Annotated in this window: 42 protein-coding genes (1 of these 42 only partly in view); 24 read left to right on the top strand and 18 right to left on the bottom strand. The window is 46.0% G+C overall.

Annotated elements, in window-relative coordinates:
• A protein-coding gene (locus ACYVGR_RS18420) for a DUF11 domain-containing protein (protein ID WP_460959301.1) crosses the window boundary here: on the bottom strand, nucleotides 1–2,332 show its 5' portion. The gene continues 62 nt to the left of window position 1, outside the view; the window shows 2,332 of its 2,394 coding nt (coding positions 1–2,332); the start codon lies at nucleotides 2,330–2,332; the stop codon falls past the left edge of the window.
• 115 nt (nucleotides 2,333–2,447) lie between these two features.
• A complete protein-coding gene (gene uvrA, locus ACYVGR_RS18425; protein ID WP_460959303.1) occupies nucleotides 2,448–5,435 on the bottom strand; it encodes an excinuclease ABC subunit UvrA in 2,988 nt (995 codons plus the stop codon).
• Nucleotides 5,436–5,571: 136 nt separating this feature from the next.
• Between uvrA and ACYVGR_RS18430 the strand changes: the two genes are divergently transcribed.
• From ACYVGR_RS18430 to ACYVGR_RS18445, 4 genes are all read left to right on the top strand, one after another.
• Nucleotides 5,572–6,201: an MgtC/SapB family protein gene (locus tag ACYVGR_RS18430; protein WP_460959305.1), complete on the top strand. Its 630-nt coding sequence runs from the start codon at nucleotides 5,572–5,574 to the stop codon at nucleotides 6,199–6,201.
• 42 nt (nucleotides 6,202–6,243) lie between these two features.
• Nucleotides 6,244–6,876 carry a hypothetical protein gene (locus tag ACYVGR_RS18435; RefSeq protein ID WP_460959307.1) on the top strand — a complete coding sequence of 211 codons (633 nt, stop codon included), beginning with the start codon at nucleotides 6,244–6,246 and terminating at the stop codon, nucleotides 6,874–6,876.
• A gap of 110 nt (nucleotides 6,877–6,986) precedes the next feature.
• Nucleotides 6,987–8,444 (top strand): MBOAT family O-acyltransferase, encoded by a 1,458-nt coding sequence (locus ACYVGR_RS18440; protein WP_460959309.1) that lies wholly within the window; start codon nucleotides 6,987–6,989, stop codon nucleotides 8,442–8,444.
• Nucleotides 8,445–8,464: 20 nt separating this feature from the next.
• Nucleotides 8,465–9,565: an alginate O-acetyltransferase AlgX-related protein gene (locus ACYVGR_RS18445; protein ID WP_460959311.1), complete on the top strand. Its 1,101-nt coding sequence runs from the start codon at nucleotides 8,465–8,467 to the stop codon at nucleotides 9,563–9,565.
• Between the two features lie 336 nt (nucleotides 9,566–9,901).
• On the opposite strand, the gene ACYVGR_RS18450 is transcribed toward ACYVGR_RS18445, so the two are convergent.
• Both ACYVGR_RS18450 and ACYVGR_RS18455 read right to left on the bottom strand, forming a co-directional pair.
• The gene (locus tag ACYVGR_RS18450) at nucleotides 9,902–10,831 is read right to left on the bottom strand and encodes an SGNH/GDSL hydrolase family protein (protein ID WP_460959313.1); all 930 of its coding nucleotides are present in this window, start codon (nucleotides 10,829–10,831) and stop codon (nucleotides 9,902–9,904) included.
• 243 nt (nucleotides 10,832–11,074) lie between these two features.
• Complete coding sequence (locus ACYVGR_RS18455; RefSeq protein WP_460959315.1) at nucleotides 11,075–11,938, bottom strand: SGNH/GDSL hydrolase family protein; 864 nt, start codon at nucleotides 11,936–11,938, stop codon at nucleotides 11,075–11,077.
• A gap of 392 nt (nucleotides 11,939–12,330) precedes the next feature.
• Here ACYVGR_RS18455 and ACYVGR_RS18460 point away from each other — a divergent pair, with 392 nt between their 5' ends.
• The 3 genes from ACYVGR_RS18460 (at nucleotide 12,331) to ACYVGR_RS18470 (ending at nucleotide 16,162) form a co-directional block, all read left to right on the top strand.
• Nucleotides 12,331–13,770: an MBOAT family O-acyltransferase gene (locus ACYVGR_RS18460; protein ID WP_460959317.1), complete on the top strand. Its 1,440-nt coding sequence runs from the start codon at nucleotides 12,331–12,333 to the stop codon at nucleotides 13,768–13,770.
• 53 nt (nucleotides 13,771–13,823) lie between these two features.
• The gene (locus ACYVGR_RS18465) at nucleotides 13,824–14,975 is read left to right on the top strand and encodes an alginate O-acetyltransferase AlgX-related protein (RefSeq protein WP_460959319.1); all 1,152 of its coding nucleotides are present in this window, start codon (nucleotides 13,824–13,826) and stop codon (nucleotides 14,973–14,975) included.
• A 383-nt stretch (nucleotides 14,976–15,358) separates the two neighbouring features.
• Nucleotides 15,359–16,162: an SMP-30/gluconolactonase/LRE family protein gene (locus tag ACYVGR_RS18470; RefSeq protein WP_460959321.1), complete on the top strand. Its 804-nt coding sequence runs from the start codon at nucleotides 15,359–15,361 to the stop codon at nucleotides 16,160–16,162.
• A gap of 82 nt (nucleotides 16,163–16,244) precedes the next feature.
• Here the strand turns inward: ACYVGR_RS18470 and ACYVGR_RS18475 are convergent, their stop codons facing one another.
• On the bottom strand, nucleotides 16,245–16,910 hold the full coding sequence (locus tag ACYVGR_RS18475; protein WP_460959323.1) for a phosphatidylserine decarboxylase family protein: 666 nt from the start codon (nucleotides 16,908–16,910) through the stop codon (nucleotides 16,245–16,247).
• A 99-nt stretch (nucleotides 16,911–17,009) separates the two neighbouring features.
• Nucleotides 17,010–18,284: a Glu/Leu/Phe/Val family dehydrogenase gene (locus tag ACYVGR_RS18480; RefSeq protein ID WP_460959325.1), complete on the bottom strand. Its 1,275-nt coding sequence runs from the start codon at nucleotides 18,282–18,284 to the stop codon at nucleotides 17,010–17,012.
• Between the two features lie 333 nt (nucleotides 18,285–18,617).
• On the opposite strand from ACYVGR_RS18480, the gene ACYVGR_RS18485 reads away from it, so the two are divergent.
• The 5 genes from ACYVGR_RS18485 to ACYVGR_RS18505 all read left to right on the top strand — a co-directional run bounded on the left by ACYVGR_RS18485 (nucleotide 18,618) and on the right by ACYVGR_RS18505 (nucleotide 21,407).
• Nucleotides 18,618–19,004 carry a TraR/DksA family transcriptional regulator gene (locus tag ACYVGR_RS18485; protein ID WP_182459643.1) on the top strand — a complete coding sequence of 129 codons (387 nt, stop codon included), beginning with the start codon at nucleotides 18,618–18,620 and terminating at the stop codon, nucleotides 19,002–19,004.
• A gap of 210 nt (nucleotides 19,005–19,214) precedes the next feature.
• Nucleotides 19,215–19,640, top strand: a complete 426-nt coding sequence (locus ACYVGR_RS18490) for a phage holin family protein (protein WP_460959327.1) — start codon at nucleotides 19,215–19,217, stop codon at nucleotides 19,638–19,640.
• 83 nt (nucleotides 19,641–19,723) lie between these two features.
• Nucleotides 19,724–20,242, top strand: coding sequence for a hypothetical protein (locus ACYVGR_RS18495; RefSeq protein ID WP_460959329.1), 519 nt, complete (start codon nucleotides 19,724–19,726; stop codon nucleotides 20,240–20,242).
• Complete coding sequence (locus ACYVGR_RS18500) at nucleotides 20,163–20,972, top strand: phosphoglycerol geranylgeranyltransferase (RefSeq protein ID WP_460959331.1); 810 nt, start codon at nucleotides 20,163–20,165, stop codon at nucleotides 20,970–20,972. Before ACYVGR_RS18495 ends, ACYVGR_RS18500 begins: the two co-directional genes overlap by 80 nt.
• A 3-nt stretch (nucleotides 20,973–20,975) precedes the next feature.
• On the top strand, nucleotides 20,976–21,407 hold the full coding sequence (locus tag ACYVGR_RS18505) for an energy transducer TonB (RefSeq protein ID WP_460959333.1): 432 nt from the start codon (nucleotides 20,976–20,978) through the stop codon (nucleotides 21,405–21,407).
• 74 nt (nucleotides 21,408–21,481) lie between these two features.
• Here ACYVGR_RS18505 and ACYVGR_RS18510 read toward each other — a convergent pair whose 3' ends face one another.
• The 3 genes from ACYVGR_RS18510 to ACYVGR_RS18520 form a co-directional block, all read right to left on the bottom strand.
• Nucleotides 21,482–22,408, bottom strand: coding sequence for an AraC family transcriptional regulator (locus tag ACYVGR_RS18510; protein ID WP_182459648.1), 927 nt, complete (start codon nucleotides 22,406–22,408; stop codon nucleotides 21,482–21,484).
• Between the two features lie 171 nt (nucleotides 22,409–22,579).
• Nucleotides 22,580–23,749 (bottom strand): acyl-CoA dehydrogenase, encoded by a 1,170-nt coding sequence (locus ACYVGR_RS18515; RefSeq protein WP_460959336.1) that lies wholly within the window; start codon nucleotides 23,747–23,749, stop codon nucleotides 22,580–22,582.
• 205 nt (nucleotides 23,750–23,954) lie between these two features.
• Nucleotides 23,955–24,410 (bottom strand): MaoC family dehydratase, encoded by a 456-nt coding sequence (locus tag ACYVGR_RS18520; protein WP_460959338.1) that lies wholly within the window; start codon nucleotides 24,408–24,410, stop codon nucleotides 23,955–23,957.
• A gap of 31 nt (nucleotides 24,411–24,441) precedes the next feature.
• Here ACYVGR_RS18520 and ACYVGR_RS18525 point away from each other — a divergent pair, with 31 nt between their 5' ends.
• A complete protein-coding gene (locus ACYVGR_RS18525; RefSeq protein ID WP_460959340.1) occupies nucleotides 24,442–25,260 on the top strand; it encodes an alpha/beta fold hydrolase in 819 nt (272 codons plus the stop codon).
• A gap of 109 nt (nucleotides 25,261–25,369) precedes the next feature.
• On the opposite strand, the gene ACYVGR_RS18530 is transcribed toward ACYVGR_RS18525, so the two are convergent.
• Nucleotides 25,370–26,041, bottom strand: coding sequence for a TVP38/TMEM64 family protein (locus tag ACYVGR_RS18530; RefSeq protein ID WP_460959342.1), 672 nt, complete (start codon nucleotides 26,039–26,041; stop codon nucleotides 25,370–25,372).
• Between the two features lie 86 nt (nucleotides 26,042–26,127).
• Between ACYVGR_RS18530 and ACYVGR_RS18535 the strand changes: the two genes are divergently transcribed.
• A complete protein-coding gene (locus tag ACYVGR_RS18535; RefSeq protein ID WP_460959345.1) occupies nucleotides 26,128–27,267 on the top strand; it encodes a cystathionine gamma-synthase in 1,140 nt (379 codons plus the stop codon).
• Between the two features lie 24 nt (nucleotides 27,268–27,291).
• Nucleotides 27,292–29,958, top strand: a complete 2,667-nt coding sequence (locus tag ACYVGR_RS18540; protein WP_460959347.1) for a PQQ-dependent sugar dehydrogenase — start codon at nucleotides 27,292–27,294, stop codon at nucleotides 29,956–29,958.
• Here the strand turns inward: ACYVGR_RS18540 and ACYVGR_RS18545 are convergent.
• Nucleotides 29,955–32,336 carry a TonB-dependent receptor gene (locus ACYVGR_RS18545; RefSeq protein WP_460959349.1) on the bottom strand — a complete coding sequence of 794 codons (2,382 nt, stop codon included), beginning with the start codon at nucleotides 32,334–32,336 and terminating at the stop codon, nucleotides 29,955–29,957. The two genes, ACYVGR_RS18540 and ACYVGR_RS18545, sit on opposite strands and share 4 nt — an antisense overlap.
• A gap of 266 nt (nucleotides 32,337–32,602) precedes the next feature.
• Between ACYVGR_RS18545 and ACYVGR_RS18550 the strand changes: the two genes are divergently transcribed.
• The 5 genes from ACYVGR_RS18550 (at nucleotide 32,603) to serS (ending at nucleotide 37,037) form a co-directional block, all read left to right on the top strand.
• Entirely contained in the window at nucleotides 32,603–32,827 is a 225-nt protein-coding gene (locus ACYVGR_RS18550; protein ID WP_182459657.1) for a DUF4926 domain-containing protein, read from the top strand.
• 85 nt (nucleotides 32,828–32,912) lie between these two features.
• Nucleotides 32,913–33,608 (top strand): tetratricopeptide repeat protein, encoded by a 696-nt coding sequence (locus ACYVGR_RS18555; protein ID WP_460959351.1) that lies wholly within the window; start codon nucleotides 32,913–32,915, stop codon nucleotides 33,606–33,608.
• Between the two features lie 171 nt (nucleotides 33,609–33,779).
• Nucleotides 33,780–34,280, top strand: a complete 501-nt coding sequence (ribH, locus tag ACYVGR_RS18560; RefSeq protein ID WP_460959353.1) for a 6,7-dimethyl-8-ribityllumazine synthase — start codon at nucleotides 33,780–33,782, stop codon at nucleotides 34,278–34,280.
• An 89-nt stretch (nucleotides 34,281–34,369) separates the two neighbouring features.
• Entirely contained in the window at nucleotides 34,370–35,698 is a 1,329-nt protein-coding gene (locus ACYVGR_RS18565; protein WP_460959355.1) for an aspartate kinase, read from the top strand.
• Nucleotides 35,699–35,765: 67 nt separating this feature from the next.
• A complete protein-coding gene (gene serS / locus ACYVGR_RS18570; protein WP_460959356.1) occupies nucleotides 35,766–37,037 on the top strand; it encodes a serine--tRNA ligase in 1,272 nt (423 codons plus the stop codon).
• 187 nt (nucleotides 37,038–37,224) lie between these two features.
• On the opposite strand, the gene ACYVGR_RS18575 is transcribed toward serS, so the two are convergent.
• A complete protein-coding gene (locus tag ACYVGR_RS18575; protein ID WP_460959358.1) occupies nucleotides 37,225–37,500 on the bottom strand; it encodes a hypothetical protein in 276 nt (91 codons plus the stop codon).
• An 81-nt stretch (nucleotides 37,501–37,581) separates the two neighbouring features.
• Nucleotides 37,582–38,859: a DUF349 domain-containing protein gene (locus ACYVGR_RS18580; RefSeq protein ID WP_460959360.1), complete on the bottom strand. Its 1,278-nt coding sequence runs from the start codon at nucleotides 38,857–38,859 to the stop codon at nucleotides 37,582–37,584.
• Between the two features lie 73 nt (nucleotides 38,860–38,932).
• Between ACYVGR_RS18580 and ettA the strand changes: the two genes are divergently transcribed.
• Together ettA and ACYVGR_RS18590 are read left to right on the top strand one after the other, a co-directional pair.
• Nucleotides 38,933–40,600 carry an energy-dependent translational throttle protein EttA gene (gene ettA / locus ACYVGR_RS18585; RefSeq protein WP_460959362.1) on the top strand — a complete coding sequence of 556 codons (1,668 nt, stop codon included), beginning with the start codon at nucleotides 38,933–38,935 and terminating at the stop codon, nucleotides 40,598–40,600.
• Nucleotides 40,601–40,824: 224 nt separating this feature from the next.
• Complete coding sequence (locus ACYVGR_RS18590; protein WP_460959364.1) at nucleotides 40,825–42,477, top strand: carboxylesterase/lipase family protein; 1,653 nt, start codon at nucleotides 40,825–40,827, stop codon at nucleotides 42,475–42,477.
• 105 nt (nucleotides 42,478–42,582) lie between these two features.
• Here the strand turns inward: ACYVGR_RS18590 and ACYVGR_RS18595 are convergent, their stop codons facing one another.
• On the bottom strand, nucleotides 42,583–43,437 hold the full coding sequence (locus tag ACYVGR_RS18595) for a phosphotransferase family protein (RefSeq protein WP_460959366.1): 855 nt from the start codon (nucleotides 43,435–43,437) through the stop codon (nucleotides 42,583–42,585).
• A gap of 365 nt (nucleotides 43,438–43,802) precedes the next feature.
• Complete coding sequence (locus ACYVGR_RS18600; protein WP_460959368.1) at nucleotides 43,803–44,012, bottom strand: Kazal-type serine protease inhibitor family protein; 210 nt, start codon at nucleotides 44,010–44,012, stop codon at nucleotides 43,803–43,805.
• Between the two features lie 156 nt (nucleotides 44,013–44,168).
• Between ACYVGR_RS18600 and ACYVGR_RS18605 the strand changes: the two genes are divergently transcribed.
• Together ACYVGR_RS18605 and ACYVGR_RS18610 are read left to right on the top strand one after the other, a co-directional pair.
• Nucleotides 44,169–44,657: a hypothetical protein gene (locus ACYVGR_RS18605; RefSeq protein WP_460959370.1), complete on the top strand. Its 489-nt coding sequence runs from the start codon at nucleotides 44,169–44,171 to the stop codon at nucleotides 44,655–44,657.
• A 2-nt stretch (nucleotides 44,658–44,659) separates the two neighbouring features.
• Nucleotides 44,660–44,905: a helix-turn-helix domain-containing protein gene (locus tag ACYVGR_RS18610; RefSeq protein ID WP_460959372.1), complete on the top strand. Its 246-nt coding sequence runs from the start codon at nucleotides 44,660–44,662 to the stop codon at nucleotides 44,903–44,905.
• 354 nt (nucleotides 44,906–45,259) lie between these two features.
• Here the strand turns inward: ACYVGR_RS18610 and ACYVGR_RS18615 are convergent, their stop codons facing one another.
• Genes ACYVGR_RS18615 through ACYVGR_RS18625 form a run of 3 tightly spaced genes read right to left on the bottom strand, consistent with a single transcriptional unit; the run spans nucleotide 45,260 to nucleotide 46,312 of the window.
• Nucleotides 45,260–45,535: a hypothetical protein gene (locus ACYVGR_RS18615; protein ID WP_460959374.1), complete on the bottom strand. Its 276-nt coding sequence runs from the start codon at nucleotides 45,533–45,535 to the stop codon at nucleotides 45,260–45,262.
• Nucleotides 45,536–45,540: 5 nt separating this feature from the next.
• Nucleotides 45,541–45,855 carry a hypothetical protein gene (locus ACYVGR_RS18620; protein ID WP_460959376.1) on the bottom strand — a complete coding sequence of 105 codons (315 nt, stop codon included), beginning with the start codon at nucleotides 45,853–45,855 and terminating at the stop codon, nucleotides 45,541–45,543.
• Nucleotides 45,856–45,874: 19 nt separating this feature from the next.
• Nucleotides 45,875–46,312, bottom strand: a complete 438-nt coding sequence (locus ACYVGR_RS18625) for a hypothetical protein (RefSeq protein ID WP_460959378.1) — start codon at nucleotides 46,310–46,312, stop codon at nucleotides 45,875–45,877.
• Nucleotides 46,313–46,574 lie beyond the last annotated feature (262 nt).

A 46,574-nucleotide genomic window follows, 5' to 3' on the forward strand; every position in this document is an offset into this window, starting at 1 on the left:
GCGTGGAGTCTGGATCTGAAACACTCGCGGCTGTTAGCTGGGCGCTGCATATGCCATACCCTACAGCCGTTGCTTTTGCTCGAAATACGAGTGTAAAACTATTGCCAGCTGCCAGACTACTAATGCCACCAACAGGATTGCCGCCTGATAGCCCAAAATCATCACCCGAAACGAAGGTTTGACCAGCGGGTAAATAAGCCGTTACGCTCAACCCTGTTGCGGTTAAACCACCCTGATTACTGATTGTCAACGAATAACTAATTACGTCATTCATTTGAGGGGTGCGGTTGTTAACGGTTAGACTAATGCTCACGTCGGCTTTGGCGGGGTCGGGAGTAGGCTGGTTTCCAATGACGCTGGGCAACGGAACCTGATTTGGATTGGGGGAGGTGAACACGCTACCTCCATCCTGACGAGTTCGGAAGTCTAGCTGAGCCATATCATCCTGGCCATCGCCTGTGCCCGAGTTCGGTTGGCTATCTGGGTCGACCGACGTCGCCTGGGCAATTTCGGCCGCGTTTTGGTACGTCCCAAGGGCCGTTGGTTGGGCAATAAAACTGAGCGACTGAGTCGTGCCTGCAGAAAGATTTATGGGCGAACTAGTCAATACGGCATTGCTCGAAGAAAAATCAGTAGACGATATAAAGGCCAGATTCGCTGGTAGTCGATTTCGTACAACGATACCTGTTGCCTGATCGGGACCATCGTTACGAACGAACAGGCTAATCGTAACAGGGCTATTCAGATCGGGGACTCGATTCGTAACCGCCATAGCTAAACTTACATCTGCCTGGGGTTGTGGCGGTGTGGTTGTAATCTGAAATAAATTGGAGGGTACAGCAGGCATGGCTGGTGATGTGGAGACTACCCGAATCTGGAAATGACCACTTTGCAAATCACTCGGCAAGGTTACTTGAATCGGACTTGTGGCGCCACTACCCAGTACGCTTTTATATTGTCCTAGTGAATCAAGTAGCTGCACCTGCCACTGATTTCCCGAATCGAATGTGCCCAGCGTTGTGAAGGTGACGGTTAGCGAAGCCCCAGGCGTTACATAACTTGCCAGATTTCCCGTAACGGCAAATTGAGTGGGAGTGATCGGTTGTGCATTCTGGAAAAAGGCATTGTCGAGGCTGTTGTTCCAGTTGCGGGCAAACCGCGAGAGCCCCATGTCTTGCGGAATTGTGTTCGGATTTAAATAGTATTGCGGATGCGGAGATGGGCGACTAATGTTACGAAAGTGTACATCAGTAGTTCCCGCATTTCGCAACTGAATGGTGTCGTTGTAAGGTCCCTGGAACACGTTTAACCCTGCCGTATTAATAACTTCCTGCTGCTTTGCAATTACATCGGGTCGTGTTGTACTGCCATCGAACGAAACGCGTGCCACTACCCAGGAGAGATTTTTACCGCCGAAATCTTGTCGTGATTTCTGGATAACGGTCTTTAAGTTAGTGACATAATTTGGGATACTACCCGTTGTGTTATCGCCATATTCAGCCTCTCCCTGATGCCAGAGCACAGTTCGAGCACCCGAGATCGACAGATAATACTGCATCACGTTCTTAAGATTGGTGTACGGCTGTAGATTTGGCCAATTTCCTGCACTACAATTGTAACGGTTACAAGTTGGGATACCGTTGGCCGTACTAGCCCAGTTATCGACTGTTGAGCCATCCCAGCCCGTTACGTAGAAGGTTACAGGTACATTATATCGATTGACAATGTAATCACCTAACTCGCCCCAGCCCCACGAGCTTTCGGCCATCGGAAAGACGCGCTTTGTAGCTGTTAATGCTTTGTAAACAGGTACGGGCGAAGGATCACCAGAAGAGACAAGGGCTTGCCCATTAGGCGGGTAGTAATGATTAATGGAATCAATTGCATTGACACGATCGGTATTGGTGCCCAGGTCATTGTCGCCGATGCCCAGGCCACGTGCATTTGATTGACCCGCTGTAACAAAAACTTCACCAATGCCAACGGGTTGAACTGTCGCTTGCGCGGTTACTAGGTTGTTTACAATCGTACGAACAGTCAGTACATACCAACCGCCAGTCCCCGTTATATACCCCAGAAAAATGTTGTTGGTTGGATTGGTTTGTACGGTTTGCCAGGCGGTAGCGGTTCCCTGTCCGGCTGCTACAGGCGTTAGTTGAGCTTCTACCCGATCAACAGCTGCCGTAAGTCGTCCAGATAGATACATTCGTCCAGTGCCGTCTGTTCCCCGTTGTACAACAAGACGTGCCATTGGGTGTGAAATCTGGAGTTGCGCTGCCGCAACGAAGGGCCAGATGACGAACAGAAAAACCCATTTTGAAAATGTGGACATGAAGCAGCAGGTACGTTTACTGCTGCGAAATTACGCGAAAGTTAGCTTGTAGCCTAAACGTACTTTTTTGTCCGTTAGCCCTTTATAGTTAAGGGCTAACGGACGCTTGAATCGCTTACACTTTGCCTTTCAAATAGTCAGCGGTATAATTCCCGTTGGCGAGCTTTACCATTTCTTCGGGTGTGCCCGTGAAGGTTACGTAACCACCCGTTTCACCACCTTCGGGGCCAAGGTCAATAATATGGTCGGCATTTTTGATGATTTCCATATTGTGCTCGATAATGATCACCGAATCGCCCTGATCGACGAGCGCGTTGATGGCCGCCAGCAGTTTCCGAATGTCGTGGAAATGCAGACCGGTCGTTGGCTCATCAAAGATGAACAATGTACCGCCTTTGTTTGGATTGCCTTTACCCAGGAAGGACGCCAGCTTCACTCGCTGAGCCTCACCACCCGAGAGCGTGTTGGCCGATTGACCAAGCCCAATATAGCCAAGCCCGACATCCTGTAATGGTTTGAGTTTGTCGGCCATCTTGGGCTCGAACTCCCGGAAGAAATCAATGGCTTCGTCGACCGTCATGTCCAGAATATCGGAGACATTCTTGTCGTGTAGCATCACTTCCAGTACTTCCTGTTTGAAGCGTTTCCCTCCACAACCTTCACATTTAAGGTAAATATCGGCCATAAACTGCATCTCGATCTTCACCTCGCCTTCGCCCTGGCAAACCTCGCACCGACCTCCGTCTACGTTGAACGAGAAGTGGCTGGGTTTATAAGCCCGAGATTTCGATAAGGGTTGATCGGCCATGACCTGACGCAGATAGTCATAGGCTTTGATGTAAGTAACCGGATTGGAGCGACTCGATTTGCCAATCGGATTCTGGTCGATCATTTCAATGGCTGAAATACGGTCGAGCGAACCCGTTAGCGAATCGTACTTACCGGCTTCTTCGGCCGCATCCCCTTTTTGACGCATTAACGCTGGGTACAACACTTTCCGAATCAGGGTACTCTTTCCCGAACCCGACACACCTGTTACAACAGTCAGCGTATTCAACGGGAAGCGTACGTCGACATCTTTAAGGTTGTTTTCCCGTGCGCCCTTCAATTCAATAAAATTCGCCGATTTGCGACGGAAAGACGGCACTGGCACCGTTTCACGCCCTGTCAGGAAGTCAAGCGTGTGGGATGGCAAGGTGCTCGGTGCGAGGAGCGCGGAGGTAGCGTCAGAGCCTGTGCTTTGTGCTCCGTGCTCCGCGCTCCCTGCAATTTCTTCCCACGTTCCCTGAAAGACCAGATGGCCACCCAGCGAACCCGCATCGGGGCCAATGTCGATGAGCTGATCGGCGGCTCGCATGACTTCTTCTTCGTGTTCGACTACGATCACCGTATTGCCCATGTCGCGAAGGGATTCCAGAACACTGACAAGGCGTTTGGTATCGCGCGGGTGCAGACCTATGCTTGGTTCATCCAAAATATACATGGAGCCAACCAAGGCAGAGCCTAATGAGGTAGCCAGCTTAATGCGCTGATATTCACCGCCCGATAAAGTATTTGTCAAACGGTTAAGCGTCAAATAGCCTAACCCAACCCGCTCCATATAGTCTAAGCGATTCCGAATCTCAATCAATATCCGATTGGCAACCTGTTGTTGCATCTGCGGTAACTCAAGATCACGGAAAAAAGCGGTTGCCTGGGTAAGTGGCATCAACACCAGATCGGTAATGGATTTGCCGCCTATTTTTACATAGCTGGCATCCTTACGTAAACGCGATCCCCGGCATTCCGGACAGGTCGTTTTTCCCCGATAGCGGGATAGCATCACCCGATACTGGACTTTGAATGTCTGGCTTTCAACATAGTCGAAAAACGAGTTCAGGCCCTCGAAATAGGTATTACCCGTCCAGAGTAACTCCTGTTCAGCAGACGTTAAGTCTTTATAAGGACGGTGGATCGGGAAGTCGAAACGGATGCCATTTTTGAGAAGCGGCTTCAAAAACTCCTCGCTCATTTTCTCACTACGCCAGGGCGCAATGGCTCCTTCGAAAACGGACAGATTCTTGTCTGGAATAACTAAATCGGGATCAATGCCCAGCACTTTGCCAAACCCATCGCAGCGTCGGCAGGCACCGTAAGGATTGTTGAACGTAAACAGATTGACACTAGGTTCTTCAAAGACAATGCCATCCAGTTCAAACTTATCGGAAAAAATTCGCGACTCCTCCGTAGCGCCGGACCGTCCAACAATAGCGACCCGACAACTGCCCTCGCCTTCATTAAAGGCCGTCTGTACAGAATCTGAGAATCGGTATTGATTATCTTCATCAGGCTGCCCATTCTCATCGTAAAGCACGGTACCCCGGTCGACAAGAATTTCTAGTGAAGAGTTAGGAGTGAAGAGTGGAGAATAAGGATTAGAGGGATATTCTTCACTCTTCACTCCTAACTCTTCATTACTTAAAACGTCTTCAATCTGAAGGACGCTTCCGTCGGCTACAATTCGGGTGTAGCCTTTTTGAAGCAATATATTTAGCTCGTAGGCTAACGTCCGTCCTTCACGAACCCGCAAGGGCGCCATGATCATGACCCGCTGTCCGGCTTCGTAACCATACATATAATTAACGACATCCGTAACGGTATCTTTACGAACTTCGTGGCCTGAAATAGGCGAATAGGTAATGCCCGCTCTCCCAAAAAGTAATTTCAGGTAATCGTAGATTTCGGTAGATGTGCCTACAGTAGAGCGCGGATTACGGGTCGAAACTTTTTGCTCAATGGCAATGGCCGGAGAAACCCCTTTAATGTATTCAACTTCAGGCTTTTCCATCCGGCCTAAAAACTGCCGGGCATAACTGCTCAAACTTTCGACATACATCCGTTGTCCTTCGGCAAACAGCGTATCGAATGCCAAAGAAGACTTTCCCGAACCCGATAGACCGGTCAGAACAACTAATTTGTTACGGGGTATGGCTACATCAATTCCTTTTAGATTATGTACTTTCGCCCCTTTAATGATGATAAACTGCTTGGGATCAAGATTGTCTACAGAACGTATGGGCTCTCCGGTATGATTCCGAAATTCGGTTTCCGTGGTCTGGGTCATTCGGTGTTAATGAGGATAAACTCTATCTAGATTTTAACGGATTATTTCGAAATATGGTTTCTCCTGATTGCTTTTCTTACCCGACAAATGCAACGTTATTAGGTTCTTGTGGGTCCTCTACTAGCTAACGAAACAAATGATTTTTGCAGAAGAAGACATGATTCGGTTGAGCGTCGCGCTGGTCATTGGTGGACTGATTGGCATTGAACGCGAATATCATGGCAAAGCCGCTGGGTTTCGCACCATGATTATGATCTGCGTTGGCTCGGCCTTGTTCACGATGGTTTCGGGACGGATTGGCGGCTCTGGCGATCGGATTGCTGCTAATATTGTGAATGGGATTGGCTTCCTGGGGGCTGGCATCATCTTTCGGGAAGACAGTCGCGTAAAAGGGCTGACAACGGCTGCAACGGTTTGGGCCGTATCTGCGTTAGGTATGTGCGTAGGCGCAGGACACTACGATATTGCCATTGTGGGGTTCGTGTTTATTTTGGGTTCGTTGCTGCTGTTGGTTGGTTTTGCCAACCGGATACAGAAGTTGAACCAAACGCGGGATTATAAAATTGTAACGGCATTCCACAACAAGACGTTGAACCAATACGAAGCGTTCTTTGAGGAGTGTGGGCTCCATCCAATACGAAATCAACAGCAGCGTATTGGAACCGAAATAATTGGACACTGGCGTGTTGATGGTTCCGAAAAAAATCATGAAAAATGCATTAATCGTTTGCTGAATGACCCTGAAGTAAAAGAATTTACGTTCTAATTTCGTTACTTAGTATAAGTTTTTATTTTGTACAAAACCAACATGAATCATATTCAAAAGTTACTGTTTATTGCGGCTTTGTTGAGTAGCAGTCTGGCGTTCGGGCAACTTACCGAAGACCCCGATGATCGTCGGGACCAGGGCCGTGACCCACTAAAAACACAAACACCCGAAGGGCGCCCATTGCCATTTGGTCAACGACTCCGGTTTGGGGGCGGGATTAATGGATTTCAATTCGGTAATCCATTTAGCATAGGCGTTGCGCCTGTTGTGGCCTATCAGGCTACCGAGCATTTAATTGTTGGCGTTAGTGCTACGTATACATATACACGCTATAAGCCAGGTTACATATATGCCAATCAGGGAGTTACCATCAATCAGTATGGCGGAAGAGGGTTCCTGATGTATGAGTTTATTCCAAGCATACTACCCAACCTGTACCTGCATGGTGAGTTACAAAGTACCACGTATCAGAGCAAAACAGATCAGGTGGCGGGTGCTTATACCGGTACCGTTACAGCTCCACTCGTAGGGGTTACCTATATGCAGCCTATCTCCCGACGATTTGGGGTTAACCTGACGGCTTTATATAATTTAAACTATAAGCCAAGCGATCCGATCTCCTATCAGGTGTATGGAGGTACGCCATTTGTGCTCCGGCTATCGTTCTTTTAGTCATTCGCGAAGGAAGTACAGAAAGGGGACAGAGAGACATAGCCGCTCTCTGTCCCCTTTTCGCATTCTGGTCCTTTTCGCTAACTTTGGCCTGACTTATTGTATGCGATATGCTCTTCAGTTCGGCAATTTTTTTGTTTTTATTTCTCCCTTCCTTCCTGATTATCTATTACTTACTGCCCCGCTACTGGTTAGGTATACGCTGGACGAATGCTTTTTTATTCGGCGCTAGTTTACTGTTTTATGCATGGGGCGAAGGGCAGGTTGTGCTGGTATTGTTGTTGTCGGTGTGCATTAATTTTCTGGCTGGATGGCTTGTTGAAAAAGGACAACGACGGACGGGTGTTCTGCTATCGTTAATTGGTAGTTTATCGTTACTGTTTTATTATAAATACGCCAATTTCCTGGTTAATTTACTACATGGGTTGGCCGAAAATTTGGCCCTTCCCGTTGCCGATAAACTGACTTTGGCACCTATTGCGCTCCCAATCGGGATTAGTTTTTACACGTTTCAGGGTATTTCCTATACACTCGATATTTACTGGGGACGTATCCGGGCCAATCGGAGCTTTCTGGACTATGGCACCTACGTGGCTATGTTTCCGCACCAGATTGCGGGACCTATTGTTCGGTATGCCGACATTGCTCCTGAACTGACCGATCGGTCGGTTAACCTCGAAAAATTTGGTATCGGTGCGGAACGATTTATCATTGGTATGGCTAAAAAAGTATTGTTAGCCAATACGTTTGCCAGCGTGGCTGATACAATTTTCAACGCCCCTGCTGATAGTTATCCAACCGAAACGGCCTGGTTGGGCATTATCGCTTACTCGCTTCAGATTTACTTCGACTTCTCAGGCTATTCGGATATGGCCATTGGGCTGGGAAAAATGGTTGGCTTTGATTTCAAAGAGAATTTCAACTATCCGTATATCGCCCGCTCTATTCAGGATTTCTGGCGACGCTGGCACATCTCTCTGTCGAGCTGGTTCCGCGATTACCTCTATATTCCACTAGGCGGGAATAGAGGGAGTAAAATGCGAACCTATCGCAACTTGCTGATTGTATTTGCCGTAACAGGGCTCTGGCATGGTGCTAGCTGGAATTTTATAGTCTGGGGCCTCTATCATGGTCTCTGGCTATTGGTCGAACGGGCAGGCTTGAGTAAACGACTGGAACGGGTATGGCCACCCATTGCGCATGTTTACTCGTTGTTGATCGTGCTGATCGGTTGGGTATTCTTCCGGGCCGAAGACCTGACATCGGCACTGGTTTATTTACAGAAAATGGCAGGCTTGGGCTCCGTGAGTCGGGTAGCTTTCCCGCTAGACTATTTTCTCAATACCGAGGTTTGTGTGTCACTATTACTTGGGGTCATACTAGCCACACCTGTTTATCACCGTTTTCAGGTGATTTGGAATCGGTTATTGTTACGCGCGGTTGTACTACCCGCTCAGATTACGCTCAATATGATTTATGTGCTAGTAGGGCTCGTTGGGCTATTTGTCTTATCGGTAGCGTATCTGGCCGCTGATAGTTACAATCCATTTATTTATTTTCGGTTTTGACAGGATAGCGCTTCTCACTAATGATACAAATACGATCACGTATAGTCGCTGTTAGTTTTGCTATACTCTTGTTATTGCCAACAATCGATAAACTAGTTGGCCTATCTGCCTGGATTCAGAGCACCGAAAACCGGCAAGCGGCACCACTGCCATCATTCCATTTTCCGCATGTACGGCAGTTTGTCGTGTGGTTTGATCAATACTATAAAGAGAATTTCGGTGGCCGGAATGCCTTGTTTTATATGTATAGCCGTCTGAAATACAAGGTACTAGGCCAATCTCCGTTGCCCGAAAAAGTTGTTGTTGGCAAGGAGGGTTGGTTTTATCTGGGCAATAGCTATAACAAAGTTGTTGATCAGCACCGGGGATTAGTGCCTCTTTCCGACAAAGAGGCTTCTCAGATTGCGGAGCATCTGACCAAACGCCAGCAAGAGTTAGCCAAACAGGGGATTAAATTGTATGTCATGATTGCCCCCGATTCGCATACGATCTACCCCGAATATCTGCCCGATCATTTACCGCAAAGCAACGAGTCGTCGCGGCTTGATGTATTGAAGCGAGCCATGGTGAAGACAACGGTTCCCTTTATTGATATTCGGGATACGCTACAAGCGGCCAAACGTACGCATCGAGTGTACTATCAGACGGATACGCACTGGAATGATTATGGCACGCTGGTCGGTTGTGCTGCGCTTCTGAATCGTATCCGACAGGATAAACCAGCCATGCCAGCTATACAGGCATCGGATTACCAGGTAAAGCAGTGGGCAGGTATAAACGGCGATTTGACCCGTATGCTAATGTTACAGGATAACGTGGATGAAAAAATTGCCTATGAAATTCGCCCGATGCACAAGCTGACTAGTCGGGAAACGGCCGTTGTACCCCGCGAAAATAACCCCCTTCCCTCTCATCGTTTCGCTGGATCGGGAACCGACCGACTACTCTTCATTGGCGATTCGTTTAGCATTGGTATGATGCAGTTTTTGCCTGCTTATTTTCGAGAGTCTTATTTCGTACGAGATGGTAAACTGGACGATGCTGCAATTCGTACTGAGCGCCCTACTGTTCTTGTTCTGGAGATTGTTGAGCGAAATATTAACCAACTAGCCTCATTTTGATTAACTGAAATCAGGCTTTTTGATCGTAAAAAGTTCTCTGTTAAGTTCGGGATTAGACTATGTTTGTTTTGGCCCATAACCTAAATTCCTAATTAACGTGAATAATGGGTTGATATAATATATAAGTTACTGATAATCAGTGAATTAGAAGATAATTTTGTCGTCCCGACGCAGGAGGGATCTTCGCTAACAGCAGCACATTCTAGCTACCGAACCGGGCCGCCGGAGCGGATCCCTCCTGCGTCGGGATGACAAAAAACGTTGATAATCAGTCAATAATTTCAGATTTTAACCATTATTCACGTTAATTAGAAGGACTGAACTTAATAGTCACGTCTACTGAAATTTAACCCAGATTAAGTCAGAAATCTGTTGCATACCGGCATCATTTGGGTGGGCGGCTACCCCAGGGTTTGCATATTGGCTGGCAAAATATTGACCCTTTCCGACCATGCTGCTTAAATCAACCAGGGGATACGCTTTTTCGGCGGTTACTTTTCGAATGGCAGCGTCTGCTAAAGGGCGATCCCAAACGCTGGTCGTTATAACTATCTGAACGGGTTGTCCGTTTGTTGTACTAACCTGCTTTAGTCGATCCAGTAGCTGACGGAATTGCCCCTCAAAATTACGGGTCTGGACATCTCCATCGACTACATTCTCTCCAAGGCGAATAAGGATTAGATCAGGTTTAAAGCTTTGCAGCGGCTGATCGAACTCATCCATAGCATACGTTGGTTTGCCAAAATCAAGCTCAATACCAACACCAGACTGAAGCTGCACGGTCATGGTTGGATTCAAGGTTTGTAGTCGAGCAGTAAGCAAATGGACGAAATCTTTTTCGGGGGCAGAGGCCGCCATGCCGTTAAAGTTGTACCAGCCTAAATCGGGAGCTGGTCCATGACTCATAATGCTATTTCCAATAACAAGCATTCGCTTATAAGAAGGGGTAAAGCTTCCCTGCAGCAAAGGTGATAGTTGTTGATTCAAACGCACGCGAGCAACAATGTTTACTTTATTGTCGATCACTACCTGGTCGCCAGTTGTCCAAGTGCTTCCATTGTCTTTGGAATATTCTATAACAGCCCCTGCAGGAAGGCTAGGAGATGTAATTTTTAGCGTGTCTCCAAAAGGAATTACGTTAGATGATTGCTTGAATGAAGGAGCGGCCAGAGCAGCCCCTCCGCCTGATCCTGGTAGTAGGCGTCGAACTGTAATTAGTACGCAATGAGGATCGCAGGGCTGTGCTAAAGCGTTTGTTGTACACAAACAACCTAACAAGCCTAAGATCGTACACTGTATAAAGAATTGAATTTTGAAAAAAGGGAATAATTTATTCACTATCATGAGCTGTATAGTCACTAATAGATTCCTGCTAAAACTGTGCCATCTTTATAGAAGTGTCTGTGCGTGAACAGTTCGTATTATTCTCCTCGAAATCACTATTTCCGGCTAATGAAGGTTGTTTAAGCCTATTAGTAGCGTTGTTTAATATTTGGTAACAAATAGTCTTTATTGAATTTTAACCCAGATTAAATCTGAGATTTTTTGCATACCCGTGTCATTTGGGTGGGCAGCAACGCCAGGATTTGCATATTGACTGGCGAAATATTGTGGCTGCCCGATTATACAACTCAAATCAACGAGTGGATAGCCATTTTCGGCAGCCACCTTTTTGAGTATAGCATCGGTGGCTGGATGCTCCCATACGCACGTCGATATAACTATCTGAACTGGCTGATTATAGCCTCTGCTAAGTTGTTTCAGACGTTCCAGGAATTGGCGGAACTGCCCTTCAAAATTGCGGGTCTGGACATCTCCATCAACTACATTCTCCCCAAGTCGAACGACAATCAAATCGGGCTTAAATGTCTGAAGGGGTTCTGTGAACTCATCCATCGTATAGGTCGATTTACCAAAATCAAGTTCAATACCCGCGCCACTCTGGAGTCGAACGGTCATATCTGGATTCAAGGTTTGCAACCGGGCTGTGAGCAAATGGACGAAATCTTTTTCGGGGGCCGAAGCCGCCATGCCATTAAAATTAGTCCAGCCTATCTCAGGCGCAGGTGCGTGGCTCATAATACTATTACCAACGACCAGCATTCGCTGATAATAAAGCGTAAAAGAGGCCGCCCTGCTCCGTGAGGGCTTGTTTCCGACTCGGAAACGTGTTAAAACCTTTCCACCAGTTGTTAAGGTAAATTGCTGCCCAATTTGCCAGGTAGTTCCATTATCAAGCGAAAACTCATATACAGCCTGGGGAGGGAGCGTATCAGAAGCCAGTTTCACTGTTGTGCTGAAATAAAAATTACCACCATTGGGAGAAAAGTGGGGAGGAGATGCATCTAACGTATCAACAGTAACTGTTGTCAACGAGGCAGGTGTAGTGGTACCACTAGTAGGCGTTGTAGATGATACCCCCCCTGTACAAGAACAGCTAGTTGTCGATGTTGGCGTGGTTGTATTTGTAGGTGGAATAATATTTCCGACCTGTGCAGGATAGTCTTTAACACAGCTACTTATAGCCACTACTATTATTAGAAGGCAGGCTGCTGCTATAATTTTTCCTGCTGGCAACCAGAACATAAACTTTCGTTGAGTAAACATCAATCATCTATTGGTTATATAGTACTAACGCAAATTACACACGCAAAGAAGACCGATTATGTCAGGTTATGCCAACTCGTTAGGACAGTGTCAGGAAATGTAGCTACCTGATTTACTAATGAGTCTCCTATATTTGTGGAAATCCACCGTCCATTAGAATGTTATTTAGTTCTGCTATTTTTCTATTTCTCTATTTTCCAGTCTTTATTCTGGTTTACTATTTGTTACCTACTCAATGGCGTAATACGTTTTTATTTTTTGCCAGTTTACTGTTTTACGCATGGGGTGAGAATATCGTTGTCATTGTCTTACTACTATCCATATGTATTAATTTTTCGGCAGGGCGTCTTATTGAAAATGGTTACCGCCGTGTTGGTTTGTGGGTGTCGTTAGTGGGGAGCTTATCCCTGCTGTTTTATTACAAATATGCTAATTTTCTGGTCGATTCAGTACGTGGGTTGGCTGAGATGCTTGACCTACCTATTGCTGATAGTCTGACTATTCCCTCCGTTGCGCTTCCCATTGGTATTAGCTTCTATACGTTTCAGGGAATCTCTTATACACTCGATGTGTACTGGGGGCGTATTCGGGCTAATCGAAGTTTCCTGGATTATGGAACTTATGTAGCTATGTTTCCGCATCAGATTGCGGGACCTATTGTTCGATATGCCGACATAGCGCCTGAGCTAGCCCAACGAACCACTTCCTTAGAGAAGTTTGGTGTAGGAGCTGAACGGTTCATTATTGGCATTAGTAAGAAATTGTTGCTGGCGAACACATTTGCCAGCGTTGCCGATACAATTTTCAATGCTCCTGCCGATAGTTATCCAACCGAAACGGCCTGGCTGGGTATTATCGCTTACTCGCTTCAAATCTATTTTGACTTTTCGGGCTATTCGGATATGGCCATTGGGCTGGGTAAGATGCTCGGCTTTGATTTCAAAGAAAACTTTAATTATCCCTACATCGCTCGATCTATCCAGGACTTCTGGCGACGCTGGCATATTTCGTTATCGAGTTGGTTTCGGGACTACCTCTATATTCCACTGGGAGGTAATCGAGGGAGCAAAGTACGGACCTATCGTAATTTGCTGATTGTGTTTTTCATAACGGGTCTTTGGCATGGTGCCAGTTGGAATTTCATTATTTGGGGACTCTATCATGGCCTGTTTTTGCTCATCGAACGAGCTGGTTGGGGAAAGCTCCTAGAAAAAATTTGGCCGCCTTTAGCTCATGTGTACACAATTCTGGTGCTGTTAGTAGGCTGGGTCTTTTTTAGAGCCAACACTATGCCAGAAGCGATAAGATATTTACAGGGAATGATCGGAGTGGGTAATATTGGTCGAATAGCCTTGCCAATAAGTTATTTCCTGAACACCGAAGTTATTGTTACGCTGCTAGTAGGCTTCATATTGGCAACGCCAGTCTATCTCCGTTTTCAGCGTTGGTGGTCTCGTATACAGGCACGGTTAGTATATACACCTGCGTTATACCTAATGAATACGGTGTATGTTCTGGGTCTGTATGGTTTATTTATTATGGCTGTTATGTACTTAGCTGCGGATACGTATAATCCATTTATTTATTTCCGCTTTTGACAATGATCTCCACCGAAACTAGTAAAACGACTCTTAATGTCCACCCAAATTCTATGGAAAATGATCCCTATTATACGCCTAAACCAAGAAATCTAACCAGGTATCGTTTTTTTCTTACAGGGTTCGGATTTGCTATCCTATTGATTTTGCCCGGTCTTGACCAATGGTTTGGCTTTTCATCCAATTTTCAGAGCACAGAAAAACATATACTAGCGCCTTTCCCAACCTTCAAATTTCCCCACGTCAACACGTACATCAATCAGTTTAATCAATACTATAAAGAAAATTTTGGCTGGCGCAATGTGCTCTTTTATCAGTACAGCCACCTTAAATATGATGTGTTGGGCGTTTCCCCATTACCTTACAAAGTCATTCTCGGTAAGAACAACTGGTTTTATCCTGGCAATGATTTAAATAATGTAGCCGATCAGCATCAGGGATTACAACCAATAGAGTTGCAGACTTTACAGACAATTGTACAAAAATTGACGGCCAAACAACGGAAACTGGCTGCTCAGGGCATAAAGTTTTATCTGTTTATACCGCCTGATTCGTACACGATTTACCCCGAAAATTTGCCTAACTACCTACAAAATAATCGGGTAATATCTAATTATGATCGTTTAAAACAGTATTTGCTAAAAAATACGACCATTCCGTTTATTGACGTTCGTCCGGCTTTACTAGCTGCTAAATCCAGGCACCAAACCTATATGCAAACGGATACGCACTGGAATGATTATGGGGCTTTTATTGCTACGTTATCTGTAGCTAATCGTATTCGGCAGGATTTTCCTGATATGCCCTTGCCTAAAGAAAATGACTACTCTATTTGTGCTAAAAAGGGCTATTCTGGCGATTTAGTAACCATGATGGCACTTAATCGGGATATTTCGGATACGGTTAATTATCAGATAGATGCGCCCCCTTATTTGCAAGTTAAGGAAGCAGGCCGTATTCATAATACAGAATTAGGCGGGTGGCCCTCTCAGCGATTCGTAAGTATGAATAAAAAATCGCCGAGCCTATTGTTCATAGGCGATTCATTTACGATCTCACTGGCGCAATTTGTCCCCAATTATTTTTTTAAATCTTACCTCGTGCGGAGTAATTTGATCTCAGATGAATTAGTTTTTTCTGAAAAGCCAGATGTAGTAATTTTTGAGATTGTTGAGCGAAACTTAGCTTATTTAGCGCTTCTTTAGCGAGAAGAAGTCTGTCTAGCAATTGCATTATTGAGCTGAATTAATTTATCGACGACATATCTCCTTCCCTTTTTATACTCACTGGGTTAAAACCCGGTGAGTATAAAAAAACTGATAAACTCGTTTTTAGTAGCGACTCCAGATTGCCAAATCTTCTAGACGAAACGTATCCCTAACAGCCGCCCAATCATCGTAGGGGTTGTTGTCTGTCTCTGCTAAATGCTTGCCTACCGGTCGTTGATTATGTGTTCGTATGATAAAATTTATGAACAAAAAGCCTACGCGGCTCTTTAATCTGAATGATCGCGCTTGACTAAAGCCTGATTTTGAGATAGGTAGTAGGGCTATTTGGGTAAAGTAAAAGGACTCAACGACACTTTGTTATGGATGATATACGTGTACTGGCAGAAGGCTTACGTTTCCCTGAAGGTCCTGCATTTGATGCTCATGGAAACCTCTGGTGTGTAGAACAGGAAGGCGAAGGGCTATTCTGCCGATATAAGGATGGAAAAACAAACCGAATTCAGACGGGTGGGCGGCCAAATGCATTAGTTTTCAATAGGGGCGACTTATGGTTCTGTGACTCAGGCCAGAACTGTATCCGGCGTTTGCATACAGATGATGATACCATCGAAACGGTGATTAGTCATATCAGTGGCCAACCCCTGAATATGCCTAACGACTTACTGTTCGATGAGCAAAACAATTTAATCGTTACTTGTCCGGGACCGCCCGACGTTGGGCAGCAAGGCTATGTGGTGGTTTATTCGGCCGATGGGCTGGTTGAAATTATTGCCGATGGTTTACTTTACCCCAATGGACTTGCCTTCCATCCAGATAATCAAACGTTACTTATCGCTGAAACGCACCAGCAACGCATCTGGAGTGGTTATTGGGATACGGAGTCATTAAGCTGGGAAACAATTCGGGTTTGGGCCGACGTGATCGATACACCTATAGGTGCATCGATTCCCGGTCCCGATGGCATGACACCCGGCCCCGACGGGAATCTTTATGTTGCTGTGTTTGGAGCGGGTATTATTCGGGTATTCTCGGCGGATGGGAGCTTTGTGCGCGATATTTCATTACCCGGCCAAAATCCCTCGAATTGTGTGTATGATCCGTCGGGAGAGTTGGGATTAGTCGTAACAGAAACTGAAAAAGGGCAACTGTTAAGTATTATATAAGTTCGTATAAGTTCAAGGTTTCATGTTCCATGTTTATCGTAGTCAACTTTAAACATGGAACATGAAACCTTGAACAGCAAACTTAACTTTTCAACTCGGCGATAACCGTGACGCCCCCTTTGGTAACGTCGCCGATTTTAGCCTTAATTTCAGCATCTAAAGGCAGGAATACATCCACCCGCGAACCGAATTTTATAAAGCCAAACTCATCGCCCTGTTTTACGGGTTGTCCCTCTTTCACGTACCAGATAATTCGACGGGCAACCGCACCCGCAATCTGACGAAAAAGTACTTGTACACCGCTTGCGGTTTCAATGACGATCGTCGTGCGCTCGTTTTCTGTGCTTGATTTTGGATGCCAGGCCACCAGATATTTGCCCGGAAAGTACTTGAAATAGCGTACAATGCCTGATACCGGATTACGGTTAACGTGCACGTTGAGGGGAGACATGAAGATGGATACCTGCCGCCGACGATCTTTAAAGTACTCGCCTTCGGTGGTTTCTTCAATAACCACAACTTTGCCATCGGCAGGAGCAATCACCTGCGTGTCGCCCAGCGTGAGTTGCCGGTTTGGAATCCGGAAAAACTGCACAACCAGTATAAACAGAACCAGACTTACTACGGCCAATAAGGTCGTTGCTGTTGGGCTGTCAGAAAACAGGTAGAAATAGGCGAGCAAATTCAGGGCTAGTAAAACCAGACCTGTAGTAAGCATTATTGTATTGCCTTCACGATGTAAGCGCATAGAAAGATGTGTGATATATAATGTATGATGTATTCTTAATGTATCAAGTTCGGGCAAAATTATACATCATACCGTATACATCATACATTTTAAACTAAATCAATAGCCGCCACGGTATTTATAGGTGCTTGCTACTTTATCGATCGCAACAATGTAAGCCGCCAGACGGAGCGGCACCTGATATCGTTGCGAGGTTTCAAATACACGATCAAAAGCATCCTTCATAACACGGTCTGCCCGGCGATTGATCCGGTCTAGTGTCCATTTGTAACCGATCCGGTTTTGTACCCATTCAAAATAGGAGACTGTAACCCCACCGGCATTGGCAAGAATATCAGGTACAACTAATATGCCTTTGCTGTTGATAATCTCGTCGGCACTGGCCGATGTGGGTCCATTGGCGCCTTCTACAATCATTTTAGCCTGAATAGAAGCTGCATTGTCTTCCGTAATGACATCTTCCTTCGCAGCAGGGACTAATACATCGACCGCCAGCGAAAGTAGTTCTTCATTCGAGATGGGTTCCGCTCCGCCAAAACCTTCTAAGGTTCCTTTATTCGAGTTACGATAATTAACCGCTGCCGTGATGTCGATACCACCTTTGTTGTAATACCCTCCTGAGATATCACTTACGGCCACTACTGTTACCCCACGTTCATGGAGTAATTCGGCGGCAAATGAACCAACATTACCAAAGCCTTGAACAGCCGCAGTGGCTCGATATGGGTTCATGCGTAGTTTATCCATCGCCGATAAAGCTGCTACCGTAACTCCACGACCAGTTGCCTCAGTACGGCCCAATGAACCACCCAGTACAAGCGGCTTGCCCGTTACCACATTATTAACGGTCATTCCTTTCGCTTTTGAATATTCATCCACGATCCAGGCCATTTCACGAGGGCCAGTCCCCATATCGGGCGCTGGAATATCACGATCTGGTCCAATAACATCGAGCATAGCGACCGTATATTGTCGAATGAGTCGTTCAATTTCGCCCGCCGACATTTCGCGCGGGTTGCAGGCAATACCACCTTTGGCACCTCCATACGGAATGTCGACAACGGCGCATTTCCAGGTCATCCAGGCTGCCAGCGCACGTACCTCATCGAGGTTTACAGCTGGATCGAGACGGATGCCCCCTTTGGCAGGTCCAAGAATGTTGGAATGAATAACCCGGTAGCCTTCAAACACTTTTATTGTGCCATTATCCATTGTAACCGGTAAGCCTACAATGACCTGCCGGGCTGGCACTTTTAAGATATCGTACATTTCATCTGAAATGCCCACTAATTTGGCCGCAGCATCGAAGCGCGACATCATTGATTCGAGTGGATTCTCTTTATCTTTTATTGGGGCTGGTTCAATATATCCCATGACGTAAGATTAACTTCAGTTTTAAAACAAATTTGATGATGAAGTGTCCCACAAACTTAATAAATCATAGCCTATGTTGTGAAAGGTATATTTTTTCTAAGATTAATATAATGTTAATAAACCAAATGATTCATCACAAATTCTTTTTTTGACCAAAGGGTTCTGTATCAACAGAAAGACAGGACCAAAGATTAGTTTGAGAAACGTTCTAATATCAATTTGATAAAATTTCAGAAAAAAACGATCAATATTAGACGAATCATTGAAATACCGGATACAAAACATTAATTTTGTGGCTGAAACAGAGCACACCATCTAACGTAGGATTTAGCTATGGTTATGGACGAGAAAAAACGGTATTCTGAGGAAGAGCTGAAAGAGTTTGAAGTACTGATTAGTCAGAAGCTCGACGCAACCCGGAGTGAGTTAAATTATATTAAAGAAACGCTTAGCAAACGGAACGACAGTGGTACCGATAACACATCAGGTAACTCTAAACTGCTCGAAGATGGTGCCGATACCAGCGAACGTGAAAATTTGAGCCAGTTAGCTGCTCGGTTGCAGAAGTTTATTCAGCAATTAGACGCTGCTATGGTCCGAATTAAAAACGGAACCTATGGTATTTGTAAGGATACGGGCAAATTGATTCCAAAAGAGCGCTTACGGGCGGTTCCACACACCCAACAAACGATTGAGGCCAAATTGCGTCAGTCACGATAATTGGCTGTTTATGAGACAATTAAGTAAATGATAGAGAACATTGATCTTTAGCATTATCAGATCTTGGTAAGGTCTGATTCATGATTAATAGCAGTATCGAAACAGCTTCGGCACCTAGTGTGCCGAAGCTGTTTTTATTTTTATCGGTTTTTTGAACAAATTGAGCGGTTATTTGTAAATACCGGAGAGCATAATTAATTATTAACGACCATGTTGGAACATCTGGAAGAAATTCGGGAGAATATATTCCGTTATCTGGAAGCCCGTATCGAGCTGTTTACATTAGAAAGTCGGGGTAAACTAGAAGAAGGAGTTGTTGTTGGAATACATGGTATCGTACTGGCGCTGCTCAGTACAATGACGCTTATATTCCTGTTTATTTTACTCGCGGCTTACATAAATCAGCTAACAGACAGTAAGTATCTGGGCTTTTTGATTGTGGCTGGTTTTTTCCTGGTAATGACTATTTTCTGGCTAGCTGCTAAAGATTTCTTTAAAGCAAAAATTCGTGTGGCGGCTTATAGCGCTATTAAAAAGAGCCAGGAGAAGAAAAAAGAGGAAAAAACAGAAGCAGTTGAGGAGTTGATGGCGCAAACTCGTTCGTCGTTAAATGACTCAAATCGTTTTCCCAATTAAACTGGGAAATCTCGTCAAGCTTCTGATAAACAAACAATTAATTCGATAAAGTGTAGCTCCTGTACACATTTACTATAACTAAAATGGAAGATCCTAAAGTGTTATTTGCTGACACAACTGCCCGTCGGGCGCAATTGATGGCTGCTACTGAGCGATTTAAATCATCAATCAACGATGGGGTTGAGTCGATAAAAGAAGATGCAACCGAGGTTGGGAAATCAGCTGTATTTGTCGCGGGTGCCGCTTTAGCCGTATATTTGGTGGTTAATGCTATTCTGCCGAAGTCTGATGAGTACCGGTACGCTGAGAAATATGGCGAACCAGACGAATTTGATGATGAGGATTATGACGATGATGAGGAGCATGGGCAACCGTCGACTCATAAAGTTATCCGGCAGCAAGCAAATAAAGTAAGTAAGTCGGCAGCTGCGAGCGGATTAATTGGAGGGATTATCACCTCTGTATTAACAAATATCGCTCGCGAGCAGCTAACTGGATTTTTAGCCCGCATCCGTACAAATAATGCCATCAATCCAACTGCCGAACCAACACAATATCACGAACGGGCTCCGACCGAGCCTGTTGACTACACTGCGCAATAATAGGCTGTCTGGCCAAAAGGCGATTGGCGTTCTGCTCGACCCCGATAAAATCGAGCAGAACGCTTTAGTTACCTTACTTTCCCGAACAGCTGAGTACCCCATCGACTTTTTTCTGGTTGGTGGAAGTTTAGTGACCGATTATCTGCACAAAGAATTGGTTTCGGTCATTCGTGAGTATACCAACATACCTGTTATCCTGTTTCCAGGAAATCCGCTTCACATTGAACCGTCGGCCGATGCTATCCTATTCCTGTCGTTGATTTCAGGCCGAAATCCGGAGTTTTTAATTGGGCAACATGTTATTGCGGCCCCTTTGCTTAAAAAAAGTGGCCTTGAAATTCTCCCCACAGGCTATATGGTGGTCGATAGTGGTACGCAAACAACCGTATCATATATAAGCGGAACAATGCCATTACCTCACGATAAACCGGGCGTGGCAGCTTGTACAGCGATGGCTGGCGAAATGCTGGGTTTACAACTTATGTATCTGGATGCGGGTAGTGGAGCACGTCGGCCTGTGTCGCCTGAAATGATTGCTGCCGTTCGAGCGGTGGTTGATTTGCCAGTTATCGTTGGCGGAGGTATTAATTCAGGAGAAAAGGCTTATCAGGCTTTAAAAGCTGGCGCCGATATGATTGTTGTTGGAAATGGTATCGAGCAAGACCCCGATCTGTTGCCGCAATTATCAACTGTAGTGCGAGAGTTTAATCAATTAGATGTACGCGCTTAATTCATGAAACGTTTTATTCTTGCAGCACTGTGTTTGACTGGCACGGTTTATATAGCACCATCAGTTTGGTCAACGGCACAGGCTCAAAACCAAAAGGTTTATACCGTACCTGAGCAGCAGCCTGAGTTTCCGGGTGGGAAACCTGCTTTGAGCCTCTATCTGGCCGAAAATATAAAGGTACCGGGGGTATTGGTGCGCAAAAATTACAATACGGGACAGGTAGCTGCCAAATTTATTGTCGATGAGTTAGGCTATGTACACGATGTGCGCGTAGTGACAAAAGCTCTCGACAAAAAAACACAAAAGGGGATGGAAGATTTTATGGCGAGTATTATTACTGCGGTCGAGAAAATGCCCCGTTGGGAGCCCGGTCAAGTGGCTGGTAAGCGTGTCCCCGTGTTTTACACGTTACCAATTGAGGTAAACGTACATTAAAGGGAGAAAGGAGGAGAGGGTAGAAAGGAAAATAATTACAGTCCTTTCCACCCTCTTCTCCTTTCTCCCTCTTTTTATACATTCATCAGCGATTCCCGACGGCGCATTTTGCCAGCTGGAATGCCAAACATCATCTTAAAGCGTCGGCAGAAGTAAGCAGTATCTTTATAGCCAACTTCGGCACCAATAGCCCGAATGCTCTTCTTACTTGTTCGTAGAAGACCAACAGCCGCTTCCATTCGCTGATATTCGATATAATCCTGTGGATTAATACCGGTCAGCATTTTGAAATACTGCCCCACATAATCTTCCGAAACGTTAGCTACGTTAGCCAATACTTTGTTCGAAAGATCACCACCCAGATTTTCTTTGATATAAGCAAAGATGTCGATCAGGCGAGGGTCTTTAAAGTACGTGCTGTTCGTTACCAATTGCTCAACAAACAGGTGGTTCTTCAGAATGTACCGAACAACCTCGATAACGATTTCTTCAGTTTTAATCTTGATGATCCGGCCTTTACCGGCCAGATCGGTCATTTCCTCGGCCAGAATCTGGTCGATGGTAATGGCTAAATGTTCTTCCCGCTTAATAATGAAAGGCGGGACATCAAGTGAGTTGAAGAAGTTAACCGAATCGAATACCTTTGCCTCGAACGATACATAGCCGAATGAGTTCGGTAAATGCCCAATCAATTTTGGGTCATGGTTACCTTCCCAGTACGATTCGCGATGCGTCATGAACTCTTCGTTCGAGACGGTTTTCGGATTTGTTGGATCGCCATAGGTAACGGTAACATGTTTACCGCCCGGAATGAAGAGCATATCACCAACTTCCACCTTTATTTTTTCATCGCCGATCGATACTTCACCACTATATAAAATCAACAATGTATTTTCAACATCGTAGAAGTTTTTAATGGTGATCGGTTGCAAAATCCGAATGTTGCGGGCCTTAATAAACTTTACGCCCAGCGATTCGATAATTTTATTATAGTCTTCCATAGCTGAATGGAGTGTTCCGTAAACATAGGTTTGCACAAAGTTGCACAAAACTAATAATTTGTACAAAACTAATACAACTATAAAAGTTTCCAAAAAATAAAAAAAATAATGCGTATTCGCTTTGAACACGCATTATAGAGTAAGAAAAATTCTATTTTAAGGAGAAATACCCTATCGAATAAGCTCCCGGGCTATCACTAGTTTTTGGATTTCAGATGTACCCTCGTAAATCTGCGTGATTTTGGCATCGCGCATTAATCGCTCCACATGAAATTCTTTTACGTAGCCATAACCGCCGTGAATTTGTACGGCTTCGGTAGTGGCCCACATAGCTATTTCTGAGGCAAATAACTTGGCCATTGCTGCGGCCTGTATGTAGTCTTTATGCTCATCTTTAAGCCGGGCGGCCTTATAAACCAGTAAGCGAGCGGCCTCAATTTTAGTCGCCATCTCCGCTAATTTGAATTGAATAGCCTGATGTTCAAAGATTTGCTTACCAAACGATTTTCGTTCCTGACTATATTTCAGAGCCAACTCATAGGCGCCAGCAGCAATACCCAGGGCTTGGGCGGCAATACCTATCCGGCCTCCGTTCAGGGTGGACATAGCAAACTTGAAACCGAAACCGTCTTCTCCGATACGATTTTCTTTAGGTATTTTTACATCCGTAAACAACAAGGAATGCGTATCTGAGGCTCGAATTCCCATTTTATCTTCTTTTTTGCCGACGACAAAGCCGGTAGTACCTTTCTCGACAATCAGGCAATTGATGCCCCGATGTTTTTTCTCCCGATCCGTTTGGGCGATGACTAAGCAAATACCGGATGAGTTACCATTCGTAATCCAGTTTTTAGTCCCGTTTACCAAATAATAATCCCCTTTATCTTCGGCGGTGGTGGCTTGTGAAGTAGCATCAGAGCCAGCTTCGGGTTCTGACAGGCAAAACGCGCCTAAGGTTTCGCCTGTGGCTAATCGGGTTAAATATTTTTGCTTTTGCTCCTCGGTTCCATAGGCTTCGAGCCCATAACAGACCAGCGAGTTATTGACCGACATAACTACCGAAGCCGAGGCATCGACTTTGGAGATTTCTTCCATGGCCAGCACGTACGAAACCGTATCCATACCGCCACCTCCGTACTCGGGCGAAACCATCATGCCCAGAAAACCCAGTTCGCCCATTTTTTTGACCTGTTCGGCTGGGAAGCGGGCTTCATTGTCACGCTCGACAATACCAGGTAATAACTCATTCTGGGCGAAATCGCGGGCGGCCTCTTTTACCGCCAGGTGCTCTTCCGATAAATTAAAATTCAATCCCTGTAACTCCAGCGATGCCGTTGCCATCTGAATTGTGTTGTTTAAAAGGTTTGTTGTGATTGGCAATAGAACACTGATTTTTATGATGGTGATGATTTTTATAGATGAAAACTTAATTAAATATCACCTCTATAAATCTTGGCTAAATCATATTGATCATTAAAATCTGCGTTCTACCAGTGAGTATTGTAAAGGTAATAAATTGTTGGACAATGGTATGCGTGCATACTATTTATTCGAACAAGAGTGTAATTAGCTCCGCTATACAAGCCGGTTTTTGCTCTCCTTCTATAGTAAAAAAACATTCGGTAATAACCCGGAAGCCTTTGCTTTGGGCCTCTACGCTCTGTAATTGGGCGGTCATTCGCAATTGGCTCCCAACGGGAACGGCGTTTGTAAAACGAACTTTATTGGACCCGTAGTTGATGCCCATCTTCACCGAGTCAATTCGGTAGAGTTCTGTCATTAGCTTGGGCGCCAGTGATAACGTTAAGAAACCGTGCGCAATAGGCGTTTTATAGGGCGATAGTTTGGCCGCTCGTTCGGGATCGGTATGAATCCACTGATGATCGCCGGTGGCTTCTGCAAAGAGATTGACCATTTCCTGTGTGATGGTCATGTATTCGGTTGTGCCGAGGGATTGCCCGGTGTGCGCTGAAAAGTCGGTCAGATTTGCGAAGGTTAGCATGGGTGTTCGGGTTTTTGCAACTTTGCTGGCTATGAGTGAGGCTACTGTTCAAACGTTTGAGCGCGAAGGCAAGGTGATGGCTTACCAAAAATTTGGGACAGGTCCGGCTGTTTTGCTGGCCTTTCATGGTTTTGGGCAGAGCAGCCTAGCTTTTACACCGTTAGAAGCATCGCTGGGTAATCAATTTACCATTTTTGCGATTGATTTATTTTTTCATGGCAAGAGTCAATACACGAGCGACCAGTTACTGACCAAAGCGGACTGGCAAGGGTTTATCGGTGCCTTTCTGGAGGAGCAGCACATCGACCGATTTTCGTTAATGGGCTTTAGTCTGGGTGGTCGTTTTGTTTTAGCGACTGTTGAGGGGTTTTCCGATCGGCTTGATCAACTGTTCTTGCTGGCGCCTGATGGTATTACGCGAAGTCCGTGGTATCAGGTGGCTACAGGATCAAGTGTAGGAAGAAGGCTGTTTCGTTATGTACTCCGGCATTTGTCGATGCTAACGGCCTTTGGCCATACGCTCACCCGACTTGGCTTGCTGAATCGAACGGTTATGCGCTTCGCCGAAATTTCATTGGGTACTCCTGAGCAACGAGCATTAGTGTATAAAAGCTGGACTCAGTTTCGCCTGATTCAGCCAAACCTGACCGTTATCGGTCAGGTATTGAATGAACATAAAGTCCACGTACATTTTTTTACGGGTGCTTTCGATCGAATTGTTCCGGGTACCTACATTCTACCTTTAACAAAACGCCTTCTGCACTACGAACTCACCGTTTTAAAAACAGGCCACAATCATTTAATTGAGTTGGCCGGAGAAGGGCTAAAAGTAAAGGGGGCAATACCTTGACCTAGCGCGAGTATTTACTCGTGCTTTTTAATATGGCGAGCATATGCTCGCATTTATGTGTAGGCACGGGTGAATACCCGCGCCAGACGCCAAGCAGTACCCAACACACTTACTTTAATGACCGCTGAATAACTTGCCACAACCCCGCAATAGAGACGACTATTAAGCCAATAACCACAATTTGGGTCCAGGCACTTTGGTTGGGGTTTTCCAACAGCGTTTTGATCTCATGAGCTTCATGACCAGACCAGATCGCCAGTATTGTTCGGGGAGTCATTCCCAGAAAGCCGCCTAGTAAAATATTTTTGAGCTTTGCTCCCGATAGCGCAAATAACAGGTTCGTCAGACCAAAAGGTAAAATAGGGGAGAGTTTCGCGAAAAAGATAACTTCTAACTCGTTGTTCAAAATTCGGTCGAGCACCGATTGAGCTTTTGGGTTTCGCCGAATAAAGGCTAGAAAACGCTCGTGATCGAGCCAGCGGACGAGCAGGTTGATAAACAGAATTCCGCCGAAATTGATAACGAACAGGGGCAAAACGGCCTGCCATCCCAGAAAATAGCCGAAAATCAGCGCCAGCATGGTTGGGGGTGTTAAGCCTGCTGATGTAATGGCGCAGGCAATTGTAATACCCGCCCATTGCCAGGCTGTAAAACCGGCAATAGCAGCCTCATGAACTACGGAATAGTAGGTCAGTATAGAGGTAAATACAATTGGGGTTACCGATAAGGCGAGACCAGCAAGGGCCGGGCCGGTAAACGATTTAGAAATAGTTAACTTCACACTATATCAAACGGGGAAATGGGGATTGTGGTTTAAACCCTATCCATAGGCTCGGCTCTACATTGTATTCTTCGCTACCTTTGACCATGAAATTCGGAACCAAAGCCATCCATGCCGGTATTGAGCCGGACCCTACTACGGGTGCCATTATGACGCCCATTTATCAAACGTCGACTTATGTTCAGGAGTCGCCGGGTAAGCATAAAGGCTACGAATATGCCCGCACCCAAAATCCAACGCGTACGGTGCTGCAAAATAACCTCGCAGCGCTTGAAAATGGCAAACACGGTATTTGTTATTCGTCGGGACTTGGTGCGACGGATGCCATTTTGAAACTATTTAAGCCTGGTGATGAAATCATTACCAGCAATGATTTATACGGCGGCACCTATCGAATTATGGTTCGGGTGTTTCAGGAATTTGGTCTGAAATTTAAATTCGTCGATCTCTCGAATCCGGCTAATCTGGATGGACTGATTACGCCAGCAACCAAAATGGTCTGGATTGAAACCCCAACCAATCCGTTGCTTCGGCTAGTGGACATTGCGGCTGTTGCGGCCATTACAAAACCACACAACATTAAGCTGGTAGTTGATAATACGTTTGCGTCGCCCTATCTGCAAAACCCGCTTGATCTGGGTGCCGATATTGTGATGCACTCCGTTACGAAATACCTGGGTGGCCATTCCGACACCGTTATGGGCGCTATTGTCCTGAACGATGACGAAACCGCCCAGAAGCTGGCCTTCATTCAAAATGCCTGCGGGGCTGTACCTGGGCCGCAAGACTGCTTTCTGGTATTACGGGGCATCAAAACGCTACATATTCGGATGCAGCGGCATTGCGAGAACGCAATGAAAGTGGCAACGTATTTACAGCAGCATCCTAAAGTAAGCCAGGTTTATTATCCGGGTCTGGAGTCGCACATTGGCCATGAACTGGCGAAAAAACAAATGCGGGGTTTCGGAGGTATGCTGTCGTTTGAGCTTAAGGGCGATTCGATGCCCGAAGCCGTGCGCGTCATGGAAAGCTTCGAGGTATTTTCCCTTGGCGAATCGCTGGGTGGTGTGGAGTCGCTTTGTACGCATCCGGCCAGCATGACCCACGCCAGTATTCCTAAAGAGGAACGGATTAAAAATGGCCTGAAAGACACGCTCATTCGACTCAGCGTTGGTATTGAAGACGTTGAGGATTTGATTCAGGATCTGGAACAGGCCATTGGCTGAGAATAGATTTTAACCACAGAGGGAATGCGCTTCATCTTTACGTTAGTTCTAATTACGCTTCTGAACCCGGCGCTGGCTCAACTGCCAGATGGGTTTGTGCAGCGGCAGGTAGCCCGAAACCTGAATCCTACCACGATCACCTTTTCGCCAGATGGGCGGTTGTTTGTGGTTGATAAAGACGGGAGCATCCGCGAAATTATCAACGATGTATTAGCCTCTGACCCATTCCTGACGCTGACCAATGTTGATACCTACAATGAGCGCGGTTTATCGGGCCTATGCTTCCATCCCGATTTCCCGCGAACGCCTTATCTCTACGTCTACTACACCGTAAAAGGGGCCGAACACAACCGATTGAGCCGGTTTACGGTAGTTAGTGGTGTTCCCGACCCGAAAAGTGAGAAAACTCTACTTGACTTCGATCCACTACTTGGGACAATTCATAATGCGGGTGTATTACGGTTTGGGCCAGATCGGAAATTATACGTGGCCGTAGGGGATGGCTCTAATGCCACTGCTGCCCAAAGTTTAAATAGCCTGTTAGGGAAAGTACTTCGCTTGAATGATGATGGTAGCTTCCCCGCCGATAATCCGTTCGCGAATCAACTGGCGGCCCCGTACAAGGCTATTTATGCACTGGGTTTTCGGAACCCATTTTCGATGGATATTAACCCTGTTTCCGGACAAATACTGGTTGGCGACGTCGGAGGAGATTTGTTCGAAGAAATCGACGTGGTTCAAGCCGGAGGTAATTATGGCTGGCCGTTGATCGAAGGGCGTCGAACCAGTCAGGATGCGCCCAGCAATTACGTAGACCCAATTTATGCCTATAATCACGATTCCGACTGTGCGGTAGCGGGTCTGGCGATTTATAACCCACCCACTGTTCGTTTTCCTGCTGAATACAAAGGACGAGCGTTTTTCGCTGATTACTGCGGAGGAACCATCAAGACATTGGACGTGGCCACTGGCCAGGTAATCAACACGTTCGTATCGGGTATTGATCGGCCTGTTGCACTGGCTACTAGTCCCGACGGGTATCTTTATTACGTGGCTCGAGCTGGGCAAGGTGGAGGTGCTTTGGAAGATAACACCTCAAGCACGAACGGTTCGGTGTATAAAGTCTCATTTTTCGATTCGGGTTTGCCCTATATCAGCCGCCAGTCATCAAGCGCCTTTGTTCCAGTGGGCGAAGCTGTCACGTTTGAAGTAGAAGCCGTTGGTCAGAAACCATTGATTTATACCTGGTACCGAGATGGGAAAGTAATTTCGGGAGCCAATCAGAGTCAATATACCCTAACTAGCCCGACAGTTGCCGATAATGGAGCTACGTTTAGCTGTATCGTCTCGAATGCACTGGGGGCCGATAGCTCGGCGGCTATGTCGCTGCGGGTAGTGCAGGCACAGCGGCCGATTGCCTCTATCAGCCAGCCCGTAAGCAACACGACGTATAGAGCTGGTGATCTGATTACCTTCGCGGGCAGCGCATTGAATGCCAGCCAACAGCCATTAGCCAATGCCAAGTTGACCTGGTGGATTAACTTTCATCACGAAGATCACACACATCCCGCTCTTGATCCTGTTAGCGGTATCTCGACCGGCACATACAGAGTGCCTCGTGTGGGCGAAACCTCTACTGAAGTCTGGTACCGGATACACTTGCTGGTTACCGATGTTTCAGGGCTTACCAATGAGACTTATGTAGATGTGAAACCCGAAATCGCTACGGTTACGATTGGGAGTAGTCTGACAGGTGTTCGAATCTACCTGGAAGGGCAACCCCATCTGGCTGATCTTACGTTTCAGTCTGTAGTTGGAATGCTGCGTAGTCTTGAAACCAAGCCCTATCTGGCTACCTCCGACGGTTTCTTTAAATTTCTGGGCTGGGGAAATAACCAAAATGCACCGCTTATAACCTACGAGGTGCCATCAGGAAGCCCTAACCTGGCGATGAATTATGAGACAATCGCACCACCCAAAGGAAACGGCCTATTAGGTGAGTATTATACCAACAGCAGCGAAATTACCGGAACGCCCACAGTGTCCCGCGTTGATAATACCGTTGATTTTAACTGGGGCCAGGGATCACCTTCTACCTTAATCGGTAACGATAACTTTGTGGTTCGATGGACAGGCAAAGTTCAGGCTCCACTTACCGATACCTATACGTTTTACACGGAAACCGACGATGGGGTTCGCCTTTGGGTGAACAAAAAACTTTTGATTGACCAGTGGGGGTATCAACCCTCCAGCCAATGGTCGGGGCAGGCGAGTTTAGTGGCGGGGCAGCTATACGATATTCAGATGGATTATATCGAAAATGGGGGCTATGCTACGGCGCGGCTCTTTTGGGGTTCCGATCAGTTCGAGAAAGCGATTGTCAGTAAGCCGTACTTATTTAGCCCTCAAGTCATTACTGCTACGACCCCTGAAGCCGAAGGAAGCTTTATCGTATTTCCATCACCCGCTCAGGATCAGGCAACCGTTCGTTATACCGCGCTCATACCTGGGAGTGCCCAGCTGGAAGTGACTGACCTGCTGGGCCGTAGTATCTACGAACGCCCTATTCGATTCGTAACCGGAATAAATGAGTACGCTATTTCGGTAGCTGACTGGCCAGCAGGCTTGTACCAGATTGTTGTACGCCCTGCTAACCAGCCAGCCTTGCACCGTCGATTAGTAGTACACTAAAACCGCATCCGTACGCCAGCCAGGAAATTACGCCCAGCTTGTGGATAGTAGGCGTTGTCGGCTAAGACTTTGCCTTCTGAAATGTACGCGTAGGTGTAGCCGTTCGACTCATAGAGTTCGTTCAGAACGTTGTTGAACAGCAGCGTAAACGCAATTTCCTTCGCGAATTTCGGCTTGATTGTATAAATCAATCGGATATCGTTCGTGAAATAGGAATTTAATTTCCGGCTTTCATTGGATGTATTATCCAGATACTGCTTGCCTACATATTTCGAGAGTAAGCCCAATTCCAGCCCTTTGGCAGGCGTGAACAATAGCTGCGATCCGGCAATAACATTGGGAGAAAACGAAATATCGGTCTGGCTATACTGGCGGCTATCCTGATTGCCGGTGTCGTAGTTATCCAGGTACTCCGTGAAATTCTTAACCTTATTTCGGCTAAACGTAGCGTTCACATTCCAGCGAAGCTGTCTCGCCAAGCGCGCGCCCACTTCAAACTCCAAACCAGCACGATAACTTACTGGGATATTCACCCGATTATAAGCGCCAACATCATTTAACTGCCCAGATAGTACTAACTGGTTCTTGTAGCTCATATAATAGCCATTGACCGAAAAGGCCAATCCCTCTGACTGAACTTTATAACCCGCTTCATAATCGATCAATTGTTCGGCTTTCGGGCGGCTTTCGGGCGTCGATTGGGTGTAATCGTCGCGGTTGGGTTCTCGATGACCGACGCCTACTGAAGCATAAACTGTACTATGATCGCTAATGGTGTATGTCAGTCCCGCTTTCGGATTGAAGAACGTTAAGTTGGCATTCTGCTGGACGTTCTGAAGTTGGCTATTAAAGCCCAGGAATGAGTACCCAACCGTTCGAACCTGTAGATCCAGAAAACCGCTCAATGGGTTGCTGAATTGGTAAAATGCCTTTGCATAAAAGTTGAAATCGGTTTTAATGGCATTGTCGTCGTAGTAATGGTCCCGGATATTGGTATTCCCGGCTACGCGCGCCCAAATGATTTCCCCAAAGTGGGCGCCCTGATACTGGTTCCAGCCTCCACCGAAATTGGCGGTCAGTTTGCCGAAACTGTTGTAATCGAGGGAGAAAACGGTGCCGTAGAAATCATTATCCAACCATTTCCGCCGAATAATATCCGTACTCTTTATCACCGAATCCCCGATGACTACATTGGGCAGATTATACTTGCTGAATGCATCATTCGGCTTTAGTTCTTCATAATAACCTTTGCCTTTGGTATAAAACAAAGACGCATTCAACCGCCAGCTTTTACTTAACCCGAACGAGCTAATTAACTGGTAGTTGTCCTGTTGATAATTGTCCGTCTGATTATCGTAGGTAAACGAGTTATACCGTCGGTTCGTCTTCAGAATATCTTCCGGCACGCCATTCCAGGCCTGATAAGTTTGCTCCGTGCCCGAAAAGATATTTAAACGCACAAAGCTTCTATCCGAGTAGTAGCCGCCTGACAGATAAAACGATTTCAGATTCGAAAAAGCGCGATCAATAAAACCATCGGAGTGAATGCCTGACAAGCGGGCGTCTACAGTAAAATGGTTATTTAATAAACCCGTACCAGCCAATACATTCGCTTTCCGCGTCCCGAACGATCCACCTGACAAATTCACTTCGGCATAGGGCTTCGTTTCGAGTTTATTCGTCTGAATGTTAACCGAGGCTCCAAACGCTCCGGCTCCATTGGTTGAGGTACCAACCCCACGTTGAATCTGAATACTGCTTACCGACGAAGCAAAGTCAGGCATATCCACAAAATAGGTCCCCTGCGATTCGGCGTCGTTATAGGGAATCCCATTAAGCGTAACATTTACCCGTGTGGCATCGGACCCACGGATACGAATACCTGTATACCCCACGCCTGCACCCGCATCCGACGTTGTAACAATCGACGGGGTAAAATTCAGTAGTTGAGGTATATCCTGTCCCAGATTCAGCTTGTCTAAATCCCGACGCGTTACATCTGTATACGCAATAGCCGATTTCTGATTGGCACGCGTGGCGCTAACCACCACTTCATCGACCGCCACTGCCGTTTTGACTAATTTGATAGCAAGGTTTGTTGTTAACGTTGGATCGACTGTTTGATTCTGAGGCTCATACCCCAATAAGGATATGCGTAAAGATAAAGGCCCCTGTTTTAAGCCAGTGAGCCGAAAAGCACCTGAAGCGTTTGTAAACGTGCCTTTGTAAGTACCATCAAGCGTAATGGCTGCGCCAGGTAATGTACCTCCATCGGCATCGCTGACAGTGCCAGAAATAGATAATTGAGCCCATGAAGGCAGTGCTGATAGCCACAGTAGAGCTACGAGAATTGTAAGATAGGTCGTACTTTTTTTCACGACTGAAAACAGTTACGATAGGCAAGGGGCCAAACCTACCTTTGGTTAGAGATAATTGTTTGGACACATTCACAGCTGCTAGCTGCGAATTCATTTCCCTTCGCGGCATTACCCGCGCAGGTTCAATGGGTATAATCTCAGCCCGTTGTGTTGGGGCACCCCTTATTAAGATTAGCGGGGCAAAGTTAATTTAATTTGCGAAACAAGAGGTAAAATCCGTCGTTTGTGTACTTAAAAGCTAGTGTTCGTACCATATTTATGTAGATATGAATGAGTTTGATTTAGTGGTTTTGCAGGAAGATGTTTCAGACGGACAGCTAAAAGCCGGTGATGTTGGCACGATTTTAACTGTGTATAATGGAGGAAAGGCGTTTGAGGTTGAATTTGTCACCTTAACGGGCGAGGCTGTAGCTATCGAAACCTTGTTAGCGCACCAAATTCGGGAGGTTCGGGCGTCGGAAATTATGGCCGTACGCGATATATCGCAATAAGAAGCTCAGAATTCGTAAACTTTTGAGACTTACGCTTTTCCGCAATTATAAATATTTCTAATTTTGCAGTCCAAATTGCAAAAGCATGAGCAAAAAGAATAGTGGCCTGGATTTTCTGGAAGATCCAGACGCATTAGAAGGAAAGTTAGAGGATGTTGGCGATTACTTCCAGCAAAACAAGAATATTGTACTCGGTATTCTCGGTGGTATTGTACTGCTGGTTGCTGGTTTTGTAGGATATCGTTTTTACATCGGTAGCCAGGATGAAACGGCGCAGGTCGAAATGTTTCCGTCGGTTTATCAACTCGAAGCAGACTCACTGAAAAAAGCCTTGAACGGCGATGGCAAATCTCCTGGTTTGCTATCAGTGGCTGATAATTATGGCTCTACACCAGGTGGTAACCTGGCTGAATTTTATGCGGGCGTTGGTTTGCTGAAAGAAGGCAAATACGACGATGCCATTGAGCATTTGAAAAGCTTCAGTTCTTCAGATCTGTTAGTGCAGGCGCGTGCTTATGCCTTGATAGGTGATGCTTATATGGAGAAGAAAAGCTTCGACGAAGCTGCCGACTATTATAGAAAGGCTGCTGATTATAAGTCGAACAAATACTTTACGCCTGGCTATCTTATGAAGCTAGCAGTTGCTTACGAGCAAGCTAAGCAGAACGATAAAGCTATCGAGACGTACAACGAGATTATTGAAAAATACGCTGAATCCGCTGAGGTTGGTAGTGCTAAGAAGTACAAATCCGTACTTGAGGCAACCGTCGGTGAGTCGTAAGCGTACTTGACTAAATCAATACTGCAAAGGACAAAGCCGACATCGGTTTTGTCCTTTTTTGTTGGACTTTTGTCATGCTGACGAAGGAAGCATCTTCGTCAATTGGGTTTAAAGATAATAACCTTTATTGCTTTTCGCGAAGATGCTTCCTTCGTCAGCATGACAAAAAAAATGGCATCTGACTTAAAAAACCTAAGCGTCTTTTCAACAGACGAACTTCCTGATATTAGCGCTCGACGGTTTGCTATTCTGGTTTCAGAGTGGAACACAGAGGTGACTGAAGCCTTATTCGAAGGCGCTTATCAAATCCTGATTCAGCACGGGGCAAAGGCCGAAAACATTATCCGAGGCAATGTGCCGGGTAGCTACGAGTTGAGTTTAGGCGCCCAATGGTTCGCGCAGCGCGATGATATTGATGCGGTAATTGCGCTTGGTTGTGTAATCCAGGGTGAAACCAAACATAACGATTACATAAACCACGCTGTGGCACAGGGCTTGACAAACGTGAGTCTGAAAACAAGCAAACCCGTCATTTTTGGCGTTTTAACCCCTAATGATCAGCAACAAGCGCTTGATCGGGCAGGTGGAAAGCACGGCAACAAAGGCGACGAAGCCGCTATCACGGCGATCAAAATGCTTGGATTACAACAACAGGTATATAGTAAGTTTTAAAAGAGTGAAAGAGTGAATGAGTGAAAGAGCGATTAGTACTGCCCTTTCCTATTCGCTCTTTCACTCATTCACTCTTTCACTCATTAAAAATGCACGTCTGGAAATTTGGCGGTACGTCGGTTGGGAAACCTGAGCGTATGCAGTCGATTCGCAATCTGATTACTGAAGACGATACACGTAAAATCGTCGTCCTGTCAGCTCTGTCTGGCTCTACCAATTCACTTTTGGCCATTGGCGAATCGCTTAAAGCAAATAACGATGCCGATGCAAACGCTAAGATTGATGCCCTCAAAGCGCATTATGACAGCTTTATCGACGAGTTGTATAAAACGACCGATGGTAAAGCGGCTGGGCAGAAAATCGTTGATAATGAATTTTCGTTTATCCGGTCGTTGGTAGGTATTAAACCCTTTACGCTGAAACAGGAGAAAGAATTAGTGGCTGAAGGCGAACTTCTGAGTACGCAGATTTTCCAGGCATTTCTTGTGGAGGAGGGTGTACCATCGACCTTGCTGCCTGCATTGGAATTCATGCGGATTGATGCCGACAACGAGCCAGAAATCCATTTTACGGAAGCGAAATTAGCAGAGATATTACCGTTGCACAGCGATAAGCAGATTATTGTTACGCAAGGGTTTATCTGCCGAAATCCACGTGGCGAAGTCGATAACCTCAAACGGGGTGGTTCCGATTACACCGCTTCGCTGATTGGTGGGGCTATGCGTGCCGAAGAAATTCAGATTTGGACCGATATCGATGGCATGCACAACAATGACCCTCGAATCGTAAAAAATACGTTCCCCGTTCGGGAGCTGACGTTCGACGAAGCAGCTGAATTAGCGTATTTCGGGGCTAAAATTCTGCACCCCTCTACCATTACACCGGCGCGGATGTTTGGTGTGCCCGTTCGTCTGAAAAACACGATGGACCCGAGTGCACCGGGGACGCTGATTGCCGACCGGACTTCTAGCCAAGTGTTTAAAGCCATTGCGGCTAAAGACGGCATCACGGCCTTGTACATTCACTCGACCCGTATGCTGAACGCCTATGGTTTCCTGCGTCGAATTTTCGAGATTTTCGAGAAGTACAAAACGCCGGTCGATATGATAACCACATCCGAAGTTTCGGTATCGGTTACGATCGATAATACGGAGCGGATTCAGGAAATTACGGATGAACTGAATACATTCTGCACACTCGAAGAGCCTGATTTCGACCAAACGATTATTTGTATCGTAGGTAATTTTAGCGCTGATAATGAGGGTGTTGCCGTTCGGGTTTTCAATGCCATGAGAAACATTCCGATTCGGATGATTTCCTATGGTGGTACAGAAAGTAACCTATCATTGCTTGTGCATGGTCGTTACAAAGCCGATGCATTGAACGCACTGAACGACGAACTTTTTGCTAACAAGTAGTTGGCTACTAACTATTGACTAAACTTATTGGCGCTTTCACTGGAAGCGCCAAGTTTCAAATACGACAATGCTTCAGCTTCAATTTATCCGCGAGAATAAAGAAACAACGTTAGCTGGCCTTCGCAAACGGAATTTTGCCAACGCCGAGACCGCCGTTGATCAGGTACTCACGCTCGACCAGAAACGACGCGATACCCAACGTGAACTGGATGATGTGTTAGCGCAATCCAACGCGAAAGCCGGTCAAATTGGCGCGTTGATGAAAGCTGGTGATAAAGCTGCTGCCGATGCTGCCAAAGCTGAAACGGCCGATTTAAAAGCGCGGTCAAAAGATCTTGGCGATGCACTCCGGCAAACTGAATCGGATTTGCAGGCGGTACTCGTAACCATTCCTAATATTCCGCATAGTAGTGTTCCTGAAGGCCGCACGCCTGAAGATAACGAAGTTGTGCTGGAACATGGTGAGAAACCGACGCTGCATGAAAAGGCGCAACCCCACTGGGAATTGATTAAGAAGTACGACATTATCGATTTCGAATTAGGCGTCAAGATCTCAGGAGCGGGTTTTCCAGTCTACAAGGGCAAAGGCGCACGGATTCAGCGGGCAATGATTAACTTCTTCCTGGACGAAGCCCTAAAAGCGGGCTACATGGAAGTACAACCGCCGATTGTCGTCAACGAAGACTCAGGTTTCGGAACGGGACAATTGCCAGACAAAGAAGGGCAGATGTACTACGTAACGGAAGATAAGTTATACCTGATTCCAACGGCCGAAGTGCCTATTACAAACATCTACCGCGATGTTATTCTACCGGAAAACCAACTACCCGTTAAAAACGTTGGTTATACCCCCTGTTTCCGTCGTGAAGCAGGCTCATGGGGTGCCCATGTTCGTGGCCTGAACCGGCTACACCAGTTCGACAAGGTTGAAATTGTTCGGATCGAGAAACCCGAGAACTCGTATACCGCTCTCGAAGAAATGAGCTTACATGTACAGGGCTTATTGCAAAAACTAGAACTTCCTTATCGGGTTCTACGGCTTTGCGGAGGGGATATGGGCTTCACATCGGCGCTTACGTACGATATGGAAGTGTGGTCGGCTGCTCAACAGCGCTGGCTGGAGGTTAGCTCAGTTTCTAATTTCGAAACCTACCAGGCAAATCGGCTTAAACTCCGTTCTAAGCTGGAGGGCAAGATGCAGTTGATGCATACCCTGAATGGTTCAGCGTTAGCGCTTCCACGTATTCTGGCATCGATTCTGGAGAATAATCAAACGCCAGAAGGTATCCGCATTCCGAAAGTGCTGGTGCCGTATTGCGGGTTTGAAACAATTGAGTAGTATCTCTGACTGTAATAAAACAAAAACGCTTTCTTATTTCTGTCATTCCGACGTCAGGAGGAATCTCAACGCCCCTCGTAAGTCAAGCTTGAGATTCCTCCTGACGTCGGAATGACAGAAAGCAACCCCATATTTCTTGATAAAGAAGCTCTTATACAGCATTGGTATAATTTCGTGCGATTAGGCCTTAACAGTCGCAGGAGTAATTACCGTAACCAGGATAATTCGGGGATAATTTGCCCGAAACACTCACAACACGATCAAGAGGTATGGTTTCGCCAGTAGCCAGTTCGAGCCAGTCAGCACCGTTCTCGTGGAGAAGTTGCTTAATCATGACATCGGCTTTGATAAACTCACTCAAATCGGTCAGGTACTCAAGACGCACGAATTTGCCGGGAATAATAGCGGCTCGGAAATCGGTTTCAGAAGGAATAAAGTCGGAGGCAATCAGGTTCGTTTCCATATTCTAACAACAATCCTAAAATGCGAAACGTGCCCCAATCCTAGATCGGAGCACGTTTCGTTTCTTTGTCATCCTGACGTATTAATAGCCAGCTGTTTCCAGTTGTTTCTGTAGCTCGCGCAGAATCGTTTCTTTCATCGCGATTTTGCGTTTCTGCGTATTGATTTTATTCAGAATCTGCTTGTCAGCATCATTGTTTGGGTCAAGCCCGTCAGCATCCTGCAAGGCAAACTGCAAGTCGTTCTTCTCGCGTTTAACGAGATATTCCATCTCCCGAATTTTCGTCCGAATCTGCTCCGATTGGCTTTTAAGCTCAAACGCAGGATATTTCCGAGTCAGGACACGGCCAAGATAGCTTAGCTCGAAAATTTTGTCGCAGGCTGCCCGGAAACGTTCGTTAACAACTTTGTCCTGTAATTTGAACGGCACCCGAATCTCTTTCCAGGCATTGAGTAGCACTTTTGCTCGCTCAGCAGCGGCAAAAATGTCGGATTGTTTGGACAGTTTCTCCACTTCATCGGCCATTTTCATTTGAGCCTCAATCCGTGGATCAATTTTGGGTACCAGTACAATGCCCTTCGCGTCGTTATACTTCGCATAGAACATGGTTGTGGCTTTCTTGAACTGCTTATACAGTTTTCCACTTTTCTTGATCGGCACTTCACCAACCGCCTTCCAGGCATTGTTCAGTCGCCGAACCTCTTGAAAGGCCGCATCCAGATCGCCCAATCGATTGGCACGGAAGGCTAATCGAATCAGCTCATCATACTTATCCAGGCGTTCCTGAATAACTTTGTTTTGCTCGTTGAAGAACTCCCGTCGGCGTTGAAAAAAGCCATCCAGTAGTTCCTGAAACCGTCCTTCTACTTCCTCCTCTACCGATTTGTCAACCGGGCCAGTTTTAATCCATTTCGTCTTGATCTCCTGAAGTTCATCAGCTGTTGTTCGCCAGTCAGTACTGTCGACAATGGCTTCGGCTTCAGCGATCAGAGCCCGCTTAATGTCATAATTCTTGCGTTGGTTGACCGTAATCAAATCGGCCAATAACTTTTCCTGCTCGTCCAGACGGTCGAGTAGGGGAGGGAAATCTCCTAATGCATCAAATCCAAGCAGTTTCTTGCGGAGTTGAACCAGCTTTGTCAGGTACGAGCCTTTGTTCTGTGCCTCGTCAATGTCTTTCTCTAACTGACTGACTTTGTTCTCTGCAATGATGAAGCGATTTTTAAAATAATCGAGCGCTTCCTGCTCGGTGCGTTTGACTTCGCCGATTTGGCGGTCTTCGTAATTCAGGTAGCCTTTCAAAAATACCTTTCCGTCTTTGACGTAACCGTATTCATCTACCAGTGAAGCGTTTTCCATTACTGTGCTTGGTTAAGGCTGCGCTGTGGGTTAATTTTGAGGATTATTGCCAACACAAATCTATCAGAAATTAATGAGTCAGGAAACCATAATTTTCTCTATGGCAGGCGTGAGTAAAAATATTCCGCCTAACCGACAAATCCTAAAGAACATCTACCTTTCCTTTTTTTATGGTGCAAAAATCGGTGTTTTAGGACTTAATGGTTCCGGTAAATCGACCTTATTGCGGATCATAGCAGGTATAGACAAAAATTATACCGGAGAAGTTGTTTTCTCGCCCGGTTATTCGGTTGGTATGCTGGAGCAGGAGCCAAAGTTTGAGGCTGGCAAAACTGTACGTGAGGTTGTGGAAGAGGGCGTACAGGAAGTTGTGAACCTTTTGAAGGAATTTGACGAGATTAATGAAGCCTTTGGTGACCCCGATGCCGACTTCGATAAACTTATTAATCGGCAAGGCGAGGTTCAGGAAAAACTGGACCATTATAACGCCTGGGAACTTGACCAGAAGCTCGAACGAGCCATGGACGCGCTCCGATGCCCACCGTCCGATGCCCTGATCGATAATCTGTCGGGAGGAGAAAAGCGCCGGGTGGCTCTCTGTCGCCTGCTGCTACAGCAACCAGACGTTTTACTACTTGATGAGCCAACGAACCATCTTGATGCCGAATCGGTGTTGTGGTTAGAAGAACACCTTCGTCAATATTCAGGAACCGTTATCGCTGTAACCCACGATCGGTATTTTCTGGATAACGTAGCGGGCTGGATTCTTGAACTTGATCGGGGCGAAGGCATTCCCTGGAAAGGCAATTATTCATCGTGGTTAGAGCAGAAACAAAATCGGCTAGCGAGAGAAGAAAAAACAGAGTCGAAACGTCAGAAAACCCTTCAACGTGAGTTGGAATGGGTGAAAATGGCTCCGAAAGCACGTCAGGCAAAGTCTAAAGCGCGTTTGGGGGCTTACGAAAAGCTGCTGAATGAAGATGCCAAGCAACGAGACGAAAAACTCGAAATTTTCATTCCGGCTGGTCCACGTTTAGGTGCTAAAGTGATTGAAGCCGAGGACGTATCCAAAGCATTTGGCGATCGGCTTTTGTTTGAACACCTGGGCTTCAGACTGCCACAGGGTGGTATTGTTGGTATCATCGGGCCAAACGGAGCAGGCAAAACAACGCTCTTTAAACTCATTACCGGCCGCGACAAACCCAATTCGGGCACATTTGATGTAGGCGAAACGGTAAAAGTGGCCTACGTTGATCAGGAACATGATGGCTTAGATCCGAACAAAACGGTCTATGAAACCATTTCTGGAGGCAATGACTGGATTATGATGGGTGGAAAGCAGTCAAACGCGCGCGCCTACGTAAGCCGATTTAATTTTGGCGGTGCCGATCAGGAAAAGAAAATCGGAACACTGTCGGGAGGTGAGCGTAACCGGGTTCATCTGGCCATGACGCTCAAGGAAGGCGCGAACCTGCTCTTGTTGGATGAGCCAACCAATGACCTGGATGTGAATACGTTGCGGGCGCTGGAAGAAGGTCTGGAAAATTTTGCAGGCTGTGCGGTAATCATCAGTCACGATCGTTGGTTCCTGGATCGTATTGCTACCCATATTCTGGCCTTTGAAGGTGATTCGCAGGTCTATTGGTTTGAGGGAAATTTCTCGGAATACGAAGAAAATCGACGTAAGCGACTAGGCACGGAAGCCACGCCAACCCGGATCAAGTATAAAAAATTAGGCTGATTTAAGAAGCGGATTAAAAATAAACGGGCGCCACATTTCCCTTGAAACGTGGCGCCCGTTTATTTTTAATCCGCTTCAGCAGATAGATGGCTGGCGGTTAGTGCTTTACTAATTTCTTAAGGAGCCAATAGATTCACGAAAGATCATGCTTTAAGAGATAGTCTGCCTTGTGTTTTAGATACATGGGGTTCGCCTTTTCTTCACCCTTTAACAAAAAACAATCGATGAAACCGTCAAGACGTAATTTCTTACAATCGCTGGGCGTTGGCGTGGCCAGTTTGGGGGTTAGTAAACAAGCTTCTGCTACAGCATTACCTGCACCTAAAAAGCCAGCAGGCGACGATCAGGTTCTGTTTGTGGGCGACACGATTGCTATTGCCAATACAGAACACGGAAAAGTTAGGGGATTTATTCTTCGGGGTATTCATCAATTTTTAGGGGTGCCTTATGGAGCTGATACCTCGGGTAAGAATCGGTTTATGCCTCCACAAAAGCCCGCGCCCTGGACTGATATTCGGCCTACTCTCTGGTGGGGAAACTCAGCTCCTCAAATTATGGAAAAACGATACGCCAATGTTTACGCGTCCTTCGTTGACCACTGGAATTACGATGATGTTTCGGAAGACTGCCTGAAACTAAATGTATGGACACCAGCTCTGGACTCGCAAAAACGGCCAGTGGTTGTCTGGCTGCACGGCGGGGGCTTCGTTAATGGAAATGCGGTTGAACAAGATGGATATCAGGGTGAAAACCTGTCTCGTCTGGGCAATATCGTTTTTTGCTCCATCAATCACCGACTTGGCTCGCTGGGATATACCGATCTGAAAGCTGCCGGAGGACATGCCGCATCTGGTAACGTGGGCAATCTGGATATGGTGGCCGCTTTGGAGTGGGTCAAAAACAATATTGCCAATTTTGGTGGAGACCCTGCCAACGTAACCATTATTGGGCAGTCGGGTGGCGGAGCTAAAGTGACAACCTTAATGAATATGCCATCCGCTAAAGGACTGTTTCACAAGGCTGTTGCGTTAAGTGGTAGCTCGCTATCTGGCGTCAATAAAGAATATGCCGAAAAATTAGGCGTGAAGGTGATGGAGGAAGCTGGCCTGAAGCCGGGCGAAATCGATAAACTTCAGCAGATTCCGTGGCGCCAATACATTGATATTGCCAACCGGGCTGTTGAGAAAATGGCCGATGAAGCCAAGCGAATGAATATCCAGCGGGGGGGCTATTCGCCCGTTGGTGATGGTACCTACTTGGCCGAAGGGGCTTTTTTCAATAACCCCAATCAATTCTCGGCTGATATTCCGCTGATTCTCTGTTCCACATTTCATGAGCAAAATCCTGACCGGACAGACGCTAGCCTGGAAGGTATTTCGTTGGCCGAAGTGAAAGAGAAAATAAAATCCCGCTTTGGCGATAAATCCGGCGAAATCGTAGATGCTTACGCCAAGAATTTCCCGAAGGCTCGCCCCATTGAGATTTGGGCATTGATTGTTTCAAATCGGAAGAATGTCGTTGCTACTGCCGATGCTAAAGCCGCTCAGCAAAAAGCGCCTGTCTACGTGGCCTGGTTTGGCTGGCAACCCCCTCTATTTGATGGTCGGATGCGGGCTTTCCACTGCGATGATATTTGTTTCTGGTTTTATAACACCGATTTGATGCTTACCCATACGGGAGGTGGTAAGCGACCACGGGCCTTATCTGATAAGATGGCGCATTCGTTCCTTAACTTTATCAAAACCGGCAATCCCAATGGAGGAGGCTTACCTAACTGGAAGCCGTACACGACCCAACACGGTGAAACCATGATTCTGGATGATGTTCCCGCTTTGGCGAATGATCCCGATCGCGAAGCACGGAAAACGCTGGCTTAAGAAAGAATTGTCTGGTTATAAATCCAAACGGTCCCATACGGTCAATTGACTATATGGGACCGTTCGCTTGTAGGGGAACTTGGCAATGGATGGCTGTTCTGATACTTAACTATCATCCGTTAGCCAGGTCAACGCGTTTTCTAAACACATAGCCCCATGCTCAGCGTCGTCAGCCATATCGGCTAGTTCGGTTAACAGCAATACGCCGGTTAAGATGTGAACACGATTGCGATCGATCGGACGTCCTGTTATCTGTTCATAGTAGCCAATAACAGCCGTAGTAAGCTCCTTTGAAATAAAGCTGGTATAAATAAATTCCTCGTGTAATTCGCCAAAACCAGCATCGCCAAAGTCATAAATTCCAATTAGTTGTTGAGCAGAATAGTCAAAAGCCATATTCCAGCCGTGACCATCGAAAAATCCATATATAGAGAGATCAGGCGGAAGTTGCGTCCAGGCTTTGAGCGTTTGTTGGGCCTTAAGGATAAGGTTTTTGGGTAAGTATGGTTGAATACCAGCCAGAATAATGTCAGGACTTGGCCATTGGTCAATTGGTAGAGCACCGGCAGTTCGTAGCAAGTTTGGCTCAATTGCGTGTAGCTGCGCATAAAAGCGGGTTATGTCTGCCGCTAAGCTCATTTTAGCCGCCTTTCCCAGTAATTCATACTGCGCCTTCGTGATGGGCTCCCCTTTGAGCTTTGTGTGTTTCGAAAATGCTACAGGCTTTTCAAAAAACTCAAGATCGGGGACTTTTATGGTAACTCTTGGTCGAATCACGGTGAGCATTGTAGCTTCTCTACGTAGTACTTCAACTGCCTCCGGATCACGGGGGAATTTAAAAATCAACCGATCATCTACATCAACGGCAACAGAATCCCATCCGGTAGTTAGTAGTGTAAACGTAGCGTCGGCAAGATCAGGAAAACAGGCTAGGATTGTGTTTTTTAACTGGTCGAGCATGATTGGCTTTGAAGCAGAAACGAAAGAAGGATCTAAATTAAAGCTATTCGATTTGACTTCATGCAAAAAACGGCGCAAAATGAAAAAGCCGTTACGAATTCGTAACGGCTTTACTTAAGTAGCGGGAGCCAGACTCGAACCTAGTTAATTTCCGTATAACTCATAGTTGGGGTTCTTCTTCCTAATGGGCGGAAATTTACGGTTTCAAACGAAGTTTATAGTTCTAGCTAATGGTTACTATCTCAAATTGGGGAGCATTTTGTGAGACGTTCAAACTGAATATTGTAAGCTTAAGCTTTTCGTTCTTTAGCTTACACCCCTCCCTAGTAGTTGCAAAAGTCTCAAATAGGTTTGATAAGCATCGACTAGTTGCATTCACCCTTCGAATAGCTCGTAATTCCATGAGCTAGTGCTTCGCATTCGTTCCCGTACGTTTTCCCATTACACCCACATACGGGTGCATAATTGGCTAAACAACCATAATTCCCTGTAGGCTTTTCGACGCAGGGCGGGTCAACTTTTGGGTGACAGCTTAAACAAGTAAAGAACAGAATTAGGGTTGCAACCGTAGGCATGGTGATATAGGAGTTTTATGTATGAATACTTATGTTATAATTCGTAGGCATATCGATGTGAAAGATCACTTTAGTCGTTATTTAATGCAAAACATTAAATAATATTTGTTTTACATTAAATAAGCCATACTTTTATGGCTCTTAAACCAATTCATTATGAAACTTATCAATATATTTTTCTGGACAGTTGCTGGCTTAATTGGTCTGCAATGCCTATTCTTTATCTATAGAGGGCTAACAATTATCAGTCAGTATAGCGGAGTACTCAAATGGATGTGGGTTTTCAAAATAGCCACTTATTTAGGCATTGTGGCTATGGGAATACTTGTATTCAATATGAAGAAAACGCTAGGTGATAAGGGATTTTTTGACCCTAAGAATATCCAACAATTACGCTCTTTCGGGTTCCTTAGCTTGGTTGTTGCCATTTTTAATTCAATGGCTAACGCAGGTATGAACACCTGGCACTACTACCAAAAGGAAATCAGCCTTCAAGAGGCCAAAGGAAAACTGTTGTTTTATCTAGCTGAGCATGTATTTGATCATTCACTAATCGTCTATGTTCTGGTATTGTCGGTGTTGTTGCTTACCTACTTCACCCAAAAAGCAATTGAGGTCAAAACTGAAAATGAAGCCTTTATCTAACCGTGGGGATTATAGTAAATTTAGATGTCGTAATGGCCAAACGAAAGATGTCGCTTAATGAGCTATCGAATCAGGTTGGCATATCGAATGTGAACTTATCCGTTCTGAAGACGGGTAAAGCAAAGGGTGTACGTTTCGATACCTTGGCCGCTATATGCCGAGCTTTACAATGTCAACCGGGTGATATTCTAGAATACATTGACACCGAAATCGGTCAAGAAGAAGCGGTTGAATCAGACAGCCAGTAAAGTGGCTGTCAATATTTGAAGTTTCTTGATCTGTAGATATAGTCAGCCGTATCAGAAAACGCCCGAATTATAAATACTCAAATCGCTCTTTGTCTCAGTTAGGAGGATTTTGTGGGACGTAGTTAGAAGAGGTGTAAAGCAGGAATCTCGCTGGCTGTCGGACGCAAGCTGACCTTTATTAGCAATTGTGTCCACCCAACGCCAACAGGGGTTGATGGATGAGCACACAAGATAACTGAACACCACCAAGTTCCAACCTTTACCCCCCTGTTTGGTTGGGCTGCCAGCCCTCCCACGGGACGTGCGTCCTGTCACAGGGAAGCTACCTCACGTAGAGTAAAATTCAGAATTACCCTAATCGCCTTCTAGAATTAGGATTCCCTCAGATGCATCAACAGGCAACTTGGCTTGAACGGCTTCCAATTGAACTGCGTCAAAGTTAGTTTGATGAGCTAAAGTAATGAGCTGTTCCCATTGAGACGCATACAGTCTTGAATGACCGTACAAATCAACGTGTATGCCAGCTTGACGCTCATACTGAAAAATTAGCTTGTCAAAGACATCATCAACCTCGATTTGCCCAATCCGGGTTTTGCTTCTGCCTTCCTGCCAATAAATATCTAAAGCCATTAACACTATTCTATTAAAGTTTTCTGTTCAGGCGATTGCCTTGTCACACGCGAGTTGGCAAACCCACTTTTTGCTTGGCTAACTGGAGCGTCTCTCGTGTCGACCGGAGCGGCCCAACGAGCCAAACAGCGCACCTGTCGAGATGTACTGTCTGTCACACGAATGACCGCATAGACGCTTTTCAGCTTGTGGCGATGCACCCAACACCCGCGAGGGCTGATGGTGAGCGAGTCACTTAACTGAACGCGAACGACCTCAACCTTTACACCCTCGTTTGGTTGGGCTGCAAACTCTCCTTCGGGACGTGCTTCCTGTCGCAAGACAGCCGCCCACTGAACGTTACTTTAGCTCAAGCCCATTTTCAATTAACAGTTGCCGCAACTCTGCATTGTCTATCCATCCTTCACTTTCACGCATCGCGATCAGAAGATATTTTTTGGCTTCAGCTAAAGAATAAGCTTCTCCGCGCACATAGGCATATTTCCAAGGACGCTTGTCGGCTGGTATTAGGTATTCAAAATAATATTCCTTTGTACCAATGTTACTAATTACGACCAAGCTATCAGCGGCTGAATCATCTTTGGTTTGCAGGATTAGTCTAGCGTGTGAAGTCAATCCCCAAATCAAAGTCTCCTTAAAGGTATCATTGATCAAATCAACAAACGCTAACATTGCCTTTCCAACATCAACGTATGCATTTGCACTTGTTTCAGAGAGTTCAATATAAAACTCTTCTAGAGTACACCTTTTCTGCTCTGAACACCGCTTAATTGGCATATCAATGATTTGTCGTTGATAAATTGCTCATTCTCCAAATTCCGTTGTCGACCGAAACCCAACTAATGAGCCTTGAAGTGGTCCAATGAGGGCGTTTCCTTTGTCGCAGGAGACCTAGAAATGGAACTCAAATAGCCTGCCTGTCGGGACGTGCTCACTGTCGCCCGAAAGCTAGCACTCACGCTTTTACTTTTGGCAGGATCACCCAACGCCAACAGGGGCTGATGGATGAGCAAGCTACCTCACTGAACAGAGACAACCT

It is taken from the genome of Spirosoma litoris (assembly GCF_054776755.1).

What these genes read in the sequence shown, in the direction of transcription:
- ACYVGR_RS18500 (WP_460959331.1), top strand. Translation starts at nt 20,163, where the DNA reads ATGCCATCAATCCAACTGCCGAACCAACACAATATCACGAACGGGCTC.
- ACYVGR_RS18525 (WP_460959340.1), top strand. Translation starts at nt 24,442, where the DNA reads ATGAGTGAGGCTACTGTTCAAACGTTTGAGCGCGAAGGCAAGGTGATG.
- ACYVGR_RS18615 (WP_460959374.1), bottom strand. Translation starts at nt 45,535, where the DNA reads ATGGCTTTAGATATTTATTGGCAGGAAGGCAGAAGCAAAACCCGGATT.
- ACYVGR_RS18435 (WP_460959307.1), top strand. Translation starts at nt 6,244, where the DNA reads ATGAATCATATTCAAAAGTTACTGTTTATTGCGGCTTTGTTGAGTAGC.
- ACYVGR_RS18555 (WP_460959351.1), top strand. Translation starts at nt 32,913, where the DNA reads ATGAGCAAAAAGAATAGTGGCCTGGATTTTCTGGAAGATCCAGACGCA.
- ribH (WP_460959353.1), top strand. Translation starts at nt 33,780, where the DNA reads ATGGCATCTGACTTAAAAAACCTAAGCGTCTTTTCAACAGACGAACTT.
- ACYVGR_RS18440 (WP_460959309.1), top strand. Translation starts at nt 6,987, where the DNA reads ATGCTCTTCAGTTCGGCAATTTTTTTGTTTTTATTTCTCCCTTCCTTC.
- ACYVGR_RS18515 (WP_460959336.1), bottom strand. Translation starts at nt 23,749, where the DNA reads ATGGCAACGGCATCGCTGGAGTTACAGGGATTGAATTTTAATTTATCG.
- ACYVGR_RS18520 (WP_460959338.1), bottom strand. Translation starts at nt 24,410, where the DNA reads ATGCTAACCTTCGCAAATCTGACCGACTTTTCAGCGCACACCGGGCAA.
- ACYVGR_RS18565 (WP_460959355.1), top strand. Translation starts at nt 34,370, where the DNA reads ATGCACGTCTGGAAATTTGGCGGTACGTCGGTTGGGAAACCTGAGCGT.
- ettA (WP_460959362.1), top strand. Translation starts at nt 38,933, where the DNA reads ATGAGTCAGGAAACCATAATTTTCTCTATGGCAGGCGTGAGTAAAAAT.
- ACYVGR_RS18575 (WP_460959358.1), bottom strand. Translation starts at nt 37,500, where the DNA reads ATGGAAACGAACCTGATTGCCTCCGACTTTATTCCTTCTGAAACCGAT.
- ACYVGR_RS18430 (WP_460959305.1), top strand. Translation starts at nt 5,572, where the DNA reads ATGATTTTTGCAGAAGAAGACATGATTCGGTTGAGCGTCGCGCTGGTC.
- ACYVGR_RS18465 (WP_460959319.1), top strand. Translation starts at nt 13,824, where the DNA reads ATGGAAAATGATCCCTATTATACGCCTAAACCAAGAAATCTAACCAGG.
- ACYVGR_RS18540 (WP_460959347.1), top strand. Translation starts at nt 27,292, where the DNA reads ATGCGCTTCATCTTTACGTTAGTTCTAATTACGCTTCTGAACCCGGCG.
- ACYVGR_RS18505 (WP_460959333.1), top strand. Translation starts at nt 20,976, where the DNA reads ATGAAACGTTTTATTCTTGCAGCACTGTGTTTGACTGGCACGGTTTAT.
- ACYVGR_RS18605 (WP_460959370.1), top strand. Translation starts at nt 44,169, where the DNA reads ATGAAACTTATCAATATATTTTTCTGGACAGTTGCTGGCTTAATTGGT.
- serS (WP_460959356.1), top strand. Translation starts at nt 35,766, where the DNA reads ATGCTTCAGCTTCAATTTATCCGCGAGAATAAAGAAACAACGTTAGCT.
- ACYVGR_RS18485 (WP_182459643.1), top strand. Translation starts at nt 18,618, where the DNA reads ATGGTTATGGACGAGAAAAAACGGTATTCTGAGGAAGAGCTGAAAGAG.
- ACYVGR_RS18625 (WP_460959378.1), bottom strand. Translation starts at nt 46,312, where the DNA reads ATGCCAATTAAGCGGTGTTCAGAGCAGAAAAGGTGTACTCTAGAAGAG.
- ACYVGR_RS18475 (WP_460959323.1), bottom strand. Translation starts at nt 16,910, where the DNA reads ATGCGCTTACATCGTGAAGGCAATACAATAATGCTTACTACAGGTCTG.
- ACYVGR_RS18590 (WP_460959364.1), top strand. Translation starts at nt 40,825, where the DNA reads ATGAAACCGTCAAGACGTAATTTCTTACAATCGCTGGGCGTTGGCGTG.
- ACYVGR_RS18460 (WP_460959317.1), top strand. Translation starts at nt 12,331, where the DNA reads ATGTTATTTAGTTCTGCTATTTTTCTATTTCTCTATTTTCCAGTCTTT.
- ACYVGR_RS18490 (WP_460959327.1), top strand. Translation starts at nt 19,215, where the DNA reads ATGTTGGAACATCTGGAAGAAATTCGGGAGAATATATTCCGTTATCTG.
- ACYVGR_RS18445 (WP_460959311.1), top strand. Translation starts at nt 8,465, where the DNA reads ATGATACAAATACGATCACGTATAGTCGCTGTTAGTTTTGCTATACTC.
- ACYVGR_RS18595 (WP_460959366.1), bottom strand. Translation starts at nt 43,437, where the DNA reads ATGCTCGACCAGTTAAAAAACACAATCCTAGCCTGTTTTCCTGATCTT.
- uvrA (WP_460959303.1), bottom strand. Translation starts at nt 5,435, where the DNA reads ATGACCCAGACCACGGAAACCGAATTTCGGAATCATACCGGAGAGCCC.
- ACYVGR_RS18550 (WP_182459657.1), top strand. Translation starts at nt 32,603, where the DNA reads ATGAATGAGTTTGATTTAGTGGTTTTGCAGGAAGATGTTTCAGACGGA.
- ACYVGR_RS18480 (WP_460959325.1), bottom strand. Translation starts at nt 18,284, where the DNA reads ATGGGATATATTGAACCAGCCCCAATAAAAGATAAAGAGAATCCACTC.
- ACYVGR_RS18495 (WP_460959329.1), top strand. Translation starts at nt 19,724, where the DNA reads ATGGAAGATCCTAAAGTGTTATTTGCTGACACAACTGCCCGTCGGGCG.
- ACYVGR_RS18600 (WP_460959368.1), bottom strand. Translation starts at nt 44,012, where the DNA reads ATGCCTACGGTTGCAACCCTAATTCTGTTCTTTACTTGTTTAAGCTGT.
- ACYVGR_RS18535 (WP_460959345.1), top strand. Translation starts at nt 26,128, where the DNA reads ATGAAATTCGGAACCAAAGCCATCCATGCCGGTATTGAGCCGGACCCT.
- ACYVGR_RS18580 (WP_460959360.1), bottom strand. Translation starts at nt 38,859, where the DNA reads ATGGAAAACGCTTCACTGGTAGATGAATACGGTTACGTCAAAGACGGA.
- ACYVGR_RS18470 (WP_460959321.1), top strand. Translation starts at nt 15,359, where the DNA reads ATGGATGATATACGTGTACTGGCAGAAGGCTTACGTTTCCCTGAAGGT.
- ACYVGR_RS18510 (WP_182459648.1), bottom strand. Translation starts at nt 22,408, where the DNA reads ATGGAAGACTATAATAAAATTATCGAATCGCTGGGCGTAAAGTTTATT.